This window comes from Microbacterium saperdae, assembly GCF_006716345.1.
GTDB lineage: Bacteria > Actinomycetota > Actinomycetes > Actinomycetales > Microbacteriaceae > Microbacterium > Microbacterium saperdae.
The window spans coordinates 223,961-278,812 of record NZ_VFOX01000002.1; the positions used below are offsets into that span (position 1 = coordinate 223,961).

The following is a 54,852-nucleotide window of genomic DNA, read 5'->3' on the forward strand; positions in this document are numbered from 1 at the left end:
GAAGCGAACCTCGAGCTCTCCGGCGCTCTGCTCGGCTCCCTGTCGCAGACGCTCGTCACGAGCCGCCTGCAGCGCGACCTCACCGACTCCACCACGCAGCGCAACATCGGCGTCGCGTTCGGGCACTCGCTGCTCGCGCTCGACAACCTGCGGCGGGGCCTGAACGAGATCTCGCTCTCGCGCCACGTGCTGCTCGCGGATCTCGACGTGAACTGGGAAGTGCTCGCCGAGGCCATCCAGACCGTCATCCGCGCCGAGGTCGTCGCCGGTCGCTCGACCATCACCGACCCGTACGCCCTCCTGAAGGAGCTCACGCGCGGACACCGTGTGGGCGCGGCCGAACTCGCCGAGTTCGTGCAGGGGCTGGAGATCGGCGACGCGGCCAAGCAGCGCCTGCTCGCCCTGACCCCCGCCACCTACACCGGCATCGCCGAGCGTCTGGCCCGCTGAGCCTCACCACCGCAGAACAGAAGACGCACCTCGCGCAGACCGCGCAGGTGCGTTTTCTGTGTTTCTGGAGCCCCGGCGCCGACGCCGGCCGTTCATAACTCCGGAGAACCGCGGGGGTTCGGGTGAGCGGTCCGCGCAACCACGGGAAGCCCGGGCGCAGAAAGCGTCAGTCTTCCGGAGTTATGGACGCCGGCCGGGGCTGACCGCGGGGTTCCGGAATCAGTCCGTGCGGCCAGGCTCCGCGTCGCCGGAGGCAGCGGTACCCGCATCCCCCTCGGGCTCGGGGTCGTAGAGCACCGGACGGTCGACGGTCTTGGTGACATCGGCCGGGTCGACGGCCAGGATCAGCATCGCCAGGATCAGCAGCGTCGCGATGAACGCACCGCCGCCGACCACGAGTCCGAGCATGACCGGGGTCAGGCCGTCGTAGGTGCCGTTCGCGATCGCGGTGTTCACCCGCGACGTGAAGGCGCCGGTCGAGACCAGCGTCACGATCATCGCGAAGACGCCGCACGCCAAGGCGATGCCCAGCAGGTGTAGCGGACGCAGGATGTCGCGCCGGGTCGGTTTCTCGTCGCTCATCGGTCTCCTCCGAGCTCAGCCGACGTCGGAGTCGCGCTCTGTGCAGTGTCAGGGGCATCGTCACCCGCAACCGCGGCGGGGTCCGCCACGGCGTCGGCGCGACGCGGGGTCAGGCCGGCGATGCCGAGGAAGACCGCGACGATCGCCGCGTATCCGCCGAACAGCCCCACACCGAGGATGATGCCGGACAGCACGAAAGTGCCGGCCTTGTCGATGGTGTACTCCTGGAGGAACCCGGCGGGGATCAGCAGCAGCGCTCCCGCGAGCAGGATGCCGAAGGCACCGACCGTGATCGCGTCGCGGGCGAGCGGATCCGCCGTGCGGCGGGCGCGGATGCCGGCGAGCAGCTCGATTCCTCCGGTGAACAGCGCCCACGTGACCACGACGACGAAGAACAGGTCATCCGTGCGCCACATCGGGATGCCGCTGACCATGCCGGCGATGAGGCCGAATGCGGCCTGGAGGATCGAGGACCAGCGGGATCCCGCAGGCAGCACGAGCCAGGCGGCCAGGATCTGCACCAGGGCGGTCACGAACACGAAGCCGCTGAACACGGCCAGCCCGACCGGAGCCGAGTGGTCGGAAGAGAAGGTGATCATCAGCGCCGCGGCGGCTGCGATCAGCGCGCGCAACAGCTGGATGTGGCGCGCGGTGAACGCGCGGGCAGGGGCAGACATGACGATGCAGAGTCCTCCGGGATGTTCCCCTCAGTCTACGCGGGGGTACGGGGCGCATCTGCCGGGCGCAGGTCGAGCGACGGAGTGCCGAGCAGGGCTGTTCGTGAGGCCCGGCTGATCTCTCCCCAGATAGATCGCCGGGCCTCACGAAATACGCAGCAAGGGGGGCGTCACTGCGTCAGACTGATCGTTCGCAAGGTCGGGCACCCTGCCTGCGTCGAGTCAGCCGAGTGACCCCACACCTCCACCCCGTCCCTTGGGGCGCACGTGCGCGGTCGTAAGCTCACTCTAAAGATGTTGTCTTCACATACCGGAGGGGGTCTGTGATGAGTATCGGAAGCGACTCGAAGGAGACCGGCGCCGAAGCCTTCGCCGGCGCGCTCCGGGACGCCATCAACGCCAAGAGGATGACGTTGTCGAGGCTGCAGGAGAAGCTGCGCGCGCGGGGCAACCGGGTGTCGCTCGCGACGCTGAGCTACTGGCGATCGGGGGCGCGCCGACCCGAGGGCGCACAGTCGCTCGCGGCCGTGGCCGATCTCGAGGATCTGCTCGACCTCGACCGGGGCTTCCTGACCAAGCATCTCGGACCGACGAATCGGACGGGGCCGCTCGGACCGATCCAGTTCCCCATCGACGAACAGGCCATCGAACGCGCGGTGCGCGACGCCTATGCCGCGCTCGGCGCCCCGTACCCCGACATGTCGCGGGAGGTGACGACGCACTCGGTGACGGATGTCGACGCCGACGGCAACGTGGCGTACTGCATCACGCGCAGCATCGTGCAGTCCACGAGCGGAACGATCACCGCCACGCCGTTCCTCGAGCTCACACCCGGCGTGGACACCCCGCCACCGCTCATCTCGGCGGTGTCCGGCGGCAGGATCACGCAGCGGTACTCCCACCCCAACGGAGAGGTGCACGGGGTGCTGTTCGAGTTCGATACGCCGGTGACGGCGCCGAACACGACCGTGGTGGAGTGGTCGATCGAGTATCCGCCGGGGTATCCGACGATGCGCGAGACGGGTCATGCGGTCGCTCGCCAGTGCCGTGAACTGCTGGTGTGGACCCGCTTCCACCCCGACGCTCTCCCGGACTGGTGCGAAGAGCGCATCGAGACCCCGACGGGCACGACGGTCGCGGAGGTGACGCTCGACGGCGGCACCTCGGTGCATCAGGTGCGACGGGCTTTCGGCCCCGGTGCGATCGAGCTGACGTGGGGATACGGCCCGCGGGAGTGACCCCGGTGCCGCTCAGCCGGGCTGGTCGCCGGTCGCGACGGGACGGCCGGGGGTGTTCGACCACTGGCTCCACGATCCGGGGAAGACCCGGGCGTCGATGCCGACCTCGTCGAGGACGAGCACCGTGTGCGCCGCTGTGATGCCGGAGCCGCAGTAGGCCGCGACAGAAGCGCCGGGCGTGACGCCGACGCTCGCGAACGTCTTCAGCACCGTGGTGCGGTCGAGGATCTTGCCCTCCGGGTCGAGGTGCAGCCCGGTCGGGAGGTTCACCGCGCCGGGGATGTGCCCGGCCACGGGATCGAGAGGCTCGGTCTCTCCGCTGTAGCGCTCCGGCGCACGGACGTCGAGCAGCACACCGGATGCCGAGAAGGCGGCGGCTTCGTCGATCGTCAGCGCCTCGCCGCCGATCTCGTCGAGCGCCACGTCTCCGGCTTCGGGGGACACATCGTCGGTGTCGACCGGCAGGCCGGCCGCCTTCCACGCACGGATGCCGCCGGCGAGCACGCGGACGTCGATGCCGCCCTGACGCAGCAGCCACCAGGCGCGAGCCGCGGCGAGCCCCTTCGCGTCGTCGTACGCGACCACGATGTCTCCGGCGCGCACGCCCCAGCGGCGTGCTGCCGCCTGCAGCGTCTCGGTCGAGGGCAGCGGGTGGCGCCCCTCCGAGGGTTCGCCGTGCGTGGCCAGCTCGGAGTGGAGGGGGACGTACACCGCTCCGGGGATGTGCCCCTCGAGGTACTCCGCGTGACCGTCGGGGCGATCCAGACGCCACCGCACGTCGAGCACCCGCACGGATGCCCCCTCGGTCAGCAGGGCGTGCAGCTCGTCGACGCTCGTGAAGTTGCTCATTCTGCGAGGCTACCCAGTCGCCGCCGACATCCGGCCTGCATGACCCTTTCTGACGTCGAGACGGCACACCCGCGGAGGTAGGCTCGATCCGGCACCGTCGAGAAAGGGCCTCTTCCATGCCCTCCACCCTGCGTTGGATGCGCTTGCGCCCCCAGGAGACGGCCCTCATCGCGGTCACCGCGATCTGGGGCAGCACGTTCCTGCTCGTGCACTGGGCGATGCAGCATTCCGGCCCGTGGTTCTTCGTCGGCATCCGGTTCCTCGTCGCCGGTCTGATCAGCGTCGTCATCTTCCGACGCGTGCTGCGCGGCATCCGCTGGCGCGACATCGGGGCCGGCGTCGCGATCGGCGTGATGATCTACCTCGGCTACGGTCTGCAGACGGTCGGCCTGCAGACGATCGACAGCAGCACCTCCGCCTTCATCACCGCGATGTACGTGCCGATGGTGCCGTTCGCGCAGTGGGCCGTGTTCCGCAAGCGCCCGCCCGCCATGGCCTTCGTCGGCGCGGGACTCGCGTTCGTCGGACTCGTGCTCATCGCCGGGCCCGACGCCCTCACCTTGACGCTGGGTGCCGGCGAGATCGCGACCATGCTCAGCACTCTGCCGATCGCGGCGGAGATCATCCTGATCAGCGTGTTCGCGGGCAGGATCGACCTGGGCCGCATCACGATCATCCAGCTGCTCACGGCCGGAGTCCTGGGTCTGCTCACGATGCCGGTGACCGGGGAGAGCGTTCCGGAGTTCTCGTGGATCTGGGTCGGTTGCGCGGTGGGTCTGGGGGCGGCGAGCTGCATCATCCAGCTCACGATGAACTGGGCGCAGAAATCGGTCTCCCCCACGCGGGCCACCATCATCTATGCCGGCGAGCCGGTCTGGGCGGGCATCATCGGCCGTATCGCCGGCGAGCGCCTGCCCGCCACGGCGCTGATCGGCGGGGCACTCGTGGTGCTCGGCATCCTCGCCAGCGAGCTGAAGCTCGTGCGGCGGCGTGTGCGGGATTAGCCCCGGATCTCCGCGGGTCCGGGAATACTTCGGAGGATGCCGCGTTTCACCCCACATGATTGAAACTTCAACCGTCGCTCCGGTCGCCACGGAACGCACCCGCGTCCGCGTGCCGCTGCGTTTCGGCGACGGCTTCTCGACCACGGCCGACGTCGTGACCTTCGACGGGCTGGTCGACGCCCGCGAGCACCTGCTGCTCGGACTCGGCGACTGGCGCGCCGCGCTCGACCGGGCGGCCGACGGCGGAGACGCTCCCCTCGTGCGACCGCACAGCGAATGCCTGACCGGTGATGTCTTCGGCTCCGAGCGCTGCGACTGCGGCCCGCAGTTGCGTGAAGCCGTGGAGCGGATCGCGGCAGAAGGCGGCTTCCTGCTCTACCTCCGCCAGGAGGGACGCGGCATCGGCCTGTACGCCAAGCTCGACGCCTACGCACTGCAGGACGCCGGACTCGACACCTACGAGGCGAACGTCGCCCTCGGCCACGGCGAGGACGAGCGCGACTACACGGTCGCCGCACAGATGCTCCGCGCGGTCGGCACCGATGCGATCCGTCTGCTGAGCAACAACCCCGACAAGGCGGTGCAGCTCGAGGCGCTCGGCATCGAGGTCACCGAGCGGGTCCCCACGGAGGTGCACCTGTCGGAGTCGAACTCGCGCTACCTGCAGGCGAAGCGGGACCACACGGCACACACGCTCGACCTCTCCGCCGCATGACACTCCAGGAGGGCACCATGACGGCGGAGCTGCGGCACCCGCGTCGCCTCGACGACAGCGAGATGGCGACCTGGCTCCCCGTCATCCGGTTCGTCCAGCTGCTGCCGCAGGTGCTCGACCGCACACTGAAGGACGAAGTGGGCCTGAACCACGCCCGCTACGCGATCCTGGTGACGCTCGCCGGACAGAACGACGGGGCGGTGACCATGACCGAGCTCGCCCACATCGCAGGATTGAGCCGATCACGCCTGAGCCATGCCCTCGATTCCCTCGAGGAGCGCGGCTGGGTCAGTCGCACCTCCTGCCATTCCGACAAGCGCACGCTCTCGGCGACGTTGACGCCGGAGGGCAGGGAGATGCTGCGCACCGCTGCGCCCGTGCACGTCGATCAGGTGCGTGACCTGGTGCTCGACCCGCTCAGCCCGGAAGAGCGCGACCAGCTCAGCACGATCCTCGACAAGCTGCTGCCCGGCGTGACCGCGGCGCTGTAGGTTCCCGGTACTGCCAGTACCTCCCTTCCGGACCGCAGACGGCGTACCGTCGAAGCCATGGACACCCGGAGCGAAGTGCGCGAGTTCCTCTCGACGAGGCGCGCACGCCTCACCCCCGACCAGGTCGGTCTGCCCGCGTTCGGTGGGAACCGACGGGTGCCGGGCCTGCGCCGGGAAGAGGTGTCTCTGCTCGCGGGAGTGAGCGTCGACTACTACACGCGGCTCGAGCGCGGCGACCTGTCCGGCGCCTCCGAGAGCGTGCTCGATGCGCTCGCGAGGGCACTCCAGCTGGACGACGCCGAGACCGCGCACCTGTTCGACCTGGCGCGCGCCGCGAACACCTCGCCGATGGCCCGCAAGCCGCGGAAGAAGTCGGAAGAGCTGCGGCCCAGCATCCTCCGCCTGCTCGACGCGATCACCGAGGCACCCGCGGCCGTGCGCAACAACTACTTCGACTACCTCGCCGCCAACGCGCTGGGCCGAGCGCTGTATGCGCCGCTGCTCGCGGAGCCGCATCCGAACAGCGCCCGCTTCGCGTTCCTGAATCCGGCCGCGCAGGACTTCTACCCCGAGTGGGATCGCAACACCCAGGAGCTCGTCGCGGCGATGCGCGGCGAGGCCGGACGCAACCCCTACGACCGCAAGCTCAGCGACCTGGTCGGTGAGCTGTCGACGCGCAGCGAGCGCTTCCGCACGCTGTGGGCCGCGCACAATGTGCGGTATCACCGCTCCGGAGTGAAGCGCATCAACCACCCGGTGGTCGGCGAGATGGAGCTGACCTACGAGGCGTTCGAGCTGCCGGCAGACCCCGGCCTGCAGCTGTCGACCTACACGGCCGAGCCCGGCAGCGCCTCGGCCGACAAGCTCAAGATGCTGGCCAGCTGGGCGGCGACGGATGCTGCGGCCGCCGCACCCGTCGATCAGGCCGCGCCGGCTCCGGATCGCTCCGAGGTCTGAGCGTTCTGCTCTGAGCAGAAACCCTCGAACCGCCCGGATGCCGCGGATTATCGTGAGGCATGGCCGACATCGTCCCGTTCCCGCGCGCACCGCGCCCCGCTCGCCCCCGCCTCAGCGACCCCGAGCCGCTGTGGCGCCACCTGCTCGGCGACCAGCTGCGCCGCCGACGACACGACCGTGACGAGACGCTCACCGAGACCGCCGAGAAGGCCGGTGTGTCCCCGCAGTACCTCTCCGAGGTCGAGCGCGGGCGCAAAGAGCCGTCGAGCGAGATGATCGCCGCGATCGCCGGAGCGCTCGACACCAGCCTGATCGAGCTCACCAGCGCCGTGGCGGATGAGTTGCGCTCGGCCGCGGTTCCGGCATCCGCTGCCGTGTCGGTGTCGCGCGGGGCATTCGCGCTCGCGGCCTGAGCTGCAGCAGCCCGCGGGATCACTCCACGCGCGCCCCCAGCACCGCATCGATCAGCCCGTAATCCCGCGCCGCCGAGGCCGTGAACACCCGGTCGCGATCGGTGTCGGCGCGCAACTCGACCACCGTGCGTCCGGTGTGCCTGGCGAGGATCTCCTCCATGTCGCTGCGTACCCGCACCACCTCGTCGGCCGCGAGGATCAGGTCGGGAATCGCGCCGCGCGACTGTCCGGCCGGTTGGTGCAACACGATCCGCGCGTGGGCGAGCGCCGACCGCTCCCCCGCGGCTCCGGCCGCGACCAGCAGAGCCGCAGGTCCGATCGCCTGTCCGACGCACGTCGTCGCGATGCGGGGGCGGATGTGCTGCAGCGTGTCGTAGATCGCCAGCGCGGCACCGGGGTCGCCGCCCTCGCTGTTGATGTAGAACTGGATGCCGGTCTCGGGGCTGTCCGCATCGAGGTGCAGCAGCTGCGCGATCAGCGCGTTCGCGACCCCCGCGTCGATGCCGGTGCCCAGGTAGATCACGCGCTCGGCGAGCAGGTGCGAGTAGACGTCCATGATGCGTTCCCCGCGCGGATGCTGCGCGATCACGTTCGGGATCGTGTAGCCGCTCATGCGCCGACCCCCAGTCCGACGCGGGCACGCCTGCGCGGCATCACCTCATCGATCGATGCGATGATCCCGTCGATGAAGCCGTAGTCCTGCGCCTGGCTCGCGGTGTACCAGCGGTCGTGGAGCGAGTCCTCGAAGATGCGCGCGACGGGCTGCCCGGTGTCGGCGGCGATGAGCCCGAGGACGGTGTCGCGCATGTGGCGCAGATCGTCGGCCTGGGTCTCGATCTCGCCCGCCGAGCCGCCGATGCCCGCCGACCCCTGATGCATCAGGATGCGGGCATGCGGCAACGCCCGCCGCTTGCCCTGCGTGCCGGCCGACAGCAGGAACTGCCCGGCGCTGCACGCGAGTCCGAGCGCGAGGGTGGTCACGTCGTTCGGGATCAGTCGCATGATGTCGCGGATCGCGAGCATCGACGGCACGGATCCCCCCGGCGAGTGGATCCAGAGCGCGATGTCGGTGGCGGGATCTTCGGCAGACAGCGTCAGCAGCTGTGTCATGAGCAGCGTGCCGTTGTCGTCGTCGAGAGCGCCGTCGAGCACGAGCACCCGCTCGTGGAACAGCGCGCGGCGGGCCTCGGGCCCGAACTGCGGGATGGGGTTGTCTTCGCTCATGCCTTCAGCTTCCGCCGTCATCCGCCGGCTCCGGCTCGATTCTGCCCTGGGCCGCTCTGCTCGCAGCAGACGGATGCCGCTGTCGACGCGCATCTCCGCGAAAACTCGTCGTAACACCGCGGACTCACGACGCTCCTACGCTCGGCACATGGCGAAGCAGAAGGCACCGGCATGGTCGGAAGACGGACTCAATTTCCGCACCCGCAAATGGGTGCGCCCCGAGGACCTCAACGCGAACGGGTCGCTGTTCGGCGGAAGCCTGCTGAAGTGGATCGATGAGGAGGCCGCGATCTACGCGATCGTGCAGCTCGGCAACTACCGCGCGGTCACCAAGCACATCTCCGAGATCAACTTCGAGGCGTCCGCGGTGCAGGGCGACCTGATCGAGATCGGCCTGCAGGCCACGCATTTCGGGAACACCTCGCTGACGATGCGCGCGGTGGCACGCAACATGATCACGCGCAAGCGCATCCTCACGATCGAGAAGATCGTCTTCGTGAGCCTCGACGAGGATGGCGTGCCCAGCCCGCACGGCTACGACAAGATCACCTACGACCGCGACCGCATGCCCACCGAGCGCCTGGCGACGGGCACCATCCGCCTTCCTGGTTGACGGCGAAGCGGCGTCGTCGAGCGGCCCGTCACAGAGGCGAAGGCTCCAGCGGGTGCAGTTCGTCCCGGGATGCGCTCGTCCAGCCCTCGACGCGCCCGCAGATCATGAGGAGAGCCTCGCGGAGATCAGCACCCGCGCGATGAAGCCCGTCGCCTCCCCACGACACCCAGACGGGGAACTCACCGTCCGGGGTGCGCGAGGACGTGTCCCACAGCAGGTAGTCGCCGTTCTCGCTCCACCCGAAGACTTCGAGGGAGGCGACGAGCTCCCACGAACCGTCCGGCTCGACCATCCAATCGAACTCCTCGACACGGCCGTCCTCATAGGCCTCGCGGAACCGCCGCGTCAGCGCGCCGCCACGCCCGGAGAGACCATCAGCCCAGCCGGCGAGCACCGGCGGGTAGATCAACCACAGTCCGACGAGACGCGCCCAGCCCGCGTGACGAATGTACCCCCGGTACGACGGCGGGAATCCGAGTCCGTCTGAGAAGCGGAGGCCGTCGAGCTCCACGAGGTCGACATGGGAGAGCGATGGCCGGCCGGATACGCGCAGGTCGGCGAAAGGCTGGTGGGGCACGGTCACGACCCTAGGCGAGGTCTGCAGGGAGCAACAAGACCGCCGAACCGGCACTCAGGCCCGCACGACCTCTTCCGGCAGCGGCGAGGCGCCGACGACGGCGGGCAACGCCGCGAACGCCTGCGCGAGGTCGGCGATCAGGTCGTCGACGTTCTCGAGGCCGATCGACAGCCTCAGCACATCCGCGGCCGGTCGCGCCTCGGGCGGCACCGGTCGGTGGGTCAGCGCCGCCGGATGCTGGATCAGGGAGTCCACGCCGCCCAGCGACACCGCGTGCGTGAAGAGCGTCGTCGCCGTCGTGACGGCCGATGCCGCGGCGTATCCTCCCTGCATCCGCATCGCGATCATCGCGCCGGTGCCCCGCATCTGCCGCGCGAGGATGCCGCGCGGATCACCGTCGAGTCCCGGATAGAACACCTCGGCGACCTCTGGTCGGTCGATCAGCCACTGCACCACGCGGCGGGCGTTCTCCTGCTGCTGGCGCATCCGCACCGGCAGCGTGGTGAGGCCCCGATGCAGCAGATAGGCACCGAGCGGATGCAGCAGCCCCCCGGTCACCGCACGCACCCGGCGCAACGCCTCGGCGGTCTGCTCGCTGCACGCCACCACGCCCGCGATCGCATCGCCGTGGCCACCCAGGTACTTCGTGGCGCTGTGCAGCGACATCGCGGCACCCAGATCGATCGGGTTCTGCAGCACCGGGGTCGCGAAGGTGTTGTCGACGACCACGGGCACCGCACCGGCCTGGCGCACGACGTCAGCGATGTCGGAGAGCTCGAGCGTGGGGTTGGCCGGCGTCTCCAGCACGACCAGACCGGTGTCGGGACGGATGCTCGCCGCGACCTCATCCGGGTGGCAGTAGGTCGTCTCGACGCCGAGCAGTCCGGAGCCGAGCAGGTGGTCGGTACCGCCGTAGAGCGGACGCACCGCGACCACGTGGCGCAGCCCGGTCGCGCCGGTGTGGGCGAGGATCACCGCGGTCATCGCGGCCATCCCCGACGCGAACGCCACGGACGCCTCGGCGTGCTCGAGCTCGGCGAGCGCCTCCTCGAACCGCGCGACGGTCGGGTTCCACAGCCGCGCGTAGACCATGCTGCCGTCCGCCGGCGGCCGCCCGCCGGTCGCCATCGCCTCGTACGAGTCGCCGCCGCGTTCGATGTCGGGCAGGGGGTTCGTGGTCGACAGGTCGATCGGCAGCGCATGGACCCCCAGACCTTCGAGGTCGGAGCGGCCGCTGTGCACGGCGATGGTGTCGGGATGCAGCGGTGCAGTCATGCTCCCACGTTGCCGGAATCGCGGATTTGCCGCGTGGAATCGACAGAATCCACCAGCCAGAGCGTTAAGATCGCTATTCTGAGCAAGAATCGGCATCCGAGGGAGGATGACATTGGCGAAAGCACAAGGCGCACCGCTCGACGAGATCGATCTCGAGCTCCTGGCCGTCCTGACCCATGACGCGGACATCACGAACAAGGCGCTGGCGCACCGACTGAACCTCGCCGAGTCGACCTGTGCACATCGCGTGCGGTCGCTGCGCGAGCGCGGGATCATCCGCGACACGCGCATCCGTCTCGATGAGGCCGCGGTCGGCTTCCCGCTGCAGGCGATCATCAAGGTGCGCCTCGCCAACCACACCGGACAGAAGGTCACCGCACTGTTCGACGCGCTCGCCGCGATCCCCCGTGTGCTGCAGGTGTTCCATGTCGCCGGCGTCGACGACTTCCTCGTGCACGTCGCCGTGCAGGACGCCACAGCCCTGCGCGACATCGTGCTCGAGCACATCACGGTGCACTCCGTCGTGCGCGGCACCGAGACGCAGCTGGTGTTCGAACTGCGCGACGGCGTCGGCCTGCTCCCGCGCTACGTGCGGGAGGATGGATTGCACGCCAGCAAGGGAGCATCATGAGCCGCAGTGCCACCGCCGCCACGCACACCATCCGCGAGATGCGCGACTTCCTGTTCGCGAACGCGACCGACTACGCCGCCGCGCGCGCCGGATTCGCGTGGCCGCAGGTCGACGAGTTCAACTTCGCGCTCGAGTGGTTCGACGTCGTCGCCACCGAGAGTCCCGATCGCCCGGCGGTGCAGATCGTGTCGGCCGACCTGAGTCTGCAGGCCTGGACATACGGCGAGCTCGCCGCACGCTCCGACCAGGTCGCCGCATGGCTGACCGGACTCGGCATCCGCCGCGGCGACCACGTGATCGTGATGCTGGGCAACACGATCGAGCTGTGGGAGGTGATGCTCGCGATCACCAAGATCGGCGCGGTGTCGATCCCGACCTCGACGCTGCTGTCCGCATCCGACCTCGCGTACCGCATCGAGCACGGCCGCGCCCGCGCCGTGGTGACCCTCGGCACTCTGAGCGACCGGCTGGCGGGCGTCGACGACGGCATCCTGCGCATCGGCGTCGGCGACGACCTCCCCTCCGGCTGGACACGATTCGCCGATTCGGCGAGCGCGCCGACCGCCTTCGAGCCCGACGGCCCGACTCCCGCGACCGACACCGCACTGCTCTACTTCACCTCCGGCACGACCAGTCGTCCGAAGCTCGTGCAGCACACGCACGTCTCGTACCCGGTCGGCCACCTGTCGACCATGTGGTGGCTGGGCGTGCGACCCGACGACGTGCACCTCAACATCTCGTCGCCCGGATGGGCGAAGCACGCCTGGTCGAGCTTCTACTCCCCGTTCCTCGCCGAGGCCACCGTGTTCGTGTACAACTACGACCGCTTCGACGCGAACACGCTCATGCAGGTCATGGACACGCATCACGTCTCGACGTTCTGCGCCCCGCCGACCGTCTGGCGGATGCTGATCCAGGCCGACCTCGCCCGGCTCACGCACCCGCCGCGTGAGCTCGTCGGCGCGGGCGAGCCGCTCAACCCCGAGGTCATCGACCGCGTCCGCGACGCCTGGGGCGGCACGATCCGCGACGGCTTCGGTCAGACCGAGATGACCGCGTGCATCGGCAACTCGCCGGGCCAGACGGTCAAGGTCGGCTCGATGGGGCGCCCGCTGCCCGGTTACCCCGTGGTGCTGCTCGACCCGGTGACCGGAGCCGTGGTCGACGGGGAGGGCGAGATCGCGCTCGATCTCGCCGACGCACCCCTCGGCCTCATGGCGGGGTACTACGACGATCCCGAGAAGACGGCGGAATCCCGCATCGGCGGCTACCATCACACCGGCGACATCGCCTCGCGCGACACCGACGGCTACCTGACCTACATCGGCCGCGCCGACGACGTGTTCAAGGCATCCGACTACAAGATCTCGCCGTTCGAGCTCGAATCCGTGCTGCTCGAGCACGAGCTCGTGATCGAGGCGGCCGTCATCCCGAGCCCCGACCCCACACGCCTCTCGGTGCCGAAGGCGTACGTGTGCCTGCATCCGGATGCCACCGACGAGGTCGATGCGGCCCGCGCGATCTTCACCTACGCGCACGACCGCCTGTCATCGCACCTGTGGGTGCGGATCATCGAGTTCGTGCCCGAGCTGCCGAAGACCATCTCGGGCAAGATCCGCCGGGTCGAGCTGCGCGCCCGCGAGACGGCCCGCGTGGCGTCCGGAGACGACGCGGGGCAGCACCGCGACCGCGACTACCGCTGAGAAGATCCACGACTTCTCCACCCCGGCGTCACTTTCGAGATCACACCGACTCATTTCCCCCGTGAAGACGATATTCGTCCGAATCGAAGGGGAGTTTGATCTGATGAAGAAGAAAGACGCAGCAGTGCCGGAGGGCGGCCTGACACGAAGGACGGTCGTGCAGGGCGCCGCATGGTCGTTGCCCGTCATCGCCGCCGCCGTGGCCACGCCGATCGCAGCGGCATCGCTGATGTGCACCGCAGCCATCAGCACCACGACGGCGACCTACTCGAGGCTCAGCGCCACGTCGGCCGTGTTCACCTGGGTGAACCTGTTCGGCGACGGCAAGGACTTCACTCTGACACTCACGGCTGTGCACAACGGCGTCAGCAACATGACCATCAACTCCACGAACAACTTCGTTCTGGATTCCGCCACGCAGGGTGGGGAGGCGCAGCCCAGCGTACGACTGTCGCTCGATACGGCCGATCTGCGGAACATCGGCGGAGGCGAGCGCGTGACGTTCAGCTTCGCGCTCGACGGCGTTCCCGTGAGCGTCGACAACCTGACCTACAAGATCAAGGACATCGACGGCGTGCAGGCCGTGGACGGTCTCGGAGGTGCGGAGCGCGTCTACGTGTCGCAGGGCACCGGCACGTACAACTCCGACTGGATTCGGGGCCAGGGGATCGGCACCAATGCGTGGCGCCCCTTCACCGGCTCGCCGAACCCCGAGGTCATCCCCACCAGCGCCGCGGGGAATGTCAACGTCACCGTGCCGTCGGTGAGTGCCTTCGACCTCACCTTCGTCGCGAACAACTCAGGGCGAGCCCTCGGCGAGCGCCCGAACCAGAACATCTGGGTCGGGCCGTTCAGCTTCACCGCCATGAATCCGGCCTGCACGGCGTGACGCACGGAGAGCCCCGCAGGATCTCCCTCCTGCGGGGCTTTCTCCTGCCCCGTGGGCAGGCGCCGATTCAGGGCGTCGAGACGACGGGGATCGTCGATGTCGCCGGCGAGGCCTTGACCACAGACGAGGCGAGCGACGCACCGACGACCACAGGCGCCGTGACCGTCTTCCGCGACGGATGTCCGCCGTCGGCGACGTTCACGATCGCGCGCACCACTCCGCCGAGGATCAGCATCGCGGCGAGCGCTGCCCCCGCAGCGATCAACGGCATCCACTGATTCGCGAACGATGCGGTGAAGCTCAGCAACGCGAACGGGATCCACAGACCCACCGCGCCGCCGATGAGCCCCCCGGCCCCTCGCATGATCGCGATCCCCGCCACGATCGCGCACACCGCCGCCAGCGCGGCTCCGATGATGCCGATCGGCACCAGCACGGCGGCCAAGTCATTGGCCACTCTCATTGTCGTCATGATGACCCCCCGGTCTGCGGAACATCCGCATTCTTCACACTATGAAAGTGTCCGGGATAAGCCATCCGTCTCAGGTGCGACACGCATCATCCTCCAGGAGGATCTTTTCGCGCACGCGGTGAACGGCGTCAGCGGCGAGCGCCGCGCTTCGGTCGGGTGAGCACGAGGCGCCGCAGACGCGAAGTGCGGATGACCGGCACGGACTGCGTGATCACGGCATCCACGACCATCGAGCCGTCGGTCGGCCCCACGATCGCGATCGCCGAGGTCTCGGTCGCGTCGATCGGATCCACCGGCATGCGCCCGAGCGCACGGTGCGCCCGCACGTACGCGGGCACCAGGAGCACGATCGCGCCCACCCACGCCAGCGGGTTGCTGAGCGCGACGCCGGTGAATCCGTAGATCGCGCCGAGCACGACGGCCGCCGCCACGCGCATCACGAGCTCGATGACGCCGGTGACGGTCGGCACCAGCGTGTGGCCGAGGCCCTGCAGCGCACCGCGGAGCACGAAGAGCATGCCGAGCGCCCAGTAGCCGCATCCGTTGACGATCAGCATGAGGTGCGCGAGATCGACGACCTCATCCGACCCCTCGCCGATGAACAGGCGCACCATCGGAGCGCCGAACGCGATGAGCAGCCCACCGAGCACGAGACCGGCGACGATCGCCATCCAGGTCGCCTCGACGACGCCTCGACGGATGCGGTCGGGTCGACGCCCGCCATGGTTCTGCGCCGCATACATCGACACGGCGAGTCCGAGCGAGGAGAGCAGTGCGACGGCGAGGCTGTCGACGCGGGATGCCGTCGTGTACGCGGCGACCGCGTCGGCACCGAGGGTGTTCAGCGCCACCTGCACCGTGAGCGTGCCGATCGCGATGATCGAGGCCTGGAAGCCCATCGGCAGTCCCAGGCGCAGGTGCTCGGCGAAGTCCGCGCGAGTGATGCGCCAGTCCGCCCGGCGCAGGTGCAGCATCGGGAGGCGACGGCGCACGAACTCCAGGCACAGCACCACCGACACGGCCTGGGCGATCACGGTCGCGAGGGCCGCGCCGCCGACGCCCCACTCCAACGGGCCGACCATGAGCACGACGAGCCCGACGTTCAGCGCGCACGACACCGTCAGGAACACCAGCGGGGTGCGCGAATCTCCGATCGCCCGGATGATCGCCGAGAGGTAGTTGAAGAACATCGTGGCGCCGGCGCCGAGGAAGCTGATCTGCGTGAAGATCGTGGCTTCGGCCATGAGCTCGGGCGGAGTCTGGAGCACCGCCAGCAGGGGTTCGGCGATCAACGGGGCGCCGACCATGAGCACGATGCTCGTGATGCCGCTGAGCACCACACCGGTCGCGACCGAGCGCCGAACCGCATCGTCGTTGCGCGCTCCGAACGCCTGAGCGATCGGGATCGCGAATCCGCTGGTCAGTCCCCAGGCGAAGCCGAGCAGGAGGAAGAGCAGAGGGCCGGTCGCGCCGACGGCGGCGAGGGAGCCCACGCCGAGGTGGCGCCCCACGACGATGGCGTCGGCGAACTGGTACAGCTGCTGCACGACGTTGCCGAGCAGGAGCGGGATGGAGAAGGCAAGGATGACACGCCACGGGCGGCCCGTGGTGAGGGAGGTGGCCATGAAGAAGAGCTCGCAGGACTGGAGTGCGGATCGGGGGAGCCACCAGCTTATCGAATCGATTCGGTCCCTGTCATCCATTGGTTTCCGCGCAGGCCGTTCCGGTGCGGAAAGGCACCCGCTCTCCTCGAGCAAGGCGCCTCTCTGCGACCGGAGCGATCAGGCGGCGACGGGGACGGCGATCTCGGTCGCGGGCGCCGCGGTCGGCGCGACCAGGCGCTTACGCAGAGCGAGGAAGAGCAGGATCATCCCGGCGGTGAGGAGCATGTGGCCGAGCCCCGCGATGCCGGCGATCATCTTCGACGACTCCAGCCCGAGCACCGTGAGGCACCCGTGCCAGACCATCATCGCGGAGGTCAGCACGAGGCCGGCGATGTAGGTCCCGAAGAACCAGCCGAACAGGCGGCTCTGCGACAGGGCGAACTGCTTCTCGAGCAGCAGCACGATCAGCAGCACCACGAACCCGAGTGTGAGCAGGTGCGTGTGCACCAGGCCCAGCTGAGTGGATGCCCCCTCGGGGAAGTCGTTGAGCTTGGTGAACTCCCGGTAGAAGAGTCCGGAGGCGACGCCGACGAGCATGGAGGCGAACGCGGCGTAGAACAGTCTGCGCATCAGATTCCTTTCGATCTGATTCCAGCCTCGGCGTCACCTTCGGATCACGGATCCATCGAAGGGTGGAGATGCGGATGCCGGCGGACCCGCTGCACTCAGATCAGGCCGGACTCACGGGCGATCGCGAGCGCGCGGGCGCGACTGTCGGCGCCGAGCTTCTCGAACACGTGCACCAGGTGCGTCTTGACCGTCGCCTCGGTGACGAAGAGGGTCTTCGCGATCTCGCGGTTCGAGGACCCGGTGTCGAGCAGGCGCAGCACATCGAGCTCTCGCTCGGTGAGGCGCACCCGCGGTGCCCGGCGGACCCGCTCCACGCGCTCCGTGAGCTCGGCGGTCAGCACGAGCGCTCCGCTCGCGGCCTGGCGGATCGCCCGCACGATGTCATCCGGCGCGATGTCCTTGCGCAGATAGCCGGCAGCGCCGGCCTCGATCGCGCCGAGGATCTCGGCATCCCGATCGAACGTCGTGAGGATGATCACCGCCGGCGCGTGATCCAGCGCGCGCAGCGCCGCGGTCGTCTGCACACCGTCCATCCCCTCGCCCAGGCGCAGGTCGCAGAGCACCACATCGGGGTGCAGGTGCCGCGTGAGGGCCACGGCCTCCTCGCCCGACGACGCCTCGCCGACCACCGCGATGTCATCACGGCGATCGAACAGCGAGCGCACGCCGGCACGGACGATCGGATGGTCGTCGACCAGGAGCACGGTGAGCGCGGTCATGTGGTCTCCGCAGCGGGCGCGGCAGCCGGGGCCACGGGCACCACCGGTCCGAGCGGCACGGATGCCGACAGCGCCGTGCCGTCACCGGGAGCGCTCTCCACATCCAGTCCCCCGCCGAGCTCGCGCAATCGGGCGCGCATCGACCGCAGCCCGTAGCCGCCGCCCTGACCGCCATGCTGGTCCCAGCGGCTCGCATCGAAACCGCGTCCATCGTCGACGATGTCGAGGCGCAGGGAATCGCCGGCATCCGCCAAGGTGACGACCACGCGTGCGGCCTGCGCGTGCGTGCGGACGTTGGCGAGCGCCGACTGCGCGGTGCGCAGCAGGGCGACCTCGGCGGCCAGCCCCGGCGCGGGAAGGTCGGCATCGGCGTGCAGCGTCGCCGTGATGCCGGTCTCATCGGCGAAGCGGTCGAGCATGCGCGCCAGAGCCTCGCCGAGCGCGGTCGACTCGAGTTCGGCGGGCATCAGCTCGTCGACGATGCGGCGTGCGTCGGCGAGCCCGTCCGCCGCGAGTGCGGCGATCTGCTCGAGCGCACGGTTCGCCCGGGAAGCGTCATCCGACTCCAGCGCGGAGCGTGCCAGCATCCCGATCGACGACACGCTCTGCGCCACCGTGTCGTGGATGTCGCGCGAGACGCGGGTGCGCTCGGCGGTGGCACCGGACTCCCGCTGCGTGCGCGCGAGCTCGTCCTGCAGCGCGGCCATCTCCTCCTGTGTGGCGACGAGCGATGCGATCAGCCGCCGGCGCTCGCGACCGTCGCGCACAAGTTCGAGATAGCCACGGGAGATGCCGAACGCGAAGACGCCGCCGACGAGGGGGCCGATCACGTTCGCGTAGCTCGTGGTGCCCGTATGCAGCAGCGGAGCGGTGATCACCACGGCGAGGATCACGAGGCTGAGCAGCATCGCCCACCGCATCCGCATCACGAAACCGGCGAGCAGCCAGAGCGGGAAGGCGAGCCAGACGAACTCGGGCGAGATCGCGACCGCACCCAGCCAGATGGCGCTCAGTCCCAGCAGCCAGCCGGTCGCGAGGCGTCGGTCGTCGGTGCGTTCGGCCAGCAGCAGTCCCCCGCCGTACCACCCGAGGAACACGAGCGAGAGAGCGAGCAACCAGGGCAGCGGAACACCGTCGGTCGAGGCGCGGACGACCCCGACCACCAGCAGCACGACCGTGATGACGGCCTGGCCGATGCGCAATGATCCCACCAGTCCCGCCCAGGTGCGTGCCGGCCGCGCGGGGTCGGCGGCGTCGTGCGGCGGTTCGATGGACGGCATCCTCACATTGTTCCCTCCGCCGCCGCATCGCGCCTCCATCATTCGACCGATCTCGCACGCCACCCCGACACCGTGAGGGGTTTCACCAGGCCCTCCCTCGAAGGAACGAGGATGCGTAGCGTCGATCTCACGGCCGGCGGATGACCCCGCGGCGCACGGGAAGGGATCACTCATGCACACACGTACTCTCGGTCAGGGGCTCGAGGTCTCGGCCATCGGACTCGGCGCGATGGGGATGTCGCAGAGCTACGGGCCGAACCCGGGAAGCCGCGACGACATGATCGCGGTGCTGCGCTCGGCGCCGGATCACGGCGTCACCTTCTTCGACACCGCCGAGGTCTACGGCCCCTATGTGAACGAAGAGCTCGTGGGCGAGGCGCTCGAGCCGCTCCGCGACGAGGTCGTCATCGCCACCAAGTTCGGCTGGCGGATCGAGAACGGCGCGAGCGTCGGTCTGGACAGCAGTCCCGCACAGATCCGGCGCGTGGCCGAGGCCTCGCTCCGGAGCCTGCGCACCGACGCCATCGACCTCTTCTACCAGCACCGTGTCGACCCCGCCGTCCCCATCGAAGACGTCGCCGGGACCGTCGCCGACCTGATCCGTGAAGGCAAGGTGCGCCACTTCGGACTGTCAGAGGCGTCGGCCGACACCATCCGCCGCGCCCATGCCGTGCAGCCGGTCACGGCACTGCAGAGCGAGTACTCGCTGTGGACGCGCGAGCCCGAAGCCGAGGTCCTGCCCGTGCTGGCGGAGCTGGGCATCGGGTTCGTGCCCTTCAGCCCCCTCGGCAAGGGGTTCCTCACCGGCACCGTCGACACCGCAGCGGACTTCGCGTCGGGCGACATCCGTGCCACGATTCCGCGGTTCAGTGCAGAGAACCGCGCGGCCAATCAGACGCTGGTCGACCAGGTCGCACAGCTCGCGGCCACCAAGGGAGCGACCTCGGGGCAGATCGCGCTCGCCTGGCTGCTCGCCCGTCAGCCCTGGATCGTGCCGATCCCCGGGACGCGCCGCACGGCCCGCATCGCCGAGAATGCCGGCAGCACGACCGTCGCGCTCTCGGCCGATGAGGTCGCCGATCTCTCGACCCTCGCGACACGCATCGGGGTCAGCGGCGACCGCTACAACCCCCAGCAGATGTCGTTCGTCGACCGCTGAGCCGGGCGTTCGGTCGTGCGGGCTGGATATCCTGAGGCGGATGGCTTCCACCCGCACGTATCCCGCGACGATCGCGGCACCTGTGGAGCACGAGATCAGCATCCGCAAGTCCCGCTTCCTCACGCGCATCGAGCCGGTCGGCTCTGTGGAGGAGGCGGAGGCGGTGATCGCCGGCATCCGCAAGCGCGCCTGGGATGCGAACCACAACTGCACCGCCATGGTCACCGGGCTGCTCGGCGATCAGGCCCGCTCCTCGGATGACGGCGAGCCCTCGGGCACGGCAGGAGTGCCGATGCTCGAGGTGCTGCGCCGACGCGAGCTGACCGACGTCGTCGCGGTGGTCACGCGGTACTTCGGGGGTGTGAAGCTCGGTGCGGGCGGCCTCGTGCGGGCTTACTCGTCGGCGGTCTCCGAGACGCTCGACCTCGCCACCCTCGTGCGGCGGTCGGCGCTCACACAGGTGTGCATCAAGGTGGCGCACGCGGATGCCGGCCGCTACGACAACCTGCTGCGCGACTGGGCCACGCACCACGGCGCGACACTCGGCGAACCGCAGTACGCGGCCCTCGCCACCCTGGAACTCTGGGTGCCCGAGACCGAGATCACGCGGCTGACGGATGAGCTCGCCGCGGCATCCGCCGGCGCCGTCACACCCGTGATCGGCGTCGAACGCATCGTCGACGTCCCGGACTGAGCCCCGCGGTCGCCGCGGCAGCCGCGGTCGCCGTCCATAACTCCGGAAGAACGGTCGCTCCGGCGACCGGCAACCGCGGAATGACGGGGGTCCGCACGGCCGGCGCCTCGGTTCTTCCGGAGTTATGAACGCCCGCCTCCGGCGAACCCACAAGCCACGGCGGATATCCTGGATGCCGCGAACCTGGAAGGAGAGCGATGTTCGACAGCCCGCTCTCCGCCTCGGCGTACGAGATCCTCGGCGTGGAAGCCACGGTCGACGATGCCGAACTGCGGCGCGCGTATCGGCTCCGCCTCCGGCAGACGCACCCCGACACGGGTGGCGACGCCGCCGTGTTCATCCAGGTGCAGCGCGCGTGGGAGCTGGTGGGCACCCCCGACGACCGCGCCGCCTACGACCGGCGCACCGGCGTGGCCACCGACACCACCTGGAGCGGATGGAGTCCGCCGACGGCACGCGCCGACACGAGACCCCGCGCCCGCTCCTACGGCCACCCCGGCGGCTGGCGACGCGAGCGCTACCTGGTCCTGATCCGCGAGTGGGCAGGGCGCGGCGTCGAGGTCCCCGACCCGTACGACCCCGCGCTGGTGCGCTCGGCGCCGCGCGAGCTGCGCCGCATGCTGGCTGACGCGCTGGCCGAGGAGTCCACCGCGCGCACGGTCTCGGACCTCGGCATGGGGTTCACGGTGTGGCACGACGTCGATGCGGGCAAGGACGCCGATGACAAGCTCGACCACGTGGTGCTGAGCCCTTCGGGCCTGTACGGAATCATGTCCGAGGACTTCGGCGGGGTCGTGGGCTTCCGCCGCGGCGAGATCACCGGCCCGAGCCTCGGTACGCGCGCCCCGGTCACCGGCACGCTCTCCCGCATGCGCGCCGTCGCCCGTGCTGCCCGCGTGCGCTTCGGCGGTGCGATCATCGTGCTGCCCGACGACGATCTGGCCCAGGCGGTGACCCCGCTCGGCACCAGCCGCGGTGTTCCCGTCGTCGTCGTGCGCCGCAGCGCGCTCGCGATGGTGCTGCGCCAGGGCGTTCCCGGCGCGCGGGCCATCGGCGGCAACGAGCTCTTCGACGTGCGCACCCGGCTGCAGCAGACCGTCCGCTTCGTCTGAGCGACCGCGGTCCCGCTCAGATGATCGCCGGGATGTGCACGGTCGGGTCGCCGAGCAGCACGAGGGCCTGACGATCCCACGCGGTCAGACGCAGCCGCACCATGCCTCGCGCCGCCGCATCCGGATCGGCGGTGGCAGGCTCGTCGTACTTCGCCGCCTGGTCAGCCCAGTCCCGCAGGATGGGCCCGATCCCGGCGTAGTAGTCCGCCAGGATCAGTCCGAGCGGCCGCCCCGCGTGGAGGTGATCGGTCAGCCCCGCCACGATGTCGTGCGTGAACCGCTGCTTGGTCGCAGGGTCGCGCAGCGTGACGTCGAAGGTCGGCTCGACGTGGGCTAGCACGCCCCGCACCGGCTTCTCCCTGGCCAGCAGCTGCGCGGGACCGGGAGCGACGATCGAACCCTGCAGCGCCACGGCGTCCACGATCGACCGCGCCATCGTCCCCTCCTCGAGCAGATCACGGTAGCTGCTCTGCCCATCGGCTCCGGCCGAGCAGCAGGCCTGGGCGAACCAGACCGCGCCGGACGGCATCTCGGCCACCAGATCGTCGATCGGGAGCGTGTTCTTGTCACGATCGACCGGTAGCCCGAGCGTGCGGGTCATCTCGGCCTGATCGAGCGGGGTCGCACCATGGCTCGAAGTCACGACCAGTGTCGGGCGTGCGCGCAGGGCTTTCAGCAGCAGGTCGCTGGTGGCATCCGCATCCTTCAGGCTCTGCACCTTCATGCGCGGGTCGGTGAGCTCCGCGACCAGCGGCTCGGCGAGGGCCGTCTTCATGAGCCGGGTGATGTCGCGCGATCCGTGATCGACCGCCCAGACCGCCGCCGTTCCTCCGGCAGGTGGCGCCGCATCCCATCCGTCAGGTCCGTCGAGCATCGCATCCACGTAGTGCGCGAAGTCGTCTCCTGTGAACGGCAGACGCCCGACCGCGTGGCGCAGCGCGAACGCGTACTGCACCTCCCACGGGATCACCGCGGGCGGAGCGGCGATCAGCACGTAGCGCGGCAGCTTCTCGATCCCGGTCCCGAACGCCGTGAGACCGATCCGCAGGTCGCTCGCTCGTCCGTCCGGGTAGTAGCGCCGCACGCGGGTGGCACCGTGCGCGGGCCGCCAGCGCAGCACGACCGTCTTCTTCCTGGCGGCGAGCAGACGTCGCAACGAGGGGGCGAGGTCGGCGCCCGTCACCTTCGCCTTCGACCACTCGCCGGCCTCGTCATCCGGAACGAGGATGCCGTAGCCGACGTCCTCATGCTCCCACTGCGTCAGGTCCGCCGGCACCTCGAGATCGAGCGGTTCGTGCGGTCCGCCGAGCGGCGCCGCTCCCCACGCGAGGCCTCCCCCGGCGATACGCCCGCTCGCACGCTTCCCCGCCCAGGCATCGATCTGGATGCGGCGCGGAAGCGCGGCCCGCGAGGTCATGCCTCCACCTCGCTGAGCGCCTTCCGCAGTCGCGTGATCTCCTTCGTCACGGTCGCGATGATCTCCTTCGGCGTCGACCGTGGATCCAGGGTCTTCGCGAACAGCTCATACTCCGCCAACCGATCGCGCAGCGCCGCACGCTCCCGCGCGTGCGGGTCGGCGGCCGCCGGCGTGTACACGAGCAGGTGCTCCTGCTGCACGTAGAGCACCGGATCCGACCAGCCGTCCTCGCTGGCCGGCTCCCCTCCCGCGGCGGCCAGGCGGGGCGCGGTCAACGCCGGCGCCCACTCGATCCGGTGATGGGGAGAGCCGTCGGCGGCGGCCACGGCGGCGGCCACCATGGCCAGCAGCTCGGGGTACACCCGCGCGCAGAACGCATCTGTCGCCGAGAGGTCGACGACACGGCGCATGCCGATGACGGCGGGCACGCCGCTGTTCACGAGCTCGTGGGCCGTCGACGGGGCGGCGGCGGCGTTCGCGGTCTCGCACGCCGCCAGCACCACGAGCCAGGGACCCTCTCCCTGATCCTCGCGCTTGAGCGCTGCGGCCATCATGTCGACCGACACCGCGACCCTGCCCGCCTTCGCGCGCGACAGGAAGTCCCGCCGGGTGGCGAACGAGAGCCCCATGACTCCAGGGGCCGCGTAGCCGCCGTGGCACAGCACGTGCAGCAGGTGGGCCCGGGCCGCCGCGATCTGCCGCACGACCGCGACCGGATCGGTGGCGATCGTCTCGACCGTGACGCCCGGATCGGCGAGCTCCTCCACGCGGGCGGTGACGGCCGGATCCCCGGTGATCACGTGCAGCCCCACCGCCAGCCCCTGCAGCCGCGCCGCGACGATCGCGGTGGCGAGCGCATCCAGCTGAGGCACCCCGTCGCGGTCGGCGGCCGAGAGCACCGCGACGATGCGGAGCGGCGCCTCGAAGGTGCGCTGAGCGACCTCGTGCACACGGCGGGCGACGCGGGCGATGGGCCAGCGCGCGTCGAGGGCGACGAAGCCCCGTGGTTCGACGTACAACTGTTCCCACGGGAGCGCATCGGCGGCCGGCATCGCGAGGCGGAAGTAGATGGTCGAGGGCGCGGTGTCGGCATCCACCCCGAGCGCCTGGTCGATGGCCTGCTTCGTCGGCCGATGACGGCCCAGCAACCGGGCGAGCTCCTCGCCTCGTGCCTTCGCATCGGCACCCTGCAGCGGCTTGATGACCACCCGCCGGGGTACATCCATGTCCTCGATCTCCACCGACGACTTGAACAACGACACCATGGCCGATGCCTTGTCGACCGGGGTGAAGGCGACGATCATGCCCATCAGACACCTCCGAGGTGCTGTTGCACGAGGCTCTGGATGTCGGCGAGCGCCTGACTGGTCGCACTCTCATGCGCCTGCGACGCGGGAGTCTCCTCCGACGATGCGCGCGAGATCATCTCGGCCTGACGCGTCTCGATGAACCGCGACGCCGACGCCGCCCAGCGCGGCACCTCCACAAGCTCCTCATACGACCCGGAGCCTGCCGGCTCGGGGAGCGAGGTCGAGGGGAGCGGCATCCGGGAGGCGGATGCCGCCGGGACCCCGGGGAGCAGGATCGCCCGCAGCAGCGGCGCCTCCGAACCGGCCTCATCGGGCTCAGCCGCCGGGGCATCCAGCGCATCGACGATCGCCTCCGGCTGCAGGTAGCCGAACCACGACGGGTCGCTCGGCAGCTGCCGTTCCTGCCTGCTCGCGAGGAACGAGTGGATGTCGGCGAGCGCGGTGGCGTCCGGGTCCTGGCGGATCGCGCTGAACACGGTCGGCCCCGGCCGCAGCTGCCCGAGACGGTCGGCGACCATCCGCGCTCCCACGTCGACACGCCGCGACTCCGGGGCGGCGATCGACACGGTCGAGGCCCCGAGCATGTCGGCCATGAACCACAGGTCATCCGCGTCGACGGAACCACGGATGTCGCCGACTTCCGCCCCCGGGTGCCCGGCGACCGCGAGCATCGATCGCTCGGCGCTGGCGATCCCGACCGCGGCCACATGCACTGCCGAGACGGCGCGATCGGCGAGCTCTCCGGTGATCCACTCCATCCACAGCAGGCGAGGGTCGTCGTCGGACTCCAGGGAGCGCAGACCCGGCACCGAGCGCGGACCCCTCGTGATGCGCACGGCCTTCGCCGGCGCGTGCGCCGGGTCATGGAGCGTGACGGATGCCGGCAGCAGCCCCCGCCGCAGGGGCACGGCGGTTCTCGCATCCGGGAAGAGTTCGATCTCGACGCCGGGGATGCGCTCGTCGAGAGCCCAGACCAGCGCCCGCGCATGCGCAGCACCCCAGCGTGCGCGCGGGGGCTGGGTCACGATCACCGCGATGCGATGGATCCGTCCGAGCCGGACGGAGACGGGCAGATGATCGGGAACGCGGATGACGGGGATGCGGATGCGCTCGCCCAGCTGCTCCCACGGCGCCGCGCCGAGATAGCCGTAGGGCGGTTCGAGCCGCAGCCACAGCGCCGATTCGGCCCGCAGCTCGGCCCCCATCGTGTCCTCCACCGCGCGGCTCAGCGCCGACGGCATCCGCAAGCGCCCCTGCACGTCGGCCGAGACGTCCAGACCGAAGTCGGTGAGGTGATCAGTGCGTTCCCAGAAGGTCTGCTCCTGTCCGTCGACGAAGCCGGCGAGCCGTGATCGCACCTGCGGGGTGTGCTCGCTCAGGTCGAGCGCGACATGGAGCGCCGCGAGCTTCCATTTCCGCATGATCTGGTCGGCCACGGCAGCTGCCTCATCTCTTGGTCAGGGTGTGCAGCATCCACCAGGTGATCGGCTTGTTGACGTCGCCGTGGCCGCCGATGGCTTTCTCGCCGTCGATGAGCACGCTGCCGTTCACCGCCACGATCTCGCCCGTGAGCTCATGCCGTTCCCCGGGCGCCAGCGCGTTCGGCGCGGTGAATGCGATGCCGCTGGGGCCGTACCCACCGAGTGCGCCGTAGGTGTCGGTGTCGCCGATCGCGGCCGCGTTGAACTCGCCGAGGTTGTCACCGCGGACGAAGAGGTGGAACACCTCGTGCAGCGGGAAGTCGTGCTCGGAGAAGGTGAGCATGATCGGACGTTCGACCCGCTCCGGGACGTTCGCGTAGCCCCCCTTCTTCCCCGTCTCCCCCACCTTCTTCGCAAAGCACCAGCGGTTGACCGCGGGCTGCAGCAGCAGGAGCGAATGCACGGATCTGCGGAGCTTCGTCCGCGCGATCGCGGAGAGCAGCACACGGGCACCGTAGGAGTGGCCGATCAGGTGCAGTCGCGCGCTGCTCTCGAGCAGCTGAGCCAGGACAGGCCCGACACCGTGTCGGCCGACCAGACCGGCGCGGGACTTGATCTTCCACACGCTCGCCAGGCGGAGGATCGTGCGCGGATCGAAGCCGCCTCCGGCGATCACGAATCGCTCCGCCTCCGCATCGGGTGCGTCCTCGACGATGACCCCGGCGATCCCGTCGTCTTCATACGGTTCGACGTTTCCGTCGAGCGCCGCCCACGCCATCAGGATCTGGTTCAGGTCCGGCGGGGCCATCGATGTCTCGTCCCGGTCCTTCCAGAGGCCGGACACGAGGCCGGCCGCCTGACGCGCATCGTCCTCATCGAGCAGCTCCACGCCGTCGAGGAGTTCGATCAGTGCGGCGCGGTTCTCCGCCGGGAGGGAATCACCGACCTCGTCGAGGAGTGCCTCGACGCTCCCCTCCGCCATCCCCTCCGATTCGGCGGTCGCCGCGATCGCGGGCCCCTCCTCCGATTGCTTCACGAACCAGGTCGACGGCCAGATGATGCCGATCAGCACGGGGCGATAGTCATCGGGCACCGTGATCCCGAACTCCTCGCGCTGGGCGATGTAGCCCTGGATGAAGTCCGTGTACTCCCGCTTCGCATCGGCGAACACGTTGTTCCAGCCGTGCGAGAACACGTACACGTCGGTCGCGGTCCGCGCGCGCTCGACCGCCATCGCCGCAGTCTGCTTGCTGAGCAGCGAGCCGTCATGGCTGAATCGCAGAAGGAACAGGTCGGCGCTACCGCCATCGGGCAGTGCGATCTGGACAGGACCGATCATGACAATCCCCGTTTCTGGGGTGCATGACCCCAGCGTCACACCCCAATGCGACAAGTGTCGACCCTGCAGAGGTCGCTGTCCAGACCCTGTTGGCGAGGGGATGCCACCCCAGGAGTCGCCTGTCAGGAGTAGCGTTCCGCGCATGGCGATCTCTTCCGGCGTCCGTGACTGGCTGCTCGACTCCGATCCGAGCCTGCGCTGGCAGGTCGAGCGCGATCTCACAGGCGCCACCCCCCAGGTCTGGCAGGCGACGAGGGCCCGCGTGGCGACCGAGGGTTTCGGCGCCGCGCTGCTCGCGCGACAGGACCCCGACGGGCAGTGGGCGGGAGGGGCCTACTTCCCCGGCGGCTTCGCCGAGAGCCCCGAGGCCGATGCGCCCGGCCAGCCGTGGGTCGCCACCACCTGGACCTTGAAGGACCTGCGTGACGCGGGGGTGGACGCATCCGTCCTGCACGGCACCGCAGAGAAACTGGCGGCGAACAGCCGCTGGGAGTACGAGGACCTGCCGTACTGGGACGGCGAGGTCGACGTGTGCATCAACGCGTTCACCCTCGCCACCGGAGCATGGCTCGGGGTCGACATGAGCGCGCTGGCCCGGTGGTTCGTGGATCATCGCCTCGCGGACGGCGGCTGGAACTGCGAAGCCGAGGAGGGGAGGTCGACGAGGTCGTCGTTCCACTCCACCCTCAACGCGGTGCGGGAGCTCCTGTACTACGAACAGCTCACCGGCGACGACTCCGCCCGCGATGCTCGGCACGGTGGCGAGGAGTACCTGTTGCGGCGCCGACTGCTCTACCGACTGTCGACCGGAGAGCCGGTGGGCGACTTCGTTCACGAGTTCACGTATCCACATCGCTATCGCTACAGTGCGCTGACCGCGCTCGACCACTTCCGTGCGGTCTCCCTGCACGAGGGAAGCCGTCCGGATCCGCGACTCGACGATGCGGTGGCGCTCGTGCGCGGCTCCCGTCTCCCGGACGGGACCTGGCGCCAGGGTGCGCCGCTGCTCGGCCGCAGCTGGGTCTCGGTGGATGCCGCCGAAGGTGCTCCGTCCCGGTGGCTGACCCTGTTCGGGACCCGTGTCCTGGACTGGTGGGACGCCACTCACTGAGGGCCTCGGCCGCCCACCGTGCATCGGTTCTCCCCCCATCCCCCTACACCTGGGGGACCTCGGCAACCCCATTGACTTCTGCAATCAAACCGGTTTACGCTCACTGCCGTACCCACCTCGCTGCGTGGGTCATTCCCACGAGGAGGTGGCATGAGCCGCACGACGATCGCCGATGTCGCTCGCGAAGCAGGCGTGACGAAGGCCACGGTCTCGCACGCACTGAGCGGCAATCGCCCCATCTCGGAAGAGACCAGGGCGAAGGTGCTGGCTGCGGCCGAGAAGCTGAACTGGGTGCCGAGCCAGAGCGCCAGAGCCCTCGCCACACGTCGGGCCAACGCCGTCGCCGTCGTGCTCGCCCGCGACCCTGAGGTCATCGCCAACGACTCGTTCTTCCCCGCCTTCATCGCCGGGGTCGAGTCGGTGCTGTCCGAGACCGAGACCGCGCTGATCCTGCAGGTCGTGCCGGACCGGGAGGCCGAGGAGCGTGCCTACCGGGCACTCACCCACGGCCGCGCCGACGGCGCTCTGCTGCTCGATCTGCGCGACGACGACTGGCGCGTGCCGTTCCTCGACGACCTCGGCCTTCCGACCGTACTGGTCGGCGCATACGAGCAGCCCACCGCGTTCTCCTGCGTCCGCACCGATGACGCGGCTCCCGTCCGCGAGATCATCGGGCATCTGCGCGCTGCGGGCCATGAGCGCATCGCGCACGTCTCCGGCCCGCTCGACTACGTGCACTCGCGTGCCCGCGCCGACGCCTACATCGCCACGATGGGCGATGACGCCCTGCTGCGCGAGGGCGACTTCACCGCCGCGAGCGGTCGCGCCCTGACGGAGGAGCTGCTCGCCCTCCCCCAGCGTCCGACCGCCATCGTCTACTCGAACGACACCATGGCGATCGCCGGTCTCTCGTTCGCCCGCTCGCAGAGTCTCGTCATCCCCGATGACCTCGCGATCTCCGGATTCGACGACGACCACCTGTCGGCGCATCTGTCCCCGGCGCTCACCAGCGTCTCATCCGACCCCGCGGCCCGAGGCCGCGCCGCCGCCCGCCTGCTGCGGGCAGACATCCTCGGAGCGCACCCGCGCACCGAGATCGTCGACTGCAACGTCGTGCACTTCCGCGAGAGCACCGCTGCGCCGTCGACCGCATCACCCACTGTGTCGAGGAGGACACCATGAAGAAGATCCGTGCAGTCGCGCTCATCGGCGCCGTCGCGCTCGTCGCCACCGGATGCTCCGCCGGAGGCGGTGGAGAAGGGGACGCCGGCTCCGCCGAAGGCACCGGCCCCATCAACGTCTGGCTCTCGAACAACGAGCAGGAGGTCGCCTGGGGCACGGCCGTGGTCGAGGCCTGGAACGCCGACCACCCCGATGAGAAGGTCACCGCGCAGGAGATCCCCGCCGGCTCCTCGTCGGAGGAAGCCATCACCGCCGCCATCACCGCCGGCACCGCACCGTGCCTGGTCTACAACGTCGCCCCGGCCGCCGTATCCGGCTGGGTCAAACAGGGCGGGCTCGTCGATCTCAGCACGTTCGAGGGCGGCAGCGACTACATCACCGAACGCAGCGGCTCGGTCGACGCCTACGCGACGGACAAGAGCTTCTACCAGCTGCCGTGGAAGTCGAACCCCGTCATGGTCATGTACAACAAGGCGCTGTTCGAGGCGGCGGGCATCGACCCGGAAGATCCCCAGATGAACACCTACGACGACTTCCTCGAGGGCTCTCGCGCCATCGTCGAGTCGGGCGTGCAGAGCGCCATCTGGCCGGCGCCGACCAGCGAGTTCTACCAGCCGTGGTTCGACTTCTACCCGCTGTACCTCGCTGAGACCGACGGCACCATGCTCGTGGAAGACGGCAAGTCCACCTTCGATGACGAGGCGGGCAAGACCGTCGCCGAGTTCTGGAAGACGTTCTACGACGAGAAGCTCGCACCGAACGAGGCGTCGACGGACGACGCGATGTCGGCCGGGACCACCGCCATGCAGCTCGCCGGCCCCTGGGCGATCCCGTCGTACGCCGACACGGTCGACGTCGGCTTCATGCCCGTGCCGACCAGCGACGGCCGCGAGAACCCCGTCACGTTCGCGGACTCCAAGAGCGTCTCGATGTTCACGGCCTGCGAGAACCAGGCCACGGCATGGGAGTTCCTGCAGTTCTCCACGAGCGTCGAGAGCGATGGCGAGCTGCTCGAGCAGACCGGTCAGATGCCGATGCGCACCGACCTCACCGAGACCTACGGGGACTACTTCGACGCGAACCCGAACTACGTGGCGTTCGCGGAACAGGCCGAGGCGACCGCTGATGTGCCCAGCATCCCCAACTCCGTCGAGGCCTGGCAGGCCTTCCGCGACGAGTACTCCGCCGCGGTGATCTTCGGCAAGAACTCGATCGACGACTTCCTCGCGAACGCGGCGGAGAAGATCGACAAGCTCGTCGCCGAGTGACATCGTGACCGACAACCGGCGGTTGCGCACCCGATGGCTGGGTGCGCAACCGATCGGCGGCCTCTTCACGCTGCCGTACTTCGTCTTCGTGATCGCGATCTTCGCCTACCCGCTCGCGTTCGCGGTCTACATCGCCTTCCACGACTACTTCTTCACTGCGCCCAATGTCGAAGTCGACCGCCCCTTCGTGGGGTTCGACAACTTCGTCACGGTGCTCACGGACCCGCGGGTGCTGGACTCGTTCCGCAACACGCTCGTGTTCCTCGTGATCAACGTGCCGCTCACCGCGGTGCTGTCGCTCGTCCTGGCAGCCGCCCTGAACACCGGCATCCGCTGGGTCGCCGCGTATCGCGTGGCGTTCTACGTGCCGTACCTGACGGCGAGCGTCTCGCTCGTGGGCGTATGGATGCTGCTGTTCTCGGGCAACGGCCTGATCAACACCGTGCTCGGCCCGCTCGCTCCCGATCCCTCGTGGCTCGTGAACAGCGGATTGGCGATGCCGATGATCGCGCTCTACGTGACCTGGAAACAGCTGGGCTTCTACATCCTGCTGTACCTCGCCGCGCTGCAGAACGTGCCCAAGGAGCTCTACGAGTCGGCCGAGACCGACGGCGCCGGCCCTTTCAAGCGCTTCGTGCACGTGACGATCCCCGGGGTGCGCAGCGCGACCACGCTCGTGCTGATCCTCTCGATCATCACCGGCGCCAACCTCTTCACCGAGCCGTACCTTCTCACCAACGGCGGCGGCCCTGACGGGGCCTCCTCCACCCCGGTGCTGCTCATCTACCAGCTGGGCATCCAGCAGCAGAACCCCGACACGGCGGCGGCGATCGGCATGATCCTCGTGATCCTGGTCGGGATGCTGTCGCTGGCCGCCAACCGTGCAACCAGGGAGCGATGATGAAACGCCGACGTTCACTGCCCCGCATCCTGAGCATCATCCTGCTCACGGTCGCGGCGATCGGGTTCGCCTTCCCGTTCTACTTCATGCTGGTCGGGGCGTTCCAGGAGAACCCGACGAACTCGCCGAGCGAACTGCTGCCCACCGGCGGCTGGACGGTCGACAACTTCCTCGCGATCGACTCGCGCATCGATCTGATGGGCTCGCTGCTCAACTCCCTGATCTTCACGGCGGGCGTGCTGCTCGGCACGGTCGTGTTCGGCCTGCTGGCCGGATACGCGATCGCGCGCCTCGACTTCCGCGGTCGCGGTGTCGTCTGGGTGCTGATGCTGCTCGTGCAGATGGTGCCGTTCCAGCTGCTGATGATCCCGCTCTACGTGCAGATCACCCGCAACTACGGTCTGGGCGACTCGTACATGGGCATGATCCTGCCGTTCCTGATCAACACGACGGCGGTGTTCATCTTCGTGCAGTTCTTCAAGGCGCTGCCCGTGGAGATCTTCGAGGCCGCCCGCATCGACGGTGCGGGCGAGATCCGCCTGCTCACCTCGGTGGCCATCCCACTGATCCGTCCCGTACTGGTGACGGTGGTGCTGGTCACCTTCATCGGCCCCTGGAACGAGTTCCTGTGGCCGTTCCTGATCACGAAGGATGCGACGCTGCAGCCGCTCGCCGTCTCCCTCGCGAACTACATCTCCAACGTCGCGCAGTCCACTGCGAACCCGAACGGGGCGATCCTCGCCGGAGCCACGGCTCTCGCGTTCCCCGTCGTCATCCTGTTCGTCGTGTTCCAGCGCTTCTTCACCGCCACCGACCTCGGCGCGGCCGTCAAAGGCTAGCCAGAAAGGGCATCCATGTTCACCGGAGCATCCTTCCCCCTCGGACCGTTCACGCCCCACGAGGGCAACCCGATCCTGCGCCCGCGCGGCGAGAGCTGGGAGTCCGCGAACCTCTACAACCCCGCCGCGATCGTCGACGGCGACGAGGTCGTGCTGCTGTATCGAGCCCACGCGGAGGACATCATCTCGCACATCGGCATCGCCCGCTCGCGGGACGGCGTCACCTTCACCCGCGAGGATGCGCCGATCCTCTCGCCCTCGGAGGACTACGAGCGGTTCGGCTGCGAGGACCCCCGCATCGCGCTGATCGACGGCACCTACTACCTCACCTACACGGGCTGGGACCGCCGCAGCGCGCAGCTGTGCCTGGCGACCTCGACCGACCTGCGCACCTGGACCAAGCACGGCCCGCTGTTCGACGACTTCGACACGTTCAAGACCACGGATCCGCGCGGGTTCAACTGGTCGAAGGCCGGAGTCATCGTGCCGCAGCAGATGCACGGCAAGTGGTGGATGTACTTCGGCGAGGGTGCGATCTACTGGGCCACCAGCGACGACCTCATCCACTGGACACCGGGCACGCCCGACACCGATCCGATGTACTCGCCGACGCCGGGCACCTGGGATGAGGCACTGGTCGAGATCGGCACCTCACCCGTGGTGACCGACAACGGACTGCTGCTCTTCCTCACCAACGGCGCCACGCGCGTGGTGCACGACGACGGCACCGTCGACGTCGACTACCGCTGCGGGCAGATCGCGATCGACCCCGATGAACCCACCCGGGTGATCGCGCGGATGCAGGAGCCGTGGCTGCGCCCGCAGACGTTCGAGGACAGGCACGGCCTGGTCTCCAACGTGACCTTCGTGGAGGGGCTGGTGAAGTTCCAGGACAAATGGTTCGCGTACTACGGCCAGTCCGACACGACCCTCGCGGTCGCCATCCACGATCCGGCCGAGTCGTGGGGTCGCGCGCTGCGCGAGTCCGGTTCCGGCACCCCCTGACCTCCCACACCCACCCCAGATCCACCGACCGCACGAAGAAGTGACGACATGGACACCTCACGACGCTCGTTCCTGACCATCGCGGCGACGGCATCCGCCCTCGCCCTCCTCCCCGTCGACGCCGCCGTCGGCGCGACGACCACCACCCCCGGCGTGGCAGGATCGCTGCCGCTCGAGGCCGCCCGCCGCCCGCGCCTGACGAACCTCGCGCACCTGCGCTTCCTCCTGGCCGAGGTGCCCGTCGCACCGAGCACCACGCACACGACGTTCGGCATCGACACCCGGCCGACCGTGCGCGCACCCTGGACCTACGCCGACACGGATGGGGCCGGCGGCTTCCGCCCGGTCGGCGGCGGCACGCGCGATGCGGTGACCGGGTACTGGACGCAGGGCGCCTACAACGCCGACGACATCGCCCGTGCGGCGATCGTGTTCCTGCGCGACTGGAAGGCCACCGGCGATGCGCAGAGCCGCGACGAGGCACGCGATCTGCTGCGCTCCCTCGCCTTCCTGCAGACCGCGACCGGTCCGAACGCCGGGCGCGTGGTGCTGTGGCAGCAGGAGGACGGCACCCTGAACCCGAGCGCGATTCCCGTCGAGCTGCCCGACCCCTCGGACTCCGCAGAGTCGTACTGGCTCGCGCGCAGCGTGTGGGCGTTCGGCGAGGGCTACGCGGCCTTCCGCCGCGAGGATGCCGCGTTCGCGGCCTTCCTGCTCGCACGTGTGCATCTGTGTCTCGACGCGCTCGGGAAGGAATCGCTCTCCCGCGCGGGGCAGTGGGTGCGCAGCGACGGCCGGAAGCTGCCCGCGTGGCTGATCGCCGGAGGGGCGGATGCCACGGCCGAAGCCATGCTCGGCCTGGCGGCTGCGGCCGAGGCAGGCGACGCCCGCAGCCGCAGCGCATTGCAGACCTACGGCGAAGGTGTGGCCGCGATGGCCACCGACCCCTCGAAGGGATGGCCGTTCGGCGCCGTGCTGCCGTGGACGGGTTCGCTCGGGTTCTGGCACGCGTGGGGCGCCGCCGCGCCGGAGGCCCTTGCCCGCGCCGGATCACTGCTGCGCCGCCGCGACTGGACCGCCGCCGGGATCGCCGACGCCGGCCGTTTCACGCCGCAGGTGCTCGCCTCGGGGGGACCGCACAACGCCTGGGCACCGCTGCCCGCCGAAGCGCAGATCGCCTACGGCGCGCACGGTCGCGTCGCGGGAGCCCTGCAGGCCGCCGCCGTGGGTGGCGAAGGCCTGCGCGCCCTCGCGGGCCTGGCCGCCGGATGGTTCTTCGGAGCGAACACCGCTGGCATCCCCGTGTACGACCCCGCGACCGGCGTGACCTTCGACGGCGTCGAGACCGACGGACGCGTGAACCGGAACTCCGGCGCGGAGTCGACGATCCACGGCCTGCTCACGATGCTGCTGCTCGACGCCCACCGCGACGTCGCCGACATCGCGACCTCGATCACCGGGCTGCGGTCCTTCTCGGGGCTGCGGGTGATCGACGCCGAGAGTGCACGCCGGTCTGCCGGAGCCGTCGTCGAGACCCCGGCCGGCGGCGCCTGGACCGGCGAGGGCAACCTCTCCGGCGGGAAGTACGTGCGTCTGGCGAAGGGCGAGTGGGTCGAGTTCGACGTCACCGAGGCCGGCGGCATCCTGCACGGACTCGTCTGGCGTCAGGCTGCGGATGCCGGAGACGCGGTGTGGGAGGTGTTCCGCGGGCGCCGCAAGGTGTGGAGCACGAAGACCCCGGCCGGCGGCACAGGAGATCGCGGGCTGACCGAGGCCGACGGGATGCTGGTGCCCCAGCTCCTCGGCGGCGACCTGCCCGATTCCGCCGTGACCGTGCGCTGCACGAGTCGAGGTGACGTGCGCCTCGATGCGCTCGTCATCCAGCCCCGCATCGTGAACGCGGTGTACGCCACCAAGGCCGGGACAGCCGTGCTCTACGCCAATGGGACGCGCTCGGAGCAGCGGGTGCCGGCACTCGGCCGGGGGAAGGGCACGTCGTACGACGCCGACGGCTCATCCCGTGGTCCGGCCGTGCAGGGCGGAAAGGTGCGGGTCCGCGGCACGGGCTTCACGATCACACGGGGCTGATGGTGGGACGGGTGACGGACACGCCCACCGGCATCCGCTCTTTTGAATCGCTCAAAAGAAGAGGTAGGGTCGAGACATGGAGACAGAACTCGACTCAGCGCTTCGCGGCGCCGGGCTTCGGGCGACCGCGGGCCGTGTCGCCGTTCTCGAGGCGCTGGACTCCATGGCCCATACGGATGCGGAGCGGATCTACCGCGCCGTGTCCGCCGTGCTGCCGACCACGTCGATCCAGTCGGTGCACAACATCCTCGCGGACCTGACGACGGCGGGACTCATCCGCCGGATCGAACCGGCAGGCTCCGCAGCCCTCTATGAGCGGCGCATCGGCGACAACCACCACCACGTCGTCTGCACCTCCTGTGGTGCAGTCGGCGATGTGGACTGCGTGGTCGGCGAAGCGCCGTGCCTCACCCCGTCGTCAGCCGGGGGATTCACCGTCCAGACAGCCGAAGTCACCTTCTGGGGCCTCTGCCCCAGCTGCCAGAACGCCGCGCAGTAGCTCGACGCGCCCGCCCCTTCTCGCCACCCGCGAGACAGGGCTGTTCGTCGCGCCTGCGCGCAGAAGGAGAAGAACATGACGAATCCTGCCACCCACCAGCCCGCCACCACGACGCAGACCGGCACCCCGGTCGCCAGCGACGCCCACTCGCTCACCGTCGGAGCCGACGGCCCCACCGTGCTCCACGACCGCTACCTGGTCGAGAAGCTCGCCTCGTTCAACCGCGAGCGGGTGCCGGAGCGCAACCCGCACGCGAAGGGCGGCGGCGCGTTCGGAGAGTTCGTCGTCACGGAAGACGTCTCGGCGTACACACGCGCCGCGGTGTTCCAGCCGGGAGCCACGAGCGAGACGCTGCTGCGCTTCTCGTCGGTCGCCGGCGAGCAGGGCTCCCCCGACACCTGGCGCGACGTGCGCGGCTTCGCGCTGCGCTTCTACACCTCGGAGGGAAACCTCGATATCGTCGGCAACAACACCCCGACGTTCTTCCTGCGCGACGCCATGAAGTTCCCCGACTTCATCCACTCGCAGAAGCGCCTCGGCGACTCCGGCCTGCGCGACGCCGACATGCAGTGGGACTTCTGGACCCTCTCGCCCGAGACCGCGCACCAGGTCACCTACCTCATGGGCGACCGTGGTCTGCCCCGCAGCTGGCGCCACATGAACGGCTACGGCTCGCACACCTACCAGTGGATCAACGCCGCGGGCGAGCGCTTCTGGGTGCAGTACCACTTCCTCTCGGCGCAGGGCGTGGAGGAGATGGGAGCAGACGAGGCGCAGCAGCTCGCCGGATCGGATGCCGACTTCTACCGCCGCGACCTGTTCGACGCGATCGACCGCGGCGAGCACCCCTCGTGGGACGTGTACGTGCAGATCATGCCGTACGCCGAGGCGAAGGACTACCGCTTCAACCCGTTCGACCTCACCAAGACGTGGTCGAAGAAGGACTACCCGCGCATCAAGGTCGGCACCTTCACGCTGAACCGCAATCCGCAGAACTTCTTCGCCGAGATCGAGCAGGCCGCGTTCTCGCCGGGGAACCAGGTGCCCGGCACCGGCATCTCCCCCGACAAGATGCTCATGGCGCGTGTGTTCGCGTACTCCGACGCCCAGCGCTACCGCATCGGCGCGAACTACAACCAGCTGCCCGTGAACCAGGCGCACGCCGCCGAGACGCGCAACTACATGCACGAGGGTCAGATGCAGTACCGGCACAACGATGCCGCGCACCGCGTCTACACGCCGCACTCGTTCGGTCCATCCGGCGGCCCGGTCGCCGACCCGGTCGCAGGCGTCGAGGCGAGCTGGGAGTCCGACGGCGAGCTGATGCGCGCGGCCGCGACTCTGCACCTCGACGATGACGACTTCGGGCAGGCGGGCACGCTCTACCGCACGGTGTTCGACGACGCGCAGCGGGCTCGGTTCCTCGAGACCCTCACCGGTCAGGGCCGCTCCCTCACGATCGACGTCATCCGCGAGCGCTTCTTCCAGTACTGGACGAACGTGGATGCCGCCCTCGGCGAGGCCCTGCGCCGCGAGGTCTGAGTCGAGGCTCGATCAGCCTCACGGTTGTTGCCCCACCGAGACCCACCACTCCCGCCCAGGCCCACCACCCCGCGCGTCGCAGGCGGTGGGTCTCGGCGGGAGTGGTGGGTCTCGGCGCCCGGCAACCGCGCGCGTCTGCTCCCGGCGCGCGGCCGGGCCGGGGCTCAGTGCGCGGCGTCGTAGCGGGCGCGGGACTCCTCGATCGCGGGGTGGTTCGCAAGCGCCCAGTCGCCGATCGTGCGGGCCATCGGGATGAGCGTGGCGCCGAGGTCGGTGAGCTCGTACTCCACCCGCGGCGGCACCTCGGCGTAGACGGTCCGTGCGACCAGGCCATCGCGCTCGAGCTGGCGGAGCGTGAGGGTCAGCATCCGCTGGGAGATCCCGGGGATGTGCTTCAGGAGCTCCGTGAACCGCAGCCGGTCCCCGCGGAGGGTGGCGATCACGAGCAGGGACCACTTGTCGCCGACCCGGTCGAGCACCTCGCGGATCGCGCGGCCCGCGTTCTCATCGATCGAGCAGGAACTCTCATAGCCGGGGAATCCCGCGGCGTTCCGCACCTCGATGTACGCCAGTGACATCGGTGTGCCTTTTGCAGCCGCCATCCGCATGCTCCATTCTTGGTTACTGATCGTAACAAGGTCACAGAACAGAACCAAGGAGTTCCATGCTCATCGCCCTCTGGATCGTCAACGGCCTGCTGGCCCTCGCCATGCTGGGCGGAGGCGGCATGAAGCTCATCACGCCGAAGCCCACGCTCGCCGAGCGGGGCATGGCCTGGACCGAGGACTTCTCCGCCCCGGTGGTCAAGCTCATCGCCGGGCTCGAGGTCGTCGGCGCCATCGGCCTGATCCTGCCCCTGCTGACCGGGATCGCACCGATCCTCACCCCGATCGCGGGCACCGGGCTCGCGATTATCATGATCGGGGCGACCGTCGTGCACGTGCGACGCAAGGAACCCTTCGCTCCTGCGCTGGTACTCGCACTGCTGGCGATCGCAAGTGCAGTGCTCGGTTTCCTCGTCGTCGCCTGAGGTTCAGCGCGTCGGGTGGCGGGCGTGGGCTCACGCTCCCCGCCTGACGCAGCGGGTCGGAGATCGACGACGGTGCGTGACCGGTCGGCGAGACCAGGCGCGAGCCCGCCCCGCGACACAGGAGGACAATGGATGCCGTGGCTGTTCCTCTCTCCGATCTCACCTCCATGCCCGACGCTCAACAGGTCTACGCCGCCGACGGGACCCGGCTCGCCACGTACACCTGGGGTGAGCTCGATGCCCCCGTCGTCGTCACGGTGCACGGCTTCGCGTCGAGCGCCCGCGACAACTGGGTCCTGACCGGGTGGGTGCGCGAGCTGACGAGCGCCGGATACCGCGTGCTCGCGCTCGACCAGCGCGGCCACGGACACAGCGAGAAGCCGCATCAGCCCGAGGACTACAGCATCCGCACGCTCGTCACCGATGTCGAGACCGTCATGGACGCCTACCTCGTCGACGATGCCGTCTACGTCGGCTACTCGCTCGGCGCGCGCGTGGGCTGGGAGGTCGTGCGCGACCTGCCGCAGCGCATCGGAAGAGCGGTGCTCGGCGGCGTGCCGGACGGCATCCCGCTCGCCCGACTCGACCTCGACCAGGTGCGGGCATACATCGCCGACGGCACGCCGGTCAGCGACACCACGACGCAGAACTACATCGCCCTGACCGAGCGTGTGCCCGGAAACGACCTGAGCGCATTGGTCGCTCTCGCCGAGGGCATGCGGTCATCCGGCGCGATCGACCCCGACCCGACGGACGCTCCGACCCGCCCGATCCTGTTCGCGACCGGCTCGAAGGACGCCATCATCGAAGGCTCTCGGGCCCTGGCATCCGCCGCCCCCGACGCCCGCTTCTTCGAGATCCCGAACCGGAACCACTTCAACGCCCCCGGCTCGCGCGACTTCAAGGAAGCGGCGCTGGCGTTCCTCGGCGAGGGCTGACACGGCCCTCGCGTCGCGAAGGAGATCTCACGGGATGAAGGAGCCCCTGCGGCATCCGCTCCTTCATCCCGTGAGATCTCCTTCATTCCGCGCGCGGTCCGGGCACGAAGAAGGCCCTCCGCCTCGAGGGGCGAAGGGCCGGAGAGCGGCGGTCAGACGGCCGCGCTCTCCTCGCGCTTCGGCAGCACCCAGCCCGCACGCGGGAAGTGGCACGTGTAGCCGTTGGGGTACTTGATCAGGTAGTCCTGGTGCTCTTCCTCGGCCTCCCAGAACGGACCCTCGGGCTCGATCGTGGTGACGGCCTTGGCCGGCCAGAGACCGGAGGCGTCGACGTCGGCGATCGTGTCGCGCGCGACGGTCTCCTGCTCGGGGCTGAGCGGGAAGATCGCGGACCGGTAGCTCGATCCGATGTCGTTGCCCTGACGGTCCTTGGTGGACGGGTCGTGGATCTGGAAGAAGAACGCCAGGATGTCGCGGTACGTGGTCGCGGTCGGATCGAAGACGATCTCGACCGCCTCCGCGTGACCCGGGTGGTTGCGGTACGTCGCATGGGCGTTCGAGCCGCCCGTGTAACCCACGCGGGTGCCGAGCACTCCGGGCTGCCGGCGGATCAGGTCTTCCATGCCCCAGAAACAGCCACCGGCGAGCACGGCGGTCTCGGCTCCGGGGGTGCGGGTGATGGTTCCGGTGTCGTCGGTCATGACTGCTCCTCGGCGTTGTCGGCGGTCTGGTGGGTGAAGAGGGTGCTGTAGCGACCGTACCCCTCCTCCTCGAGCCGGTCGGCCGGCACGAAACGGAGAGCGGCGGAGTTCATGCAGTAACGCAATCCTCCCGCGTCGCGGGGCCCGTCGTCGAAGACGTGGCCGAGGTGACTGTCGGCACCGGTCGAGCGCGCCTCGGTGCGCGTCATGAAGAGCTTCCGATCGGTGCGGGTCGTGACGGCATCCGCATCGATGGGCTTGGTGAAGCTCGGCCATCCCGTGCCGCTGTCGAACTTGTCGATCGAGGTGAACAGGGGCTGGCCCGAGACGACGTCGACGTAGATGCCGTCTTCGTGGTTGTTCCAGTACGCGTTGCGGAAGGGGGGCTCGGTGCCGTCCTCCTGCGTGACCTCGTACTGCAGGTGGGTGAGGTCGCTGACGGCCTCGGACGTCTTGCGGTAGTCGTTCGACACGATCTGTCTCCTTGTCTGACGCGGCTGGCTGCAGCGTCTGATGATCACAACCAGCGAGGCGGCCGTTTTGGTCCCGCAGGGCTGGGAGCGCGCTGTGAGTTTCCGCGGACCGCCCCCACGCCGCGAACATGAGACGATGCCGGGGATGGATGCCGTTGACGAAGAACTCCGCACGCTGCGCGCGCGTGCCTACGGTCCGCACGCGGACATCGCGAACGACCCGGCGGCTGTGCGACGCCTCGACGAACTGGAAGCCCTGCGCTCGGCACACCGCTCGGAGTCGATGATCTCGGATGCCGCTCCGCCGGTGGTGGCCGACGTCGCGCCGGAGGCTGTGCGGATGCCGGATGCCCCCGCCCCTGGCATCTCCGAGGGACTGTCCGACCTCGACGCACTGTTCCCTGCCGCGGAGCATCCCGCACCCGCGGCGGAGACGACCGCACCCCGGGAGCCCACCGGCCCGCGTCGCTACCGACGGCGCACGCTGTGGATCGTCTCCGCCACCGCTGCCGCGCTGGCGGCCGGCCTCACGTACGCCGTGGTGTCGTTCGCCCCGGTCTCGGCGTCGTCCGGGGCGCCGCAGATCGCGACGCTGACCCCCACCCCGGAGGTCGAGATTCCCGTGGGATTCATCGGAGCCGTCGAGGACGCCGTGGCCTTCGAGTTCCACGGGCTCACGCTCTTCGTCGGTGGAGGCTTCAGCGGAATGGGTGACGAGGAGGGCGCCTGCCTCCTCGCGATCGACAGCGGCAGCGTCCCGACCGAAGATCTCGAAACGTCCGGCTGGAGTGCCGACGGCCCGATCTACAACGGCTGCAGCGTCGGCGCGTTCCCCGCCACCGTCGAGATCCCGCTCACCGTCGATGCGCCGAAAGAACTGCGTGCGGCCTTCCCCGACGGCACCGCGCTGCAGTTCGTGCTCGACGGCGACCGGGTCGGCGTCTTCCTCGACAGCGAGTAGCGGGGCCGACGTCCCCTCCGGCGACACACGATGTGGATATAGTTTCTCGTCTGCACATTGAAGCTGGGGGACGCACATGTCGGTTGGTCTGCTCGCCGTCGTCGACGACATTCTGAGCGCGGCGATGAAGGCCTCGGCCAAAGCCGCCGGCGTCGTGATCGATGACGCGGCCGTCACTCCGCAGTACGTGCAGGGCATCACTCCCGCACGCGAGCTGCCGGTGGTCGCCAAGATCGCGGTCGGATCGCTGGCGAACAAGTTCGTCATCATCATCCCGATCGCCCTGCTGCTCACCGCGTTCGCGCCCTGGGTGCTGCCGTACCTGCTGATCCTGGGCGGCGCGTACCTCTGCTTCGAAGGCGCCGAGAAGGTGCTGGAGTGGTTCGGCGTGCAGCACGGCCACGCGGAAGAGGGCGACCGCAACGAGAACAAGCTGGTGTGGGGCGCGGTGCGCACCGACCTGATCCTCTCGACCGAGATCATGCTCATCTCGCTCGCGAACCTCGAAGCCGGCCTCGACATCTGGACGACCCTCGCGATCCTCGCCGTCATCGCACTCATCATGACCGGCGTCGTCTACGGCGCGGTCGCGCTGCTGGTGAAGATCGACGACATCGGCCTCAAGATGGCGAAGAGCCGCGAGAAGCGAGTGCGTCACACCGGCATGCGCATCGTGCGCTCGATGCCGGGGGTCTTCCGCTTCATCAGCATCCTCGGCACCGTCGCGATGCTCTGGGTCGGCGGCCACCTGCTGCTCGTGAACCTCGGCGAGGTCGGCCTGCACTTCGGTGCCGACGTGCTGCACGGCATCGAGCACCTGCTCGAGCCGCTCGGACCCGTGATCGTCTGGATCGGCGACACCCTGTTCTCGGCGGTCGCCGGACTCGTCGCCGGGCTGATCATCGTGGGCATCGTGCTCGGGATCGCGCGGATCCTGGGCAAGAAGCCGAGCTTCCACGAAGGCGAGGAGTCCCCCGCCGACGTGCACGCCTGACCGTCGGCCGAGGCCTCTCACGGCCGGGTGTGATCCGCGCTGCGCAGCCACTCGTCGAAGGTGATCTCGCCCTGGAGGGCATCCGCGCCTCCGCGCAACGAGCCGGATGCGAGTCCCCTGCCGTACGCGCCCGGCAGTCGCAGGTCGATCACCCGGCGACGGATGCCGTCGAAGGCGAGTTGCCGTCGCGCGGCGTCGGCGAGCGTCTCGTCGCGCGGCCCGACCAGGTCCGGTGCACGGCCGGCCGCACCGGCTTCCGCCACCCGCACGAGGTGAGCCGCGACTTCGCGGGCGGCGACCGGCCGCATGAGCGTGCGCGGCATCGGCGCGAACGGTCCGCTCACCAGGCCGAGGATCTGCCCCGCGAACTCGTGGAACTGGCCAGCCCGGGCGATCGTGAACGGCACGGGCCCCGCGGAGACGGCCCGTTCCTGGGCGAGCTTGCCCGCGTAGTACGAGGTGTCGATGTCATCGATCCCGACGATCGACAGCACGACGTGATGACCGACACCGGCCTGCTCCTCGGCTGCGAGCAGATGGTGCGCCGCCGTCTCGAAGAAGCTCTTCGACTTCTTCGCCGAGAGCGTGGTGGCGAGGTTGGTGACGTCGATCACGGCATCCGCTCCGGCGAGCGCGCCGGCGAGCCCCTCGCCCGTCAGGACATCCGTGCCGTTCACCCTGCTGAGCACGACGATGTCGTGACCGGCGGCGCGCACGTGCTCCGTGACGTGGCGCCCGACGGTTCCGGTGCCTCCTGCGATGGCGATCCTCATGGGGTTCCCTTCGTTCCGGGTGCTCTGCGCGTCACCCTGTCACATCTCCGACGATGGCGCGTGCCCCGGTGTGAGGTCGGTAGTCTTCGAGTGCATCCGCTGCGAGGAGAGAACGTGCACGACGACCTGGATGCGGTGCTCCGCGAGCGCCGCCGGCTTCTGGCCGTCGCCTACCGCATGACCGGGACCCTCGCCGACGCCGAGGACGTCGTGCAGGAGACGTTCGTGCGCTGGTATCGGCAGACGGATGCCGAACGCGACGCCATCCTGAACCTCGGCGCCTGGCTGACCACCGTCGCCAGTCGGATCTCACTCGATCTGCTGACCTCGGCCCGCAAGCGCCGTGAACAGTACGTGGGGCAGTGGCTGCCGGAGCCGGTGCCCTCCGACGCGTTCGCGGACAGCGGCCGGTTCTCGGCATCCTCGCGCGAGATCACCGATCCGCTCGAGCGGGTGTCGTTCGACGATTCGGTGTCGACAGCACTGCTGGTCGTGCTGGAGTCGATGACTCCGTCCGAGCGCGTGGCCTTCGTGCTGCACGACATCTTCGACGTGCCGTTCCCCGAGATCGCCGAGATCCTCGACCGCTCGCCCGCCGCCGTGCGCCAGCTCGCGACGTCGGCGCGTCGCCATGTGCGCGAGAACCGCGCCACGGCAGTACCCCGAGCGGAGCACGACCGAGTGGTGCGCGCGTTCCGCACCGCGACGCTCACGGGAGGCGTCGAGGAACTGATCCGGGTGCTCGCGCCCGACGTCGAGCTGCGCAGCGACGGCGGCGGAGTGGTGCGCGCCGCGCTCAACATCGTCAGCGGCGCCGACCGCGTCGCGCGGTTCCTGCTCGGGATCGCCCAGAAGAATCCGCAGCTCGAGGCCGCCGAGCTGCAGACCGGAGACGGCCTCGCCTTCCTGTTCCGCGCCGAGGGCGACGTCGCATCGGTCATGAACTTCGCGGTCGAGGACGGACGGATCAGCCGGGTGTGGATCGTGCTGAATCCGGCGAAACTGACCTCGTGGCGTGGCGGTTCCGACGGGGAAGACGCGGCCGTCTCCGGCGGCCCCGGAACCCCCGACGTCGACGAATCACGGACGTTCTGACGGATCACGGAGAGGTCGTCGACGAGACCTCCGGGACCCGTCATCCTCTCGGCGATCCGTCGCCCTCCGCATCCTGCTAACGTCAGCGGTGCGCGCCCGAAGCGCAGACGCAGGAGACCCCAGTGCAGATCAGGGATGCGGTCGTCGCCGACCTCGAGACGATCACCGAGATTCACAACCACGCCGTGGTGCACACCACCGCGATCTGGAACGACGATGCGGTCGACATAGACGATCGTGCGGCCTGGCTCGCCGACCGCACCGCGGGCGGCTTCCCCGTGATCGTCGCCGCCGACGACACCGGCGTGGTCGGCTACGCATCGTTCGGGGGCTTCCGTCCGCACAGCGGATTCCGCCAGACCGTCGAGCATTCGGTCTACGTGCGGGGCGACCAGCAAGGGCGCGGTGTCGGCAGGACGCTCATGCAGGAACTCATCGAACGGGCGCGGGCCCGCGGGGTGCATGTCATGGTCGCGGCGGTCGAGAGCGGCAACGTGGGATCGATCCGCCTGCACGAGAAGCTCGACTTCCACGAGGTGGGGCGCATGCCGCAGGTCGGCGCGAAGTTCGGCCGCTGGCTCGACCTGAGCCTGCTGCAGCTGATCCTCGACGAGCGCACCGCTCCCGACCCCGCGTCCTGAACGGAGACACGATGGATGCGTTGCAGTGGCTCGTGGAGGCGTTCAACTCCCAGTGGGTGCTGCCCGGTGGGCAGACGCTCCTGGTGCGGGAGGTGGTCGGCAACGTCTTCGGACTCGCGAGCGCGATCGGCGGCATGCGCCGCAAGGTGTGGGCGTGGCCGGTGGGCATCATCGGCAACCTGCTCCTGCTGACCGTGTTCCTCGGGTCGATCCTCAGCCCGGACCACTCGCTGCCGCATCTGCTCGGGCAGGCGGGACGCCAGGTCATGTTCATCGCGGTCGCGATCTACGGCTGGATCCGCTGGCGCAACGCCTCGGGCGGGCGCGTGACCCCGCGCTGGGCGCCCACGAGCGCCCGCATCGGCATGGTGCTCGTGATGGTCGTCGGCACCGTCGCCCTGACGCCGCTGTTCCGTGCACTCGGTTCGTGGGAGCCGGTGTGGGCGGACGCCTGGACCTTCGTCGGCTCGCTGCTCGCGACGTACGGCATGGCCCGCGGATGGACCGAGTTCTGGCTGGTCTGGATCGCGGTCGACGTGGTGGGCGTGCCGCTGCTGTTCAGCTCGGGCTACTACGCCACCGGACTCATGTACGTCTTCTACGGGCTGTTCACCGCGACCGGATTCGTGATCTGGTCGCGCGCACAGGTGAAGGCGTCCGCGACGCCGGTCGAGATCCTGCCCCCTGACCCGAGTCCGCGGCGCGCGGAAAGCGACGCCGGCTGACACCGGCTCGGGAGGAGTTCTCCCCTTCGGGCGGACGATTCAGCCCGGATGCTCCGCCCGAGGCCGAGTTCTCCGCCCGGGCGCCCGTCAGGAGGACAGCGTCCGTGGACTCAGTGTCGAGAGCAGACGCAGCTTCTCCTGGCTCTACAGCCCGAACGGGCCAGGGCGCGTGGGTGGGATGCCCACCGAGCAGCCCCTGTACGCCCCGCTGAAGAGCGCAGAGGACGCGTCACGCATCTGGCGGATCTCGGAGCAGCTGGTCGGCGTCACCTTCCCGCGGTGACCGGCCCGTTCAGTCGTCGCTGCGGCTGAACACCGAGCGCAGGAAGAAGAAGACGCCTGCGGCGACGACGAGGACGATCGCGAGTTTCGCGATGAACCACAGCACCGAGAAGAGCGCGCTGACCAGCCACCACGCGATCACCACGGCGAGGATGACACCGACGACGGTCCAGAGCGAGTTCTTGGTCATGACTCCAGCCTACGGCGACCACGGAACGGTGATCGCCGGGCCCTGCGCAGGAACTTCGCCGGGCACTTTCGGACATGGGGGGCGATAAACCCCTGGTCGGGGAGATCAGTTAACTCTCGTGTTATCTCCCACTGAGAAGTCGAACTTCCGGCTTATGTGGCATGCAGAGATAATCAATCACGAAAGGTCTTGTTCGATCCAGACCTCCCCACCCGACGAGCAACGGAGCCGTCGATGATGACGTTCCGTGCTTCGTGACATTCGAGCGATGGTGCCCCCGGCACCATGGAAGGACTCTGTCATGCCCATTTCACAGCACCTCCGCCGGCACGAGAGCCGCACGGCCCACCGCTGGATCGGTGCCGTCGCATTCGGCGCCGCATCCATCCTCGTCCTCGCGGGTTGCGGCGGATCCGCCGATTCCGGAGACTCCGGATCAGGATCGCAGACCCTGACATTCGGCCTCTCCGCCGAACCCGCCACCCCGATCACCGGCATGCAGCAGGGAGGCGCGGTGAACCAGCTGCTCACCATGGTGCATCGCGGACTGATGACCTACGACGAGAGCGGCGCGGTCGCACCGGGCCTCGCCGAGTCGGTCGACACCACCGACCCCACCCGCTACGTCTTCACTCTGCGGCCGGACCTCACCTTCCACGACGACACGCCCCTCACCGCCGAGAACGTCAAGAACTCCCTGGACTACTACCGCGACCCGGAGAACGGCTCGCAGCTCGCAGCCGGGCTCAAGGACATCACCGAGATCACGACCGACGGCGACACCGTCACGATCACCCTCGCGCAGCCGAACACGGCGTTCCTGCAGTACCTCGCGCTCCCGTTCGCCGCGATCGTCCCCGATGCATCGCTCAACGCCGAGACCCCGAACTGGGTCGGCGCCGGTCCGTTCGAGATGACGGATCTCGAGCAGGGCATCGGTCTCACGGTCGAGAAGAGCGACAACTACTACGACGCGGATGACGTGGCACTGGACAGCATCGAGGTGAAGTTCTACCCCGATGGGGAGGCACGCACCAACGCACTGCTCAGCGGCGATGTCGACATGATCGAGTACGTGCCGTGGGAGAACTTCCAGCGCGTATCCGACGCCGGTCTGACGGTGGACGCCCAGCAGGGGCCGTTCCAGTACGTGCAGTTCAACGTCACCGACGGGCCGTTCGCCGAGCCGAAGGTGCGCCAGGCCGTCGCCTACGCGTTGAACCGTGAGAACGCGGTGCTCGCGGCTTTCCAGAGCAACGGCGCTCCGCTCAACGGCATCGTCATCCCCGAGGACGACCCGGCCTACGACCCCGCCGCTGCCGACCTGTGGAGCTACGACCCCGAGAAGGCGAAGGAGCTCCTCGCCGAGGCCGGGTACCCCGACGGCTTCTCCGCCACGCTGCTGTCGACCTCGCAGTACACCTTCCTGCAGGACAACGCCCTCTCCGTGCAGGAGGATCTGCGCGCGATCGGCATCGACGTCACGCTCGACGCGCCGGACTGGTCGACCCGCGTCAGCAAGGGCAACGCCGGCGAGTACGACATCGCGGTCTCCGGTGACGCCGGCGTCGTCACCGATCCCTCGTACCTGCTGAACTGGGTCGTCGACAGCCGCAACTTCAACGTCGGCTGGGGCTACTCCAACGACACGCTGCGCGGGCTCATCGAAGAGGGTCTCCGCTCCAGCGACGACGATGCCAAGCGCGACATCTACGCGCAGGTCGCCGAGCTCTGGGCGGAGGAGGTGCCCTTCGCGTCGATCAACACGCGAGAGCAGGCCTACGCCTACAACGACAAGGTGAGCGGCTTCGAGACCCTGCCCGGGTTCCTCGTCTTCTACAGCTCGCTCAACCTCGCGCACGCCTCGGTGGAGTAAGTCCTGTGCTGTTCTTCATCCTGAAGCGGGTGGCGATGGGGGTGGGACTGGTCCTGCTGGTCCTCACCCTCATCTTCTCCGCACTCCAACTCGTTCCGGGCGACCCCGCCGTGCTGCTGCTCAGCACCGGCGACGGCGGGGCGCCCAGCCCGGAGGCCGTCGAGAAGCTGAGAGAGCAGCTGGGACTCAACCAGCCGCTGCTCACCCAGTACTTCTCGTTCCTCAGCGGTGTGTTCACCGGAGATCTCGGCGAATCGTTCCGCACCTCGCAGCCCGTGCTCGAGGCGATCGGCGCCCGACTCCCCCGCACCCTGATGCTGGTCGTGTTCGCCACCGTCCTGTCGATCGTGATCGGCGTCGCGATGGGCGCCATCGCCGCACGCCGCGGCGGATGGGTCGACACGCTGGTCACCGCACTCAGCTCGATCGGCGTCGCCCTCCCGGTGTTCGTGTTCGGCGCCGTGCTGATCCTGCTCTTCTCGATCACGCTGAAGTGGTTCCCGGCGGGCGGGTATGTGGATCCCTCCAAGGATCTGCTCGGCTCGCTCGCCAGCCTCACCCTGCCGGCGATCGCCCTCGCGGTCGGCTTCGCGGCGCAGATCGCCCGGATGACGCGATCGGCCGTGCTGGAGGTGCAGACCCAGGACTGGGTCCGCACCGCCAAGTCGATCGGCCTCGCACCCTTCACCGTGTTCCGCCGGCATGTGCTGCGCAACTCGCTCACGCCGGTCGTGACGGTCGTCGGCATCGGCTTCGGCACGCTGCTCGGCTCGACCGTGCTGGTCGAGCGGGTCTTCAACTACCCCGGCCTGTCGAGCCTGCTCGTCGACGGCGTCACCACCCGTGACTACCCGGTGGTCCAGGGCGTGGTGATCGTGATCGCCCTGCTGTTCATCGCGATCAACATCGTCGTCGACATCATCTATGGAATCCTCGACCCCCGAGTGAGGCGAGCATGAAACTCAGCCCCCGCATCCGCCAGGCGATCACGCCTCTGCGGAGCGTCATGGTGGTCTACCTCCTGGTGATCATCATCCTGATGGCGTTCGCGCCGCTGCTCGCGCCGTACGATCCCATCGCCCAGAACGTCGCCCTGCGTCTGCAGCCGCTGTTCAGCCCCGGCCACCTGCTCGGCACCGACGAGCTGGGGCGCGACATCCTCTCGCGCATCATGTTCGGTGCACAGGTCGAGCTGTTCATCGCCCTCGGCGCCACGCTGCTCGCCACCGTGCTGGGCACGCTGCTCGGTCTGCTGGGGGGCTACTTCAACGGACTCACCGAGGTCGTGACGATGCGCCTCATGGTCGACGTCATCCTGGCGTTCCCGCCGATCGTGCTCGCGCTCCTCGCCGTCACCCTGTACGGCCCTGGACCGATCACGCTCATCATCGCGATGGGTGTGCTGTTCGCCCCGATCTTCGCCCGCATCACCTACGGCCAGGTGCTGTCGACCAAGCGCGAGGAGTACGTCGACGCGGCCCGCACCTTCGGGGCCCCCACGATCGTGGTGCTGTTCCGCACGGTGCTGGCGAACGTGTCGGCACCGATCATCGTGCAGTTCTCGCTCACGATGGCCGCCGCGATCCTGATGGAGTCCGGGCTCAGCTACCTGGGCCTGGGCGTGGTCCCGCCGACCCCGTCCTGGGGCTCGATGGTCGCCGCAGGGCAGCGGTACCTGACCACCGACCCGCATGTGCTGCTCGTGCCGGGCACCGTGATCGTGCTGACGATCCTCGCGTTCGGCATCCTCGGCGACGCCCTGCGTGATCTCCTCGACCCGAAAGCGAAGAAGCGCTCATGAACGAACCGCTGCTGCAGGTCGACGGTCTCTCCGTCGAGTTCCAGACGCCGGACGGCTGGCGACAGGTCACGTACGACGTGTCCTTCCGCGTCGATCGGCGCAAGACCCTCGCCCTCGTCGGCGAATCAGGGTCCGGCAAGTCGGTCACCGCGATGTCGATCCTGGATCTGCTCCCCGCCAACGCCCGACGCACCGGACGCATCCTGTTCGACGGCGTCGACCTCGTCCCTCTGCGCGACAAGGGGCTGCGGCCCCTGCGCGGCTCCCGGATCGCGACGATCTTCCAGGAGCCGATGACAGCGCTGAACCCGGTGTACACGATCGGTCACCAGCTGGCCGAGGCCCTCACCAGCCATCATGATCTCGATCGCAAGACCGTCAGGGACCGCGCGATCCAGTTGCTGCGCGATGTGCACATGCCCGACCCGGAGGAGAAGGTCGATCACTATCCGCACCAGCTCTCCGGCGGGCAGCGGCAGCGCGCCATGATCGCGATGGCGATCTCGTCCGAGCCCGATCTGCTGATCGCCGACGAGCCGACGACGGCTCTCGACGTCACCGTGCAGGCCGAGATCCTCGATCTGATCTCCGAGATCCAGGAGCGGATGGGGATGGCGGTACTGATCATCACGCACGACATGGGCGTGGTGGCCGATGTCGCCGACGACGTCGTGGTCATGAAGGACGGCCGCGTCGTGGAGGGCGCCCCGTCGGCCGAACTGTTCCGCTCCCCGAAGGAGGAGTACACGCGGGCGCTGCTCGCCGCGGTGCCGCACCTGGGCAAGGCCGACGACTTCCTCTCGGCCGCGCGGAACAAGCTGCGCATCGACGGCGTCACCGCCGCCACGCCGCTGCCGGAGACGGTGCTGCGGCTGCAGGATGCCGTCATCCGCTACCCCGGTCGCTGGCGCCGCCCCGGGTTCCAGGCCATCAACGGCATCGATCTGGAAGTCGCGCGCGGTGAGATCGTCGGCCTGGTGGGCGAATCCGGCTCGGGGAAGTCGACGATCGGCAAGGCCGCGATCGGCCTGCTGCCCGTGAGCGAAGGGGTGCTGGAGGTCCGCGGCGAGCGCATCACCGGTCGTCCTGGTCGCGCGCTGCGGCAACTGCGCCGACACGTGACGATGGTGTTCCAGGACCCCGCATCGTCGCTGAATCCTCGACGCACGATCGGCCAGGCCATCTCCGACCCGCTGCTCTGGCAGGGGCTCGTGCGCGACCCCCGCGCCCGGCGGAAGCGCGCGAGGGAACTGCTCGAACAGGTGCAGCTCAACCCGGACTGGTGCGACCGCTTCCCGCACGAGCTGTCGGGCGGCCAGCGCCAGCGCATCGGCATCGCCAGGGCGATCGCCACCGACCCGGTGCTCATGATCGCCGACGAGCCGACCTCGGCGCTCGACGTCTCCGTGCAGGCGCAGGTGCTGGATCTGTTCCTCGCCCTGCAGCGCGAGCTCGGGTTCTCCTGCCTCTTCATCAGTCACGACCTCTCGGTCGTCGAGACCCTGTCGAACCGGGTCGTGGTGCTGCGGCACGGCGATGTGATCGAGGAGGGGCCGACCGAGGATGTGCTGCACCATCCGTCCGACGAGTACACGAGACGTCTGATCGCCGCCGCGCCGGTGCCCGATCCTGAGATCCAACAGGTGCGCCGTGCCGAGCGCCTCGCGTTGAGGAGGGCGTAGCGATGGAGACTCGACGACTGGAGATCTTCGTCGCACTGGTCGACGCCGGAGGCTTCAAACAGGCCGCCGCGAGCCTCTTCATCACGCCGCCCGCACTGTCGCAGCAGATCTCGCGGCTCGAGAAGGATGTCGGCGTCGCGCTGATCGACCGGACGATGCGCCCGATCGTGCCCACCGAGGCGGGGCGGGAGTTCTACTTCCGCTGCCGCCGGGTGCTCGAGGCGATGCAGCACATCACTCAGCTCCTCGATGACGAGCGCAGCCACGAGTTCGGCCGCGTACGCGTGGGCATCGTGCCGGCCATGATGTACAGCACGCCGGCGAAGGCGGTGCGTCGGTTCATCCGTGCGCATCCGGCCGCCAATGTGCAGGTGCGCAGCATCGCGACCTCGCTGCTGATCGATGAGCTGGAGCAGGGGTCCATCGACGTGGCGGTGCTGCTCACCCAACCGGACGTGAAGGACCTGTCCTCGACGACGCTGTTCAGCGAGGAGTACCTCGCCTGCCTGCCGGTGGATCACGCGCTGGCCGATCAGGAGGAGATCAGCTTCGCGGAGCTGCGCAGCGAGCGCATCCTCCAGGGGCCCCGCGTGGCCAACCCGGCGGGCTACGACGCGGTCGTCGCGGCGTGCATGCGTGCCGGCTTCTCCCCGCGCACGCTCGAGGTGATGGGTTCCTACATGGATCACGCCGCGATGGTGTCGGCGGGCATGGGCGTGGGATTCATCCCGGAGTCGCTGTCCGACATCCACCCGCACGACGTCGTCTATCGGCGACTGGTCAATCCGTCCGTGGGTCTCACGGCGTCGATCTCATGGTTCGAGCGCCGTCTCGATTCCGTGGGGCGGGCGTTCGTCCGCCACTGCATCACCGAGCTCTCCGATCTGGAGGGCCTCACCCCTACCGAAGGAGAATCATGAAGTTCGCGATCGGCCAGATGGTCTCCGGCGCAGACAAGGTCGCCAACCTCGCGGAGATCGCGAGGTTGACCGAAGAGGCGGCCTCCGCCGGCGCACGCCTCGTGGTCTTCCCCGAGTTCGCCATGTTCGACGTGCCGAAGCTCGACGAGGAGTTCATCAAGGAGGGTGAGTCGCTCGACGGTCCCTTCGTCTCCGGACTCGCCGCGCTCGCGCGCCGGACCGGCGTGGCGATCGTCGCGGGGATGCTCGAGACGATCGAGGGCGAGGCTCGTGGGTACAACACGCTGGTGCTCGTGACTCCGGAAGAGGGACTCTCGCGGGTCTATCACAAGCTCCACCTGTACGACGCTTTCGGGTTCCTGGAATCGGACCACATCCGTCCCGGCGACATCGCAGGACCGGTCACCTTCACGATCGACGACATCACCGTCGGGATGCTGACCTGCTACGACCTGCGCTTCCCCGAAGTGGCGCGCGAGCATGCGGATGCCGGAGTCGATCTGCTGCTGTATCCGGCGGCCTGGATGCCGGGCGCGCGCAAGGAGGACCACTGGAACACCCTCGCCCGCGCTCGGGCCATCGAGAACACGCTCTACGTCGCCGCCGTCTCACAGGGACCGGCGATCGGCACCGGCGGCAGCATCATCGTCGATCCGATGGGCATCACGCTCGGCGAGATCGGCGAGCGCAGCGGCATCGCGGTCGCGGATGCCACGCCGCAGCGCGTCGCCGAGGTGCGCTCGGTGAACCCCTCACTCGCCAACCGTCGATTCACCGTGGTCGCCTCGGCCTGACGCCGTCGCCACAGAACTGAAAGGAAGAAACATGACTCACACGCTCAAGCAGGGCGCCTGGCTCTCGGATGGAAGCAGCGCGATCGGCGAGATCGTCGCCGGGCTCGGCTACGACTTCGTCGTACTCGACATCGAACACGGCTCCTTCGACCTCTCGATCCTCGAGCGCTTCATCCCGCTGCTCAAGGGCCTCGGCCTCGAAGTGCTGTCCAAGGTCCTCGTACCCGAGCGCGGCGCCATCCAGCAGGCCCTCGACTTCGGTTCGGACGGCGTGATCATCCCCCACATCGAGAGCCTCGAGCACGCGAAGCGCATCACGGACTTCGCGAAGTTCCCCCCGCTCGGCTCGCGCAGCCTCGCGGGTGGTCGCACCATGAGCTACCGCGGATACTCCGACGAGTGGATCGCCGCGCAGGATCGCGACATCAAGGTGTTCCCGATGGTGGAGGACCCGGGTGCGCTCCGCGATGTCGAGGCGATCGCCGCGCTGCCGACCGTCGACGGCATCTTCATCGGCCCCGGCGACCTCGCCGCGATGAGCGGTCGCGGCGCCTACCGTCAGACCGAGGCGGACTTCGACGACTTCCGCAAGGTGATCGCCGCGGCCCGGGCCAACGACAAGCCCTGGGTGCTGCCGGCCTGGACCACGATCGAGAAGGAGTTCGCGATCGCCGAGAACGCCGACTACGTGCTGCTCACGATGCAGCACGCCGCGATCTCGGAGGGCTACGGCAACGCGCGCGCGCTGATGGACGACCTCATCGCGAAGGCGCCGGTGCCCGCGGCGTCCTGACCCCGACCCCGAAGCCCCCGCGCACCCCCGGCGCGGGGGCTTCGTCGTGCCTGCGCGGCGAGGATGACTACTCTGCTGACGCGGCCAGCCGCCAATCGGCGAAGTCGAACCCCGGCGACACGACGCACGAGACCAGCACCTCGAGGTCATCGAGCGGGCGTGCCGCCTGCCAGACTCCGGCGGGCACGAGCACCTGGGCGGCATCCGTCGGCCCGAGCACGATCGTGGAGGCGGCGCCCGGCTCGGCAGCGTCGCCTCCGAGGCTCAGTTCGAGCCGCCCCGGCCCGTGCCAGAGCCACATCT

At 69.1% G+C, this 54,852-nt stretch carries 59 protein-coding genes (2 of these 59 only partly in view); 37 read left to right on the forward strand and 22 right to left on the reverse strand.

What is annotated here, in order from left to right; genetic code table 11:
* Window positions 1–450 carry the end of an adenylosuccinate lyase gene (gene purB, locus FB560_RS15660; protein WP_141873451.1) on the forward strand. The gene continues 933 nt to the left of window position 1, outside the view, so the window shows 450 of its 1,383 coding nt (coding positions 934–1,383); the start codon falls outside the window, past its left edge; the stop codon is at window positions 448–450.
* Window positions 451–669: 219 nt separating this feature from the next.
* Here the strand turns inward: purB and FB560_RS15665 are convergent, their stop codons facing one another.
* Together FB560_RS15665 and FB560_RS15670 are read right to left on the reverse strand one after the other, a co-directional pair.
* Window positions 670–1,032, reverse strand: coding sequence for a hypothetical protein (locus FB560_RS15665; protein WP_141873452.1), 363 nt, complete (start codon window positions 1,030–1,032; stop codon window positions 670–672).
* Window positions 1,029–1,709 carry an acyl-CoA synthetase gene (locus tag FB560_RS15670; RefSeq protein ID WP_141873453.1) on the reverse strand — a complete coding sequence of 227 codons (681 nt, stop codon included), beginning with the start codon at window positions 1,707–1,709 and terminating at the stop codon, window positions 1,029–1,031. The genes FB560_RS15665 and FB560_RS15670 overlap by 4 nt, the downstream gene beginning before the upstream one ends.
* Before the next feature lie 326 nt (window positions 1,710–2,035).
* On the opposite strand from FB560_RS15670, the gene FB560_RS15675 reads away from it, so the two are divergent.
* Window positions 2,036–2,947 (forward strand): hypothetical protein, encoded by a 912-nt coding sequence (locus tag FB560_RS15675; RefSeq protein ID WP_141873454.1) that lies wholly within the window; start codon window positions 2,036–2,038, stop codon window positions 2,945–2,947.
* A 12-nt stretch (window positions 2,948–2,959) separates the two neighbouring features.
* Here the strand turns inward: FB560_RS15675 and FB560_RS15680 are convergent, their stop codons facing one another.
* Window positions 2,960–3,796 (reverse strand): sulfurtransferase, encoded by an 837-nt coding sequence (locus FB560_RS15680; RefSeq protein ID WP_141873455.1) that lies wholly within the window; start codon window positions 3,794–3,796, stop codon window positions 2,960–2,962.
* A gap of 116 nt (window positions 3,797–3,912) precedes the next feature.
* Between FB560_RS15680 and FB560_RS15685 the strand changes: the two genes are divergently transcribed.
* From FB560_RS15685 to FB560_RS15705, 5 genes are read left to right on the forward strand one after another with little or no spacing between them, the layout of a single operon-like run.
* A complete protein-coding gene (locus FB560_RS15685; protein WP_170198181.1) occupies window positions 3,913–4,800 on the forward strand; it encodes a DMT family transporter in 888 nt (295 codons plus the stop codon).
* 55 nt (window positions 4,801–4,855) lie between these two features.
* Complete coding sequence (locus tag FB560_RS15690; protein ID WP_141873456.1) at window positions 4,856–5,515, forward strand: GTP cyclohydrolase II; 660 nt, start codon at window positions 4,856–4,858, stop codon at window positions 5,513–5,515.
* Window positions 5,512–6,006 carry a MarR family winged helix-turn-helix transcriptional regulator gene (locus FB560_RS15695; RefSeq protein ID WP_229672872.1) on the forward strand — a complete coding sequence of 165 codons (495 nt, stop codon included), beginning with the start codon at window positions 5,512–5,514 and terminating at the stop codon, window positions 6,004–6,006. Before FB560_RS15690 ends, FB560_RS15695 begins: the two co-directional genes overlap by 4 nt.
* 57 nt (window positions 6,007–6,063) lie before the next feature.
* Entirely contained in the window at window positions 6,064–6,963 is a 900-nt protein-coding gene (locus tag FB560_RS15700; RefSeq protein ID WP_141873457.1) for a helix-turn-helix transcriptional regulator, read from the forward strand.
* Between the two features lie 59 nt (window positions 6,964–7,022).
* A complete protein-coding gene (locus tag FB560_RS15705; RefSeq protein WP_141873458.1) occupies window positions 7,023–7,376 on the forward strand; it encodes a helix-turn-helix domain-containing protein in 354 nt (117 codons plus the stop codon).
* A 19-nt stretch (window positions 7,377–7,395) separates the two neighbouring features.
* Here FB560_RS15705 and FB560_RS15710 read toward each other — a convergent pair whose 3' ends face one another.
* Together FB560_RS15710 and FB560_RS15715 are read right to left on the reverse strand one after the other, a co-directional pair.
* Window positions 7,396–7,989, reverse strand: a complete 594-nt coding sequence (locus FB560_RS15710) for a ClpP family protease (RefSeq protein ID WP_141873459.1) — start codon at window positions 7,987–7,989, stop codon at window positions 7,396–7,398.
* Window positions 7,986–8,600 (reverse strand): ClpP family protease, encoded by a 615-nt coding sequence (locus tag FB560_RS15715; protein ID WP_141873460.1) that lies wholly within the window; start codon window positions 8,598–8,600, stop codon window positions 7,986–7,988. Before FB560_RS15715 ends, FB560_RS15710 begins: the two co-directional genes overlap by 4 nt.
* Window positions 8,601–8,748: 148 nt before the next feature.
* On the opposite strand from FB560_RS15715, the gene FB560_RS15720 reads away from it, so the two are divergent.
* Window positions 8,749–9,213, forward strand: a complete 465-nt coding sequence (locus FB560_RS15720) for an acyl-CoA thioesterase (RefSeq protein WP_141873461.1) — start codon at window positions 8,749–8,751, stop codon at window positions 9,211–9,213.
* A 28-nt stretch (window positions 9,214–9,241) separates the two neighbouring features.
* Here the strand turns inward: FB560_RS15720 and FB560_RS15725 are convergent, their stop codons facing one another.
* Window positions 9,242–9,796, reverse strand: coding sequence for a hypothetical protein (locus FB560_RS15725; protein WP_211350002.1), 555 nt, complete (start codon window positions 9,794–9,796; stop codon window positions 9,242–9,244).
* Window positions 9,797–9,844: 48 nt separating this feature from the next.
* Window positions 9,845–11,065, reverse strand: a complete 1,221-nt coding sequence (locus tag FB560_RS15730; protein ID WP_141873462.1) for a trans-sulfuration enzyme family protein — start codon at window positions 11,063–11,065, stop codon at window positions 9,845–9,847.
* Window positions 11,066–11,171: 106 nt separating this feature from the next.
* On the opposite strand from FB560_RS15730, the gene FB560_RS15735 reads away from it, so the two are divergent.
* The 3 genes from FB560_RS15735 (at window position 11,172) to FB560_RS15745 (ending at window position 14,288) form a co-directional block, all read left to right on the forward strand.
* Complete coding sequence (locus tag FB560_RS15735) at window positions 11,172–11,696, forward strand: Lrp/AsnC family transcriptional regulator (RefSeq protein ID WP_141873463.1); 525 nt, start codon at window positions 11,172–11,174, stop codon at window positions 11,694–11,696.
* Window positions 11,693–13,399: an AMP-binding protein gene (locus tag FB560_RS15740; RefSeq protein WP_141873464.1), complete on the forward strand. Its 1,707-nt coding sequence runs from the start codon at window positions 11,693–11,695 to the stop codon at window positions 13,397–13,399. Before FB560_RS15735 ends, FB560_RS15740 begins: the two co-directional genes overlap by 4 nt.
* 103 nt (window positions 13,400–13,502) lie before the next feature.
* The gene (locus tag FB560_RS15745; RefSeq protein ID WP_141873465.1) at window positions 13,503–14,288 is read left to right on the forward strand and encodes a hypothetical protein; all 786 of its coding nucleotides are present in this window, start codon (window positions 13,503–13,505) and stop codon (window positions 14,286–14,288) included.
* A gap of 67 nt (window positions 14,289–14,355) precedes the next feature.
* On the opposite strand, the gene FB560_RS15750 is transcribed toward FB560_RS15745, so the two are convergent.
* From FB560_RS15750 to FB560_RS15770, 5 genes are all read right to left on the reverse strand, one after another.
* Window positions 14,356–14,760, reverse strand: coding sequence for a hypothetical protein (locus FB560_RS15750; protein WP_141873466.1), 405 nt, complete (start codon window positions 14,758–14,760; stop codon window positions 14,356–14,358).
* Between the two features lie 128 nt (window positions 14,761–14,888).
* Window positions 14,889–16,385, reverse strand: coding sequence for an MATE family efflux transporter (locus FB560_RS15755; RefSeq protein WP_141873467.1), 1,497 nt, complete (start codon window positions 16,383–16,385; stop codon window positions 14,889–14,891).
* A 156-nt stretch (window positions 16,386–16,541) separates the two neighbouring features.
* Window positions 16,542–16,994 (reverse strand): DUF2871 domain-containing protein, encoded by a 453-nt coding sequence (locus tag FB560_RS15760; RefSeq protein ID WP_141873468.1) that lies wholly within the window; start codon window positions 16,992–16,994, stop codon window positions 16,542–16,544.
* 95 nt (window positions 16,995–17,089) lie between these two features.
* Window positions 17,090–17,713: a response regulator gene (locus tag FB560_RS15765; RefSeq protein ID WP_141873469.1), complete on the reverse strand. Its 624-nt coding sequence runs from the start codon at window positions 17,711–17,713 to the stop codon at window positions 17,090–17,092.
* Entirely contained in the window at window positions 17,710–18,993 is a 1,284-nt protein-coding gene (locus FB560_RS15770) for a sensor histidine kinase (RefSeq protein WP_229672878.1), read from the reverse strand. Before FB560_RS15770 ends, FB560_RS15765 begins: the two co-directional genes overlap by 4 nt.
* Window positions 18,994–19,165: 172 nt before the next feature.
* On the opposite strand from FB560_RS15770, the gene FB560_RS15775 reads away from it, so the two are divergent.
* The 3 genes from FB560_RS15775 to FB560_RS15785 all read left to right on the forward strand — a co-directional run bounded on the left by FB560_RS15775 (window position 19,166) and on the right by FB560_RS15785 (window position 21,958).
* On the forward strand, window positions 19,166–20,152 hold the full coding sequence (locus tag FB560_RS15775) for an aldo/keto reductase (RefSeq protein WP_141873471.1): 987 nt from the start codon (window positions 19,166–19,168) through the stop codon (window positions 20,150–20,152).
* Between the two features lie 40 nt (window positions 20,153–20,192).
* Window positions 20,193–20,846 (forward strand): IMPACT family protein, encoded by a 654-nt coding sequence (locus FB560_RS15780; RefSeq protein WP_141873472.1) that lies wholly within the window; start codon window positions 20,193–20,195, stop codon window positions 20,844–20,846.
* Between the two features lie 197 nt (window positions 20,847–21,043).
* On the forward strand, window positions 21,044–21,958 hold the full coding sequence (locus FB560_RS15785; RefSeq protein ID WP_141873473.1) for a J domain-containing protein: 915 nt from the start codon (window positions 21,044–21,046) through the stop codon (window positions 21,956–21,958).
* 16 nt (window positions 21,959–21,974) lie between these two features.
* Here the strand turns inward: FB560_RS15785 and FB560_RS15790 are convergent, their stop codons facing one another.
* Genes FB560_RS15790 through FB560_RS15805 form a run of 4 tightly spaced genes read right to left on the reverse strand, consistent with a single transcriptional unit; the run spans window position 21,975 to window position 27,445 of the window.
* On the reverse strand, window positions 21,975–23,375 hold the full coding sequence (locus FB560_RS15790; protein WP_141873474.1) for a hypothetical protein: 1,401 nt from the start codon (window positions 23,373–23,375) through the stop codon (window positions 21,975–21,977).
* Window positions 23,372–24,685 carry a CHAT domain-containing protein gene (locus tag FB560_RS15795; protein WP_141873475.1) on the reverse strand — a complete coding sequence of 438 codons (1,314 nt, stop codon included), beginning with the start codon at window positions 24,683–24,685 and terminating at the stop codon, window positions 23,372–23,374. Before FB560_RS15795 ends, FB560_RS15790 begins: the two co-directional genes overlap by 4 nt.
* On the reverse strand, window positions 24,685–26,121 hold the full coding sequence (locus FB560_RS15800) for a hypothetical protein (protein WP_141873476.1): 1,437 nt from the start codon (window positions 26,119–26,121) through the stop codon (window positions 24,685–24,687). The genes FB560_RS15795 and FB560_RS15800 overlap by 1 nt, the downstream gene beginning before the upstream one ends.
* Before the next feature lie 10 nt (window positions 26,122–26,131).
* Window positions 26,132–27,445, reverse strand: a complete 1,314-nt coding sequence (locus FB560_RS15805; RefSeq protein WP_141873477.1) for a hypothetical protein — start codon at window positions 27,443–27,445, stop codon at window positions 26,132–26,134.
* Window positions 27,446–27,587: 142 nt separating this feature from the next.
* Here FB560_RS15805 and FB560_RS15810 point away from each other — a divergent pair, with 142 nt between their 5' ends.
* The 9 genes from FB560_RS15810 to FB560_RS15850 all read left to right on the forward strand — a co-directional run bounded on the left by FB560_RS15810 (window position 27,588) and on the right by FB560_RS15850 (window position 37,880).
* Window positions 27,588–28,556 (forward strand): squalene cyclase, encoded by a 969-nt coding sequence (locus FB560_RS15810; RefSeq protein WP_141873478.1) that lies wholly within the window; start codon window positions 27,588–27,590, stop codon window positions 28,554–28,556.
* A gap of 150 nt (window positions 28,557–28,706) precedes the next feature.
* Complete coding sequence (locus tag FB560_RS15815; RefSeq protein ID WP_141873479.1) at window positions 28,707–29,738, forward strand: LacI family DNA-binding transcriptional regulator; 1,032 nt, start codon at window positions 28,707–28,709, stop codon at window positions 29,736–29,738.
* A complete protein-coding gene (locus FB560_RS15820) occupies window positions 29,735–31,006 on the forward strand; it encodes a sugar ABC transporter substrate-binding protein (protein ID WP_141873480.1) in 1,272 nt (423 codons plus the stop codon). Before FB560_RS15815 ends, FB560_RS15820 begins: the two co-directional genes overlap by 4 nt.
* 4 nt (window positions 31,007–31,010) lie before the next feature.
* Window positions 31,011–31,907, forward strand: a complete 897-nt coding sequence (locus tag FB560_RS15825) for a carbohydrate ABC transporter permease (RefSeq protein WP_141873481.1) — start codon at window positions 31,011–31,013, stop codon at window positions 31,905–31,907.
* On the forward strand, window positions 31,904–32,746 hold the full coding sequence (locus FB560_RS15830) for a carbohydrate ABC transporter permease (protein WP_141873482.1): 843 nt from the start codon (window positions 31,904–31,906) through the stop codon (window positions 32,744–32,746). The genes FB560_RS15825 and FB560_RS15830 overlap by 4 nt, the downstream gene beginning before the upstream one ends.
* 15 nt (window positions 32,747–32,761) lie before the next feature.
* On the forward strand, window positions 32,762–33,751 hold the full coding sequence (locus FB560_RS15835; RefSeq protein WP_141873483.1) for a glycoside hydrolase family 130 protein: 990 nt from the start codon (window positions 32,762–32,764) through the stop codon (window positions 33,749–33,751).
* 48 nt (window positions 33,752–33,799) lie between these two features.
* Entirely contained in the window at window positions 33,800–35,839 is a 2,040-nt protein-coding gene (locus FB560_RS15840) for a hypothetical protein (protein ID WP_141873484.1), read from the forward strand.
* Between the two features lie 76 nt (window positions 35,840–35,915).
* A complete protein-coding gene (locus tag FB560_RS15845) occupies window positions 35,916–36,338 on the forward strand; it encodes a Fur family transcriptional regulator (protein WP_141873485.1) in 423 nt (140 codons plus the stop codon).
* A 75-nt stretch (window positions 36,339–36,413) separates the two neighbouring features.
* The gene (locus FB560_RS15850; RefSeq protein ID WP_141873486.1) at window positions 36,414–37,880 is read left to right on the forward strand and encodes a catalase; all 1,467 of its coding nucleotides are present in this window, start codon (window positions 36,414–36,416) and stop codon (window positions 37,878–37,880) included.
* A 164-nt stretch (window positions 37,881–38,044) separates the two neighbouring features.
* Here FB560_RS15850 and FB560_RS15855 read toward each other — a convergent pair whose 3' ends face one another.
* Entirely contained in the window at window positions 38,045–38,482 is a 438-nt protein-coding gene (locus FB560_RS15855; protein WP_325058564.1) for a winged helix-turn-helix transcriptional regulator, read from the reverse strand.
* Window positions 38,483–38,544: 62 nt separating this feature from the next.
* Between FB560_RS15855 and FB560_RS15860 the strand changes: the two genes are divergently transcribed.
* Together FB560_RS15860 and FB560_RS15865 are read left to right on the forward strand one after the other, a co-directional pair.
* The gene (locus FB560_RS15860; RefSeq protein WP_141873488.1) at window positions 38,545–38,910 is read left to right on the forward strand and encodes a DoxX family protein; all 366 of its coding nucleotides are present in this window, start codon (window positions 38,545–38,547) and stop codon (window positions 38,908–38,910) included.
* Between the two features lie 128 nt (window positions 38,911–39,038).
* Window positions 39,039–39,848, forward strand: coding sequence for an alpha/beta fold hydrolase (locus FB560_RS15865; RefSeq protein ID WP_407662571.1), 810 nt, complete (start codon window positions 39,039–39,041; stop codon window positions 39,846–39,848).
* Between the two features lie 152 nt (window positions 39,849–40,000).
* Here the strand turns inward: FB560_RS15865 and msrA are convergent, their stop codons facing one another.
* Together msrA and msrB are read right to left on the reverse strand one after the other, a co-directional pair.
* On the reverse strand, window positions 40,001–40,549 hold the full coding sequence (gene msrA, locus FB560_RS15870) for a peptide-methionine (S)-S-oxide reductase MsrA (RefSeq protein ID WP_141873489.1): 549 nt from the start codon (window positions 40,547–40,549) through the stop codon (window positions 40,001–40,003).
* The gene (gene msrB / locus FB560_RS15875) at window positions 40,546–41,022 is read right to left on the reverse strand and encodes a peptide-methionine (R)-S-oxide reductase MsrB (protein ID WP_141873490.1); all 477 of its coding nucleotides are present in this window, start codon (window positions 41,020–41,022) and stop codon (window positions 40,546–40,548) included. The genes msrA and msrB overlap by 4 nt, the downstream gene beginning before the upstream one ends.
* 145 nt (window positions 41,023–41,167) lie before the next feature.
* On the opposite strand from msrB, the gene FB560_RS15880 reads away from it, so the two are divergent.
* Complete coding sequence (locus FB560_RS15880; RefSeq protein WP_141873491.1) at window positions 41,168–41,983, forward strand: hypothetical protein; 816 nt, start codon at window positions 41,168–41,170, stop codon at window positions 41,981–41,983.
* A gap of 76 nt (window positions 41,984–42,059) precedes the next feature.
* Window positions 42,060–42,977 (forward strand): DUF808 domain-containing protein, encoded by a 918-nt coding sequence (locus FB560_RS15885; protein ID WP_141873492.1) that lies wholly within the window; start codon window positions 42,060–42,062, stop codon window positions 42,975–42,977.
* Between the two features lie 17 nt (window positions 42,978–42,994).
* Here FB560_RS15885 and FB560_RS15890 read toward each other — a convergent pair whose 3' ends face one another.
* On the reverse strand, window positions 42,995–43,750 hold the full coding sequence (locus tag FB560_RS15890) for an SDR family oxidoreductase (protein WP_141873493.1): 756 nt from the start codon (window positions 43,748–43,750) through the stop codon (window positions 42,995–42,997).
* Window positions 43,751–43,864: 114 nt separating this feature from the next.
* On the opposite strand from FB560_RS15890, the gene sigJ reads away from it, so the two are divergent.
* The 3 genes from sigJ (at window position 43,865) to pnuC (ending at window position 46,211) form a co-directional block, all read left to right on the forward strand.
* Window positions 43,865–44,845 (forward strand): RNA polymerase sigma factor SigJ, encoded by a 981-nt coding sequence (gene sigJ, locus FB560_RS15895; protein ID WP_229672882.1) that lies wholly within the window; start codon window positions 43,865–43,867, stop codon window positions 44,843–44,845.
* 122 nt (window positions 44,846–44,967) lie between these two features.
* The gene (locus tag FB560_RS15900; RefSeq protein ID WP_141873494.1) at window positions 44,968–45,486 is read left to right on the forward strand and encodes a GNAT family N-acetyltransferase; all 519 of its coding nucleotides are present in this window, start codon (window positions 44,968–44,970) and stop codon (window positions 45,484–45,486) included.
* Between the two features lie 11 nt (window positions 45,487–45,497).
* On the forward strand, window positions 45,498–46,211 hold the full coding sequence (gene pnuC, locus FB560_RS15905) for a nicotinamide riboside transporter PnuC (protein ID WP_188895000.1): 714 nt from the start codon (window positions 45,498–45,500) through the stop codon (window positions 46,209–46,211).
* Window positions 46,212–46,503: 292 nt separating this feature from the next.
* Here pnuC and FB560_RS15910 read toward each other — a convergent pair whose 3' ends face one another.
* On the reverse strand, window positions 46,504–46,683 hold the full coding sequence (locus FB560_RS15910; RefSeq protein ID WP_141873495.1) for a hypothetical protein: 180 nt from the start codon (window positions 46,681–46,683) through the stop codon (window positions 46,504–46,506).
* A gap of 301 nt (window positions 46,684–46,984) precedes the next feature.
* On the opposite strand from FB560_RS15910, the gene FB560_RS15915 reads away from it, so the two are divergent.
* From FB560_RS15915 to FB560_RS15945, 7 genes are read left to right on the forward strand one after another with little or no spacing between them, the layout of a single operon-like run.
* Window positions 46,985–48,559 carry an ABC transporter substrate-binding protein gene (locus tag FB560_RS15915; protein WP_170198182.1) on the forward strand — a complete coding sequence of 525 codons (1,575 nt, stop codon included), beginning with the start codon at window positions 46,985–46,987 and terminating at the stop codon, window positions 48,557–48,559.
* Between the two features lie 5 nt (window positions 48,560–48,564).
* A complete protein-coding gene (locus FB560_RS15920; protein ID WP_211350003.1) occupies window positions 48,565–49,518 on the forward strand; it encodes an ABC transporter permease in 954 nt (317 codons plus the stop codon).
* A complete protein-coding gene (locus FB560_RS15925; protein WP_141873497.1) occupies window positions 49,515–50,360 on the forward strand; it encodes an ABC transporter permease in 846 nt (281 codons plus the stop codon). Before FB560_RS15920 ends, FB560_RS15925 begins: the two co-directional genes overlap by 4 nt.
* Window positions 50,357–52,042 (forward strand): ABC transporter ATP-binding protein, encoded by a 1,686-nt coding sequence (locus FB560_RS15930; protein WP_141873498.1) that lies wholly within the window; start codon window positions 50,357–50,359, stop codon window positions 52,040–52,042. Before FB560_RS15925 ends, FB560_RS15930 begins: the two co-directional genes overlap by 4 nt.
* Window positions 52,043–52,044: 2 nt before the next feature.
* Complete coding sequence (locus FB560_RS15935) at window positions 52,045–52,962, forward strand: LysR family transcriptional regulator (RefSeq protein WP_141873499.1); 918 nt, start codon at window positions 52,045–52,047, stop codon at window positions 52,960–52,962.
* Complete coding sequence (locus tag FB560_RS15940) at window positions 52,959–53,756, forward strand: carbon-nitrogen hydrolase family protein (RefSeq protein ID WP_141873500.1); 798 nt, start codon at window positions 52,959–52,961, stop codon at window positions 53,754–53,756. The genes FB560_RS15935 and FB560_RS15940 overlap by 4 nt, the downstream gene beginning before the upstream one ends.
* Window positions 53,757–53,787: 31 nt before the next feature.
* Entirely contained in the window at window positions 53,788–54,549 is a 762-nt protein-coding gene (locus FB560_RS15945; RefSeq protein WP_141873501.1) for an HpcH/HpaI aldolase family protein, read from the forward strand.
* 67 nt (window positions 54,550–54,616) lie between these two features.
* Here FB560_RS15945 and FB560_RS15950 read toward each other — a convergent pair whose 3' ends face one another.
* Window positions 54,617–54,852, reverse strand: partial view of a cupin domain-containing protein gene (locus FB560_RS15950; protein WP_141873502.1) — the 3' portion only. It continues 190 nt past the right edge of the window; 236 of the gene's 426 nt are visible here — the last part of the coding sequence; the start codon falls outside the window, past its right edge — the gene reads right to left on this strand; it ends in the stop codon at window positions 54,617–54,619.

Coding starts and splice junctions, on each gene's coding strand:
- FB560_RS15665 (WP_141873452.1), bottom strand. CDS start 1,032: ATGAGCGACGAGAAACCGACCCGGCGCGACATCCTGCGTCCGCTACAC.
- FB560_RS15670 (WP_141873453.1), bottom strand. CDS start 1,709: ATGTCTGCCCCTGCCCGCGCGTTCACCGCGCGCCACATCCAGCTGTTG.
- FB560_RS15675 (WP_141873454.1), top strand. CDS start 2,036: ATGAGTATCGGAAGCGACTCGAAGGAGACCGGCGCCGAAGCCTTCGCC.
- FB560_RS15680 (WP_141873455.1), bottom strand. CDS start 3,796: ATGAGCAACTTCACGAGCGTCGACGAGCTGCACGCCCTGCTGACCGAG.
- FB560_RS15685 (WP_170198181.1), top strand. CDS start 3,913: ATGCCCTCCACCCTGCGTTGGATGCGCTTGCGCCCCCAGGAGACGGCC.
- FB560_RS15690 (WP_141873456.1), top strand. CDS start 4,856: ATGATTGAAACTTCAACCGTCGCTCCGGTCGCCACGGAACGCACCCGC.
- FB560_RS15695 (WP_229672872.1), top strand. CDS start 5,512: ATGACACTCCAGGAGGGCACCATGACGGCGGAGCTGCGGCACCCGCGT.
- FB560_RS15700 (WP_141873457.1), top strand. CDS start 6,064: ATGGACACCCGGAGCGAAGTGCGCGAGTTCCTCTCGACGAGGCGCGCA.
- FB560_RS15705 (WP_141873458.1), top strand. CDS start 7,023: ATGGCCGACATCGTCCCGTTCCCGCGCGCACCGCGCCCCGCTCGCCCC.
- FB560_RS15710 (WP_141873459.1), bottom strand. CDS start 7,989: ATGAGCGGCTACACGATCCCGAACGTGATCGCGCAGCATCCGCGCGGG.
- FB560_RS15715 (WP_141873460.1), bottom strand. CDS start 8,600: ATGAGCGAAGACAACCCCATCCCGCAGTTCGGGCCCGAGGCCCGCCGC.
- FB560_RS15720 (WP_141873461.1), top strand. CDS start 8,749: ATGGCGAAGCAGAAGGCACCGGCATGGTCGGAAGACGGACTCAATTTC.
- FB560_RS15730 (WP_141873462.1), bottom strand. CDS start 11,065: ATGACTGCACCGCTGCATCCCGACACCATCGCCGTGCACAGCGGCCGC.
- FB560_RS15735 (WP_141873463.1), top strand. CDS start 11,172: ATGACATTGGCGAAAGCACAAGGCGCACCGCTCGACGAGATCGATCTC.
- FB560_RS15740 (WP_141873464.1), top strand. CDS start 11,693: ATGAGCCGCAGTGCCACCGCCGCCACGCACACCATCCGCGAGATGCGC.
- FB560_RS15745 (WP_141873465.1), top strand. CDS start 13,503: ATGAAGAAGAAAGACGCAGCAGTGCCGGAGGGCGGCCTGACACGAAGG.
- FB560_RS15750 (WP_141873466.1), bottom strand. CDS start 14,760: ATGACGACAATGAGAGTGGCCAATGACTTGGCCGCCGTGCTGGTGCCG.
- FB560_RS15755 (WP_141873467.1), bottom strand. CDS start 16,385: ATGGCCACCTCCCTCACCACGGGCCGCCCGTGGCGTGTCATCCTTGCC.
- FB560_RS15760 (WP_141873468.1), bottom strand. CDS start 16,994: ATGCGCAGACTGTTCTACGCCGCGTTCGCCTCCATGCTCGTCGGCGTC.
- FB560_RS15765 (WP_141873469.1), bottom strand. CDS start 17,713: ATGACCGCGCTCACCGTGCTCCTGGTCGACGACCATCCGATCGTCCGT.
- FB560_RS15770 (WP_229672878.1), bottom strand. CDS start 18,993: ATGCCGTCCATCGAACCGCCGCACGACGCCGCCGACCCCGCGCGGCCG.
- FB560_RS15775 (WP_141873471.1), top strand. CDS start 19,166: ATGCACACACGTACTCTCGGTCAGGGGCTCGAGGTCTCGGCCATCGGA.
- FB560_RS15780 (WP_141873472.1), top strand. CDS start 20,193: ATGGCTTCCACCCGCACGTATCCCGCGACGATCGCGGCACCTGTGGAG.
- FB560_RS15785 (WP_141873473.1), top strand. CDS start 21,044: ATGTTCGACAGCCCGCTCTCCGCCTCGGCGTACGAGATCCTCGGCGTG.
- FB560_RS15790 (WP_141873474.1), bottom strand. CDS start 23,375: ATGACCTCGCGGGCCGCGCTTCCGCGCCGCATCCAGATCGATGCCTGG.
- FB560_RS15795 (WP_141873475.1), bottom strand. CDS start 24,685: ATGGGCATGATCGTCGCCTTCACCCCGGTCGACAAGGCATCGGCCATG.
- FB560_RS15805 (WP_141873477.1), bottom strand. CDS start 27,445: ATGATCGGTCCTGTCCAGATCGCACTGCCCGATGGCGGTAGCGCCGAC.
- FB560_RS15810 (WP_141873478.1), top strand. CDS start 27,588: ATGGCGATCTCTTCCGGCGTCCGTGACTGGCTGCTCGACTCCGATCCG.
- FB560_RS15815 (WP_141873479.1), top strand. CDS start 28,707: ATGAGCCGCACGACGATCGCCGATGTCGCTCGCGAAGCAGGCGTGACG.
- FB560_RS15820 (WP_141873480.1), top strand. CDS start 29,735: ATGAAGAAGATCCGTGCAGTCGCGCTCATCGGCGCCGTCGCGCTCGTC.
- FB560_RS15830 (WP_141873482.1), top strand. CDS start 31,904: ATGATGAAACGCCGACGTTCACTGCCCCGCATCCTGAGCATCATCCTG.
- FB560_RS15835 (WP_141873483.1), top strand. CDS start 32,762: ATGTTCACCGGAGCATCCTTCCCCCTCGGACCGTTCACGCCCCACGAG.
- FB560_RS15840 (WP_141873484.1), top strand. CDS start 33,800: ATGGACACCTCACGACGCTCGTTCCTGACCATCGCGGCGACGGCATCC.
- FB560_RS15845 (WP_141873485.1), top strand. CDS start 35,916: ATGGAGACAGAACTCGACTCAGCGCTTCGCGGCGCCGGGCTTCGGGCG.
- FB560_RS15850 (WP_141873486.1), top strand. CDS start 36,414: ATGACGAATCCTGCCACCCACCAGCCCGCCACCACGACGCAGACCGGC.
- FB560_RS15855 (WP_325058564.1), bottom strand. CDS start 38,482: ATGGCGGCTGCAAAAGGCACACCGATGTCACTGGCGTACATCGAGGTG.
- FB560_RS15860 (WP_141873488.1), top strand. CDS start 38,545: ATGCTCATCGCCCTCTGGATCGTCAACGGCCTGCTGGCCCTCGCCATG.
- FB560_RS15865 (WP_407662571.1), top strand. CDS start 39,039: ATGGATGCCGTGGCTGTTCCTCTCTCCGATCTCACCTCCATGCCCGAC.
- msrA (WP_141873489.1), bottom strand. CDS start 40,549: ATGACCGACGACACCGGAACCATCACCCGCACCCCCGGAGCCGAGACC.
- FB560_RS15880 (WP_141873491.1), top strand. CDS start 41,168: ATGGATGCCGTTGACGAAGAACTCCGCACGCTGCGCGCGCGTGCCTAC.
- FB560_RS15885 (WP_141873492.1), top strand. CDS start 42,060: ATGTCGGTTGGTCTGCTCGCCGTCGTCGACGACATTCTGAGCGCGGCG.
- FB560_RS15890 (WP_141873493.1), bottom strand. CDS start 43,750: ATGAGGATCGCCATCGCAGGAGGCACCGGAACCGTCGGGCGCCACGTC.
- pnuC (WP_188895000.1), top strand. CDS start 45,498: ATGGATGCGTTGCAGTGGCTCGTGGAGGCGTTCAACTCCCAGTGGGTG.
- FB560_RS15910 (WP_141873495.1), bottom strand. CDS start 46,683: ATGACCAAGAACTCGCTCTGGACCGTCGTCGGTGTCATCCTCGCCGTG.
- FB560_RS15915 (WP_170198182.1), top strand. CDS start 46,985: ATGCCCATTTCACAGCACCTCCGCCGGCACGAGAGCCGCACGGCCCAC.
- FB560_RS15925 (WP_141873497.1), top strand. CDS start 49,515: ATGAAACTCAGCCCCCGCATCCGCCAGGCGATCACGCCTCTGCGGAGC.
- FB560_RS15930 (WP_141873498.1), top strand. CDS start 50,357: ATGAACGAACCGCTGCTGCAGGTCGACGGTCTCTCCGTCGAGTTCCAG.
- FB560_RS15935 (WP_141873499.1), top strand. CDS start 52,045: ATGGAGACTCGACGACTGGAGATCTTCGTCGCACTGGTCGACGCCGGA.
- FB560_RS15940 (WP_141873500.1), top strand. CDS start 52,959: ATGAAGTTCGCGATCGGCCAGATGGTCTCCGGCGCAGACAAGGTCGCC.
- FB560_RS15945 (WP_141873501.1), top strand. CDS start 53,788: ATGACTCACACGCTCAAGCAGGGCGCCTGGCTCTCGGATGGAAGCAGC.